Source organism: Dermacoccus sp. 147Ba, assembly GCF_004151355.1.
In the GTDB taxonomy this organism is placed as follows: domain Bacteria; phylum Actinomycetota; class Actinomycetes; order Actinomycetales; family Dermatophilaceae; genus Dermacoccus; species Dermacoccus abyssi.
The window spans coordinates 229,704-278,890 of record NZ_SEHL01000004.1; the positions used below are offsets into that span (position 1 = coordinate 229,704).

The following is a 49,187-nucleotide window of genomic DNA, read 5'->3' on the forward strand; positions in this document are numbered from 1 at the left end:
CGAGGGCGTTGCGGCCGTCGATGACGACCTTGTTCGCCACCTTGGCGGCGACGTCGGCCGGGTCGAGTTCGCGGTACTGCTTCCATTCCGTGAGGTGAAGAACGATCTGCGCTCCGTTGAGCGCTTCGTCGACGGTGTCGACGTAGTTCGGACCGGGGCGGTTGGCCCGGGCCACCGGCAGGGCCTCGGGGTCGTGCACGCGAACGTCGGCGCCGAGTTGGACCAGACGTTCGGCGACGTCGAGCGCCGGGCTGTCTCGGATGTCGTCGGAGTTCGGCTTGAACGCGGCACCGAGAACGGCGATCGGCTTCCCTGCCACGTCGCCGAGGGCGCCCTCGACAAGCGTGACGACACGTTCGCGGCGGCGCAGGTTGGTGGCGTCGACGCCACGCAGGAAGTCGAGCGAGTCGGGCAGACCCAGCTCCTCACCCCGCGCCAGGAACGCCCGGATGTCCTTGGGCAGGCAGCCACCACCGAAGCCGACGCCGGCACCGAGGAACTTGCGGCCGATGCGCTCGTCGTGGCCAATCGCGTCGGCGAGGGCGAGCACGTCGCCGCCCGTGGCCTCGCAGATCTCCGCCATGGCATTGATGAAGCTGATCTTCGTCGCGAGGAACGCGTTGGCGCTGACCTTGACGAGCTCCGCCGTCGCGTAGTTGGTCACGAGGCGGGGCGTGCCAGCCGCGAGCGCCTTGGCGTACACCTCGTCGAGCTTCTCGACATCCGCATCGGCGAACTCGCCCTCGACGCCGTAGACGAAACGGTCGGGCGTGAGCGTGTCCTTGACCGCGAAACCCTCACGGAGGAACTCCGGGTTCCACACGAGACGTGCGTCGACGCCGTCCGTGACGTTCTCGCGGATCGCTTCGAGGACGCGCGGAACCGTGCCGACCGGCACCGTCGACTTGCCGACCGCGATCGAGCCTGCCTTCATGTGGGGCGCAAGTGCGGTGAACGCGGCGAAGACGTAATCCGTGTTGGCCGCGTACTCCCCCGCCCGCTGCGGGGTGCCCACGCAGACGAAGTGGACGTCGGCGTCAGCGGCGGCGCTGATGTCGGTGCTCCAACTGAGACGGCCCGTCTCCGTCATGCGCGTCAGCAGATCGGTGAGGCCCGGTTCGTAGATCGGGCTGCGCCCCTGCGACAGCGCCTCGATCTTCTTCGCGTCGACGTCGATGCCGACGACGGTGTGGCCCAGTTCGGCCATACAGGCCGCGTGCACGGCGCCCAGGTAACCGGTGCCGATGACGGAGATCCGCAAACTCATGCGGGCAGTCTAGGTCGCCGAGTCAGTGCTCACGCGGCGACTTGCGCGCACTCACCGGAAATTCACTCGGGCGTCTCAGCCCAACTTCACGACGCCGAATGCGACGAGTGTGATGACGGCCAGGAGCGCGTACCCCGCGATGTCGACGCTGCGCGAACGAACCTTGATGTCGAGTACGTAGCGCTCGGGAAGAACGGCACGCATCACGGCGCCCGCGAAGAGACCCAGCGACATCACGACCCCGCCCGGACGAACCTGGCCGGCCATGACGGTGATCAGCCCCGCCACGACGAGACCGACGACGACGAGCCAGGGAATCCCGAGGCGGAAACGGGTCACAGGCCTCGCGCGTCGGCGTCGCGCTCCGCTGCCTCGACGACGTTCATGAGCAGCAGCGCACGCGTCATCGGGCCCACGCCGCCCGGGTTCGGGGAGACGAAGCCGGCGACCTCCGTGACGTCCTTCGCGACGTCCCCGGCCACCTTGCCGTCGACGCGCGAGACACCGACGTCGAGCACGGCGGCGCCCGGCTTGACCATGTCCTTGGTGATGAGGCCGGGCACACCCGCGGCGGCAACGACGACGTCCGCGTTCTTCGTGTGCTCCGCGAGATCACGCGTACCGGTGTGGCACAGAGTCGCCGTCGCGTTCTCGCTGCGGCGCGTGAGGATGAGCCCGAGCGGGCGACCGACCGTGAGGCCACGGCCGACGACGACGACCTCGGCGCCCTTGAGCGGCACGTCGTAGCGGCGCAGCAGCTCGATGACGCCCATCGGCGTGCACGGCAGCGGTCCCTCTTCGCCGAGCACGAGCTTGCCGAGGTTGACCGGGTGCAGCCCGTCGACGTCCTTCTCGGGCTTGACGCGCGACAAGAGCGCCACCTCGTCGAGGCCCGTCGGTTGCTGGATGAGGAAGCCCGTGCACTCCGCGCTGTCGTTCAGCTCGTCGATGACGGCTTCAACCTCCTCCTGCGTCGCGCTCGCGGGCAGGTCCTTGCGGATCGAGACGATGCCGATCTCCGCACAGTCCTTGTGCTTTGCCCCGACGTACCAGTGCGAACCCGGGTCGTCACCGACGAGCACGGTGCCGAGCCCCGGCGTCACGCCGCGCTCCTTGAGACGCGCCACGCGCTCACGCAGCTCGTCCTTGATCGTCGCGAGGGTGGCCTTGCCGTCCAGCGTCGTCGCAGTCATGGCCCCAATCCTGCCAGACGCCGCGGGCGCGCGGTCGGCGCTCACACCGGGGTGTGACGGGACGCTCGTGATCGACGTGGGCTCGCGCGTACGGTCGTCGTATGACACGAGCGAACGACCGTGCCGAGCGGCGAGTGGCGTGGCGCGCTCCTGCGCTCGTGGCACTCGTCGTCGGGGTGCTCGTCGTGGCGTTGTTCCTCGTCGTCGACCGCCGTTCGTCAGCCCCGGTCGCCGACGCCCCCTCAACCAGTCTGAGCGGACGCCCCGTGGTGGCCTTCGTCGGCGACAGTTACTCCGCCGGCTCGGAGGCGAGCTCACCGGACAAGCGATGGACCACCGTCCTGAGCGCCGAGCGGGGCTGGAACGAGATCAACGTCGCTGTGCCTGGCATGGGCTACGACGTGGGGCGTCCGACACAGCACTACGCTTCCCAGGTCGCACGAGCCGCAGCGTCGAAGCCGGGCACGGTCATCATCTCCGGCGGATGGAACGACGTCGCCCGCGGCGTGCCGACGGCGACCATCGTCGAGGGTCTGCGCGAGACGCTCGCGGCGGTGAAGAAGCACGTCCCCGAGGCGCGCGTCGTCGTCATCGCACCGATCGGACCGGCGAGTTCTCCCCCACCCGACCTCGTACGGCTGCGCGATGCCGCCGCACCCGTGGTGCGCAACTCAGGTGCGGCGTGGCTGGATCTCGACTTCCCGCTCACCGGTCACCGGGAGTGGATCAGCCCTGACGGCCTGCACCCCAACGACGCGGGCTACAAGCGTCTCGCCGAGCTCACGAACGCGCGTCTGAAGTAGCCCGTCGGCCACCGGAGCGTGCCGCCATGGCTGCCGCCGCAGCGGTGACGACCATGCCGACGACGGTGCGCACACCGACACCTTCGCGCGCCACCGGGTCGAGCAGGTCGATGACGAGCGCCGCGACGAGCTGCCCCATGATGCCCATGAGCCCGAGCACGAGCACGCTGATGTGCTCCGTCGCCCACGCCGACAACCCGATGAACGCGATACCCAGCGGCGCACCCAGCCACGCCCACCAGGGAGCGTCGTGCGGCCACTGCCACTGCGTGATTCCGAGGAGCACGCGCGCACCGGCGAACACCACGAGAGCGATCACGCCGACGAGGAAGTTCTGCAGCGTCGTCGCGTACGAACTGCCCGCCCGCGCACTGACGCGCCCGTTGAGACCCTGCTGGAACTGCGTCATGACGCCCGCAACGATGACGGCCAGCGCCGGCAGGATCGCGATGCCACCCGGAACGTGCTGGCCGCTCACCGTGATGCCGACCCCGACGACGGCGAACGCGCCGGCGAGCGCGCGAGCGGGGGTGATCGGCGTGCGTCCCTTGGGCCCGGCGCCGACGTGGTCGGCGAGCAACCCGCCGAGCGCACGACCGCCGACGCTCGCCACGATGAAGACGGCAACACCGAGAAGCCCGACCGCGCTCGTCTGCACGGCGACGAACGCGCCACCCAGGACGCCGCCGAGGCACTCCCACCAGCGCAGACGTCCGGCCCGGATCGACAGGACGAGTCGCGTGGCGCCTTGGCGCAAACTCGGCACCGCGAGCGCCAGCACGAGCAGTGCGAGACCCGAGCCGAAACTCCAGATGGCAGCGACGAGCGGCTCCGACAGAGGTTCGCCGAGCGTCCCGTTGAAGCGAGCCTGGAGCGACAGGCAGGCACCACCGACGAACGCCGCGGCGAGCGCGAGCGCCTCCGAGGAGGCACGTCGTTCACGCGTCATCGCGTCACCCCTATGGACATGGCGTGTTTGGCTGGAGATGGCGCCGGCGTCGCGATGATCCCCCACCAAACACGCCATCCGGCACTCGCCGGGCCGCGATCAGTGGGCGAAATGACGCGTACCGGTGAAGTACAGGGTGACGCCGGCCTTCTGCGCAGCCTCGATGACCTCGGCGTCACGGATCGAACCACCGGGCGCGACGACGGCCTTGACGCCGGCGTCGAGCAGGATCTGCAGGCCGTCGGCGAAGGGGAAGAACGCGTCCGACGAGGCGACGGAGCCATGAGCGCGTTCGGCGCCCGCACGCGTCACGGCGAGGTTGCACGAGTCGACGCGGTTGACCTGGCCCATGCCGATACCGACCGACGCACCGTCCTTGGCGAGCAGAATCGCGTTCGACTTCACGGCGCGCACCGCACGCCACGCGAACGCGAGGTCACGCATCGTGGCCTCGTCCGCGGCCTCGCCGGCGACGAGCTGCCAGCGCTCGGGATCGTCACCCGTGGTGCGACCGTCCTTGTCCTCGCCCTCGGCGTCGATCATGTCGCGCTCCTGCACGAGCAGACCGCCGCTGATCGGGCGCATGTCGAAACCACCCGCAGTGGGCGCGGGCACCGTGACGAGGCGCAGGTTCTTCTTCTCGGTGAGTACCTCGAGGGCGTCGTCGTCGAACGCCGGCGCGACGACGACCTCGGTGAAGATGTCCTTCACCGTGTCCGCCATGGCCTTCGTCACCGGTCGGTTGGTCGCGATGATGCCGCCGAACGCGCTCGTCGAGTCGCACTCGTGGGCGCGCTGGTGCACGGCCGCGATGTCCTCGTCCGGTGCGCCGACGGCGATGCCGCACGGGTTGGCGTGCTTGATGATGGCGACCGTCGGCACGTCACCGTGGTCGTACGCTGCGCGGTAGGCGGCGTCGGCGTCGACGTAGTTGTTGTACGACATCTCCTTGCCGTGCAGCTGCTCGCCCTGGGCGAGGCCGCTCGCGTCGGCCGACGTGTAGAGGGCCGCCGCCTGGTGCGGGTTCTCGCCGTAGCGCAGGCTCGCGGCCTTGGTGTACGTCGAACCCGTCCAGTCGGGGAAGGTGTCGCCGGTGGTGGCGTCGTTCGAGCCGACGAGGTTCGCCCCCATCCAGGTGGCGACTGCGACGTCGTAGGACGCGGTGTGGACGAAGGCGTCACGCGCCAGCGCGGTGCGCTGCTGCAGTGTGAAGCCGCCGCCGCGCATGGCGTCGAGCACGTCGGCGTACGACGTCGGGTCGGTGACGATGGCCACCGTCGGGTGATTCTTCGCGGCCGCGCGCACCATCGTGGGGCCGCCGATGTCGATCTGCTCGACGCACTCGTCGATGCTCGCGCCCGAGGCGACCGTCTCACTGAACGGGTAGAGGTTCACGACGACGAGGTCGAACTGCTCGACACCGAGGTCCTCGAGCTGCTTCATGTGATCGCTCTTGCGCGAGTCGGCAAGGATGCCGGCGTGCACCTTCGGGTGCAGCGTCTTGACGCGACCCTCGAGGCACTCGGGGAAGCCCGTGAGCTCCTCGACCGCCGTGACGGGGATGCCGAGACCCGCGATGAGCTTGCTCGAACCGCCCGTCGAGACGATCTCCACCCCGGCCTCGTGCAGGCCGCGGGCGAGCTCCTCGAGCCCCTGCTTGTCGTACACCGAGACGAGAGCCCGCCGAATAGGGCGCATGCCGTCACTCATTGATCGAAACCGTCCTGCCGTTGATGGACCAACCTCGTGCGAACCCGCGGACCACGTCCACGAGCATGGTGCGCTCCTCGACCTTGATGCGTTCGTGGAGCGATTCCTCGTCATCGTCGGCGCGTACGTCGACGACGCGCTGATCGATGATGGGGCCTGTGTCGACACCGGCATCGACGACGTGGCACGTCGTACCGGTGACCTTGACGCCGTGCGCGAGCGCGTCCCGGACGCCGTGCGCCCCGGGGAAACTCGGCAGCAGCGCCGGGTGGGTGTTGATGACGGTGTGGCGCGAGAGAGTCTGCGCGCCGAGGATCTTCATAAACCCGGCCGAGACGACGAGCTGACGAGCCGCGACGTCACCGCCGGTGAGCGCGGCGAGGTCGAGGTCGTCGTCGGCATCGCTGAACGCGCGCTCGATGGCGTCGGCGAGCGCCGTGTCCCACTGGCTGCGCTCGGGGAAGTGTCGCGTCTCGACGGTGAAGGTGGGGATGCCGGCGAGGGTGGCGCGCTCGAGGCCGGTGCACTCCCGATCGGCACCGACCGCGACGATCTGGTACACGTTGCCGTGGGCGTCGTCGTCGATGAGAGCCTGCAGCAACGAGCCGCTTCCGGAGACGAGAACGACGACCTGCAGGGGCTTCGACTGCTCGCTCACGCCCCCACCCTATCCCCCGATGTTGAGCGGTCGCAGCGGCATCTGTACCCGGATACCCAGGCAACATCGGCGAGGTTTTCCACAGGCCCACATTCATCGGGAGCATCCTCACCGCCGGCACGCAGGCTAGAAGCATGACTCCCCGTTGGAAGCAGACCCATGAGCGAGCCGTGGCGCTGGCAGAGTCGAGCTACGGCGTTGTGAACCGCGCGCGTCTTAGGCAAATCGGCGTGACACGGGAGGACGTACGCACACATGTCCGCGCCGGACGTTGGATGCAGTTGGGCAACAACACCTTTCGCCCGCCGACAAACGCTTGGTGCCCTGAACGCTCTCCCATCGCTGTCGCCGTCTTCGAAACTCAGGGGCCGGCCTGGGCCGAGGCCTCGAGTGCCCTGATTCTCCACGGTTTGCGAGGCTGGAGCGCGCAGCAGATCGTCGTGGCGCTGCCTCACTACGGTCAGCGCACGTCCTTCCCGCCCGGCACGCGAGGGATGTTCCTGTTCCGGCCACCCCGGCTGTCGCAGACACCGATTCCCCATTCTCATCCCGCATGGGCGTCGTTGCGCGCCGCCGCCATCGCGCGAACGGATCGGGAGGCTGCGACGGTGCTCGCCATGACGGTGCAGCAGCGACTCGCCCGAGCAGACGACTACTGGCAGGCCCTCGAATGCCTCCCCAAACTGCACCGCCGCAAACTCATTCGCGAACTTCTCGGGGACATCACCACCGGGTCCGAGTCGATTGGTGAGATCGATTTCGTTCAGCTGTGCCGCAGACGCGGTCTACCGGTGCCGGATCGTCAGGTTCGACGACGTCACCCGAACGGCTCGTACTACCTCGACGTGCGCTGGGAGGCTGCGAAGCTCACCGTCGAGATTGACGGCATGCACCACTTCCTGGGCGACAACCCGACTCAGGACGCCCTGCGTCAGAACTACCTCACCCTGGGCGGTGACGCCGTGCTGCGCATTCCCGTGGTGGCGCTGCGCACCGATCCGGATCCGTTCTTCACGCAGATCGAACATCGGCTGCGCGTCGCGGGGCTCCTGTGACGCCGATGTTTCCTGGGAATCGCGGGACTGGTGCCGCGGCGCCCGCTCAACATCGGGGGTGGGGGTGGTCAGTCGAGGAAGAAGCGCTGGACGGTGCCCGGGTGCTGGTCGTGCTGGTTCTCGCAAGCCTCGCGCGCCTGGTTGGTGTTCGCACCCCAGAGGCACTTCTGATAATCCATCGTGCGCTCGTACTGAACGAGCGGGGCAACGACCATGGCGATGAGCAGTGCCGTGAGACCGAGCCCGATCATGTTGGGCGCAACGGCCTTGTTCTGGCCGGACTTCTTGAGGTCCTGGATGAAGCGCACCCCGTAGTAAAACGACGCGACGAGCGGGATCACCGCAAGCGCCATGCCGGGCATGGGCAGCCACGACAGGGCGAAGCCGAGGATGAGGTAGCGCAGCGACAGCATGCTGTTGCGCGCACCGACGGGCGCCTTCGGAGTGTCGTTCACGTCTCTCCCAACGAGCGAGGGCCTGGGATTACTCCCGACCTCAGCGGGTTTTTCAGTGGGTGTGGTTCAGCATCCAGTGCCGCACGCCGGCCACCGCGACGGCCGACGGCACGAAAAGGACGGGCAGCAGCACCCATGCGTTCCACCCGGGGCCGACGTAGTCGAGGAGCCCGGTCGAGACACGGGCCGTTGCGAACCACCACACGAGCCACATGACGAGCGTGGCGAGCGCAGCGGCGCACAGAGCCACCGTGCATTTCGCGCGAAGGCTCGACAGCCGTGTCAGCGCGCCGACGGCGTCCCAGCCGATCCAGCCGCCCACTGCGATCGGAACGAGGAGGAAGATCCACGTCCAGGGCCCGACCCCGTCCGGCAGCGCGCCGAGCACCGGAATCATCGGCAGAGTGCCGGGCGTCATCGCGCCGTGCCCGATCGAGACAGCACCGACGTGCACCGACGAGCCGGTGAACCATCCGGCGCCGAGGGCCATGACGTTGGGCAGAGCCAGAAGCTGCGCCGCGACGAGGAGGATGCCTCCGACGAGACCGGGGTTCAGCTGTTGGTGGACGGTCCAGACGCGTCCGCCGTGCCAGGCGACGAGCGCGACGACGAGAACGAGCGAGGCGAGGGCAAGCCAGCGCAGGCCGCGTAGCCCGGATCGGATCGAACGCTGCAGCAACAGCGGTGTGGCGTCGAGGACGAGATCGTCGAGAGCCTTCAGCTCAGGTGAGTGCTCCCGCTCGTGCCAGGCCGTCCATGCCACGCCGGCAGCCGCGACGACGAACGGTCCGAGCAGGAGGGACCACCAGCTGATGTGGCTCGCACCCAACGAGGCAACGACGGCGAGCACCTGAGCCGCAGCGACGTAACCGCCGATGAACGCGAGCAGGATGAGGCGCAGGTCGCGCGCGTGCAGGCGCTCGTCGGGGAACGCCGCGCGAGCGCCGAAGCGAGCTGCCAGAACGCAGAGAAAGGTGAGGACAAGGGGGCTGAAGACGACGCTCGTGCCGTCGACGTTGACGTGTCCGCGGTGCGCGAGCGCCCACAGGTCGATCGTCACGCCGAGCGTGTCGTTCCACGACGAGCTCGACTGCGAGTCGATCGTCCACGCTGCGAAGACCGGCACCATGAGCGCGATGACGACACCGATGGCCGAGAGCGCTCCGTAGCCGAACGCGAGGGGCACGTGCGGGCGTCCCTCGGGCCGGGCGTCCTTGCCGCTCGTCGGCCGTCCGGGGCCGGGCCGCTGGGAAACGCGAGGGTTCTGCGCGTCACGAGGGGGTTTCGCACCGCGGTTCGACGCGTTGCGTCCTCGGTCGAGCTCCGGACGCGACGCTCCCCTGCCGGCCTGGCTGCTCTGCGCTGCACGCTGCGGACGCGCACCGGACCCACCTCGGCCGTCACTCGGACGCGGGGGGCGCGGACGGTTCGAGGAGGGACGTTCGGCGGGATCGGGGCGTCGTGAAGTCATCTCGCCCGTCATCCTCTCAGGCCCGCCTGGGAGCCTCACGCTGCCACGCCGTGGACACACGCGAGCGGGCCGGCGAGACACTCTCACCGGCCCGCTCGGGGCAAGACACCGCTCGGGCGTCAGTTGGCCTGGATGCGCACCGGACGGTCGTCGCCGTAGCTGCAGTCGACGTCGATCGTCTTGATCTTCTGGCCGGGCGAGACTTCGTACACGAGGTCACCGGTCGTGGTGTCACCCTTGTAGAGCGAGCCGTAGCCGAGACGCGAACCGTAGTCGACGTACTTGTCGCTCGGGCTCGTGTTGTCGCTCAGGCGCACCTTGACACAGCTGCTGCTGAAGCGCAGCTCGTCGTCGTCGAGGTTGGTTGCCGAGATGTTGATGGCCACCCAGTGCTTGCCCGCCGCGGGCTTCTGGTAGTCGCTGGAGGACTTCACGTCGTCCGTGACCTTGCTGACCTTGATCGACATCTTGTCGGTCTTGACCTCCTGACCGACCTTGCCGACCTTGGGGCCCGACGAGTCGTCGCCGCCGGAGTCAGCGTTCGACTCCGAGGAGCTCGGGCTCGACGACGAGCTGCTGGGCTCCTCACTCGGGGACGAGGACTCCGACGACTCGGGCGATTCCGAGCTGCTCGGGCTGTCCTCGCTCGGGGCCGCCTCGCTCGAGGAGCTGGACGAGGAACTCGAACTGGTACCACTGGAACCTTCGACCTGCGTGCAGGCGCTCATGCCGAGAGCCATCGTGCCTGCGATTGCGGCGACGCTCAGCTTGCGCGTCATCAACTTGGTCATGTGCCCTTCTCCCTGTTCTGAGTGAATTTCGGACTCGCGCCCGAACGGTGCTGTCGAAAAATTGAGGATGGTGTGCGCTTACTTGCTCACATCGATGCGGATGGCGCGCTGGTCGCCTTGCAGCGAACTGAGCGAGCACTTGACGTCGACCTGCTTGAGCTTCTGACCGGTCGGCACCTCGAACGTGATGTCACCGACGGCGGTGTCGCCCTTCTGCAGAGCACTCGAGTTGAACTTGGTGCCGTAGTCGGAGAAGAGCGAGTCGTCAGCCGTCTGGTTCTGATCGGTCTTCGCGTCGACGCAGAACAAGGTCGAGAAGTTGAGCGGCTTCGACGACGTGTTCGTCACGCTCATGTTGACGGCCACCCAGCGCTTGCCCGCGTCGGGCTTCATGAAGCTGTCGGAGGAGACGGGAACCGGGTCGACGACCTTGCTGATCTTGACCGTCATGTCGCCCGTCTTAGCTTCCTCGCCGACCTTCGCCCGCACGAGGCCCGACTGCCCCTCGGAGCCCGAACCGGGGTCTTCGGAGCTCGACTCGCTCGACGAGCTGGATTCACTCGGCTCGCTCTGCGAACTCGATTCGGGAGCGGACGAGCTCGCCCGTGCCTGCTCGCTCGAGGATTCACTCGACTGCTGCGCTGCCTCGCTCGAGGACGACGACGAGTTGGACGATGCGCCCGACCCGCCTTCGACGCTGGTGCAAGCCGAAGCGGACAGCACCACCGCGGCAGCGGCCGCGAGCATTGCGGAACGTGAGACCTTCATGCCTTCTCCTCCCCCGCCCGGGCGCCATCGCTCGGGATCTCAGGACAAAACTAACTGCACCTGAGACGCGAAGATGGCTCGTTCGGTTCCGCCGGTGATCAATGTTCTCAATTCGTGTCCGAGCAGCCGGAATGTGGACGTTTTTTCGCGCTCGGACACGACAACGCCCGGCCGCCGTCCCCTGCGGGACGACGGCCGGGCGTCGGTGATTCAGTGCGTCACTTGGAGAGGTTGTTCATGATCTCCGTCATGAGAGCAGCCGTCTCGGACGGCGTCTTGCCGACCTTGACGCCGGCGGCCTCGAGGGCCTCCTTCTTGGCGGACGCGGTACCCGACGAGCCGGAGACGATGGCACCGGCGTGGCCCATCGTCTTGCCCTCGGGGGCCGTGAAGCCCGCGACGTAACCGACGACCGGCTTCGTCACGTTCTCCTTGATGTAGGCCGCGGCACGCTCCTCGGCGTCGCCACCGATCTCACCGATCATGACGATGGCGTCGGTGTCGGGGTCGTTCTGGAACGCCTCGAGCGCGTCGATGTGCGTGGTGCCGATGACCGGGTCGCCGCCGATGCCGATGGCCGTCGAGAAGCCGAAGTCACGCAGTTCGTACATCATCTGGTACGTCAGCGTGCCCGACTTCGAGACGAGGCCGATGCGGCCCGGGCCGGCGATGTTCGCCGGGATGATGCCGGCGTTCGACTGTCCGGGGCTGATGATGCCGGGGCAGTTCGGGCCGAGCAGGCGCGTCTTCGTGCCCTTGCTCAGGTTGTAGAACTCGGCCGAGTCCTTCACCGGGATGCCCTCGGTGATGACGACGGCCAGCGGCATCTCGGCCTCGATGGCCTCGACCGCGGCGCTCTTGGCGAACGCCGGCGGAACGAAGATCACGGAGACGTTGGCGCCGGTCTCGGCCATGGCGTCCTTGACGGAGCCGAAGACGGGCACGGACTTCGACTCACCGTTCACGTCGAAGTCGACCGTCTGGCCGGCCTTCTTCGGGTTGACACCGCCGACGATGTTGGTGCCGGAGGCGAGCATGCGCGTGGTGTGCTTCATGCCCTCCGAGCCGGTCATGCCCTGGACGATGACCTTGGAGTCAGCGTTGAGAAAAATCGACATGGAAGTCTGATCCCTTTCAGTTGGCCGCGGCCAGCTCGGCAGCCTTGCGGGCTGCGCCGTCCATGGTGTCCACGACCGTCACGAGCGGGTGGTTGAAGTCGGCGAGGATCTTGCGGCCCTCTTCGACGTTGTTGCCGTCGAGACGCACGACGAGCGGCTTCGTGGCCGAGTCTCCGAGCTTCTTGAGGGCGCCCACGATGCCGTCGGCGACAGCGTCACACGCGGTGATGCCGCCGAAGACGTTGACGAAGACGCTCTTGACCTGGTCGTCACCGAGGATGACGTCGAGACCGTTGGCCATGACCTCGGCCGAGGCACCGCCACCGATGTCGAGGAAGTTGGCCGGCTTCGCCTTGCCACCGGTGAAGTCCTCACCGGCGTAGGCGACGACGTCGAGCGTGCTCATGACGAGGCCCGCGCCGTTACCGATGATGCCGACGTTGCCGTCGAGCTTGACGTAGTTGAGGTCGAGTGCCTTGGCCTTGGCCTCCAGCGGGTCGGCCGCGGCCTTGTCCTCGAGCTCCTCGTGACCGGGCTGACGGAAGTCGGCGTTCGCGTCGAGCGACACCTTGCCGTCGAGGGCGACGATGTCGCCGTCCTCGGTCTTCACGAGCGGGTTGACCTCGACGAGGGTTGCGTCCTCGTCGCGGTAGACCTCCCACAGCTTCTGCAGCACGGGGACGATCTTGGCGCCGGTCTCGGCGTCGAACTTCGCGGCCTCGACGATCTCCTTGGCCTTGGCCTCGTCGATGCCGACGTTGGGGTCGACCTCGATGCGTGCCAGAGCCTCGGGACGCTCCACGGCGAGCTGCTCGATCTCCATGCCGCCCTCCTTGGAGCACATGGCGAGGTAGCTGCGGTTGGCTCGGTCGAGCAGGATCGAGAAGTAGTACTCTTCGGCGATCTTGGCGCCCTGGGCGATCATCACGGTGCCGACCGTGTGGCCCTTGATGTCCATGCCGAGAATCGCACTGGCGTGCTGCTCGGCCTCGTCAGCGCTCTTGGCGACCTTGACGCCGCCGGCCTTGCCTCGGCCACCGGTCTTGACCTGGGCCTTGACGACGGTGACGCCGCCCGACTTCGCACCGATCTGCTCGGCGGCTGCCTTGGCTTCTTCCGGGGTGGTGGCCGTCTGGCCTGCCAGCACCGGAGCGCCGTGCGCCTCGAACATGTCGCGCGCCTGGTACTCGAAGAGATCCACGCGAATCCATCCTCATCGTTGAACTGGAGTGTTCCGTCTGTGACTTTAACGCGCTTTCGACGCGGGTAGTAACCGGGGCTTCCCAGCGTCGCGACGGAGGTCAGGCTGTGGCTGCGGGCTGACCGACGTTGGCCCGCACCCAGTCGACGACCGTGGTCGTCGGGGCACCCGGAGTGAAGATCTGCGCGACACCCATCTCCTTGAGCGGCGGGATGTCCTCCTCCGGGATGATGCCGCCACCGAAGACGACGATGTCGTCGACGCCCTGCTCCTTGAGCAACTCGGTGACCTTGCGGAACTGCGTCATGTGAGCGCCGGAGAGAACGGACATGCCGATGGCGTCGGCGTCCTCCTGCACGGCGGCGGTGACGATCTGCTCGGGCGTCTGGTGCAGGCCCGTGTAGATGACCTCCATGCCCGCGTCGCGCAGGGCACGGGCAATGACCTTGGCGCCACGGTCGTGGCCGTCGAGGCCCGGCTTGGCGACGACGATGCGCAACCGCTCGGTGGCACCTTGCGTGTTCTCGGACATGGTGGGCTCCCTTCGCTCGTTGTTCGAACTGTAACGCGCACCACAGCGGAAAATTCAGTTAGGCGCTATTAACCGAGGCCTGGGTGTGGCGGGCACCACGGCCGCGCCGAAGGTGAGCCACCCACGGCGGTGCTTCAGAGCTTGGTCACCGGCGCGTAGCGCAGGAGCAAGCGCTTGGGTGGGCCGTCGCCGAAGTCGATGTGGGCCATCGCGCGATCACCCTGACCCTCAACGCGGATGACCGTGCCGAGGCCGAAGCTGTCGTGCGTCACCTTGTCGCCGGCATCGAGGTTCGGGATGGCGCGGTTGCCACGGCCCACGGCCGAGTTCTTGTTCGCCGAGAAGGAGCCTGCGCGTCCGCCACTCGACAGGCGCGCGACGGGAGCGGCGCCGCGGCCGATGACGGGGCCGTCATCGTCATCACGCCGCGAGAACCCGCCCGAGCGCGAGCCCCCGCCGTAGCCGGAACCGTAGCCGCGCGGACCCGTGGCGAACGTCGTGCCCTCGCGTTCCCAGTGCAGCAGGTCGTCGGGGATCTCGCCGAGGAAGCGCGACGGGGGGTTGTACTGCGGCGCACCCCAGGCCGAACGCACCGCAGCACGCGAAAGGTAGAGCCGCTGCCGAGCGCGCGTCAGGCCGACGTAGGCGAGGCGCCGCTCCTCCTCGAGCTCCTTGGTGTCGCCCAGCGCGCGCATGTGCGGAAACGTGCCGTCCTCCATGCCGGTGAGGAAGACGACGGGGAACTCGAGGCCCTTGGCGGTGTGCAACGTCATGAGCGTGACGACGCCCTGGTCCTCACCGTCCTCGGGAATCTCGTCGGTGTCGGCGACGAGTGAGACCTGCTCGAGGAAGTCCTCGAGCGTGGCCCCCGGGTAGTTGTCGTCGAACTCGTTCGCGACGGCGACGAGCTCGGCGAGGTTCTCGATGCGCGTCTCGTCCTGCGGGTCACGGCTCTCGCGCAGCTCCTTGAGGTAGCCGGTGCGCTCGAGGATCGCCTCGATGAGCGGGCCGACCCCGCTGCCGCTCTCGCGCACGACCCGCAGGCCCTCGAGCAACTCGGTGAACCCGCGGATCGCGCTCACGCTTCGCGTGGCGATGCCCGGCGCGTCGTCCGGGCGGGCGAGCGCCTGGATATACGTGATGCGCTCCCGCTCCGCGAGCGCCCCAATGCTCGCCTGCGCCCGGTCGCCGATGCCACGCTTGGGGGTGTTGACGATGCGACGCAGGTTGACCGTGTCGGCCGGGTTGGAGATGACGCGCAGGTAGGCGAGCGCGTCCTTGATCTCCTTGCGCTCGTAGAAGCGCGTGCCGCCGACGACCTTGTACGGCAGGCCCACGCGCACGAACACCTCTTCGAGCGCGCGTGACTGAGCGTTCGTGCGGTAGAAGACGGCCACGTCCTTGGGCTTGACGCCGCGGCTGTCCCCCAACGAGTCGATGGTGCGCGCGACGAAGGCCGCCTCGTCGTGCTCGCTGTCGGCGACGTATCCGACAACCTTCTCCCCCGCGCCCTGATCGGACCACAGGTTCTTCTTGCGACGCTCCGGGTTGCGCTCGATGACGGCGTTCGCCGCACCGAGGATGTTCTGCGTCGAGCGGTAGTTCTGCTCGAGCAGGATCGTCGTGGCGTTCGGGTAGTCCTCCTCGAACTCGACGATGTTGCGGATCGTCGCGCCGCGGAACGCATAGATCGACTGGTCGGCGTCACCGACGACGCACAGGTCGGCCATCGGCACGCCCTCAGCCGCGCGCGAGTCGCCCTCGGCGTCGACGGATTCGATGCCGCCCGACGCCTTCTCACCCCCGGCGAGTTCACGCACGAGCACGTACTGCGCGTGGTTCGTGTCCTGGTACTCGTCGACGAGGATGTGGCGGAAGCGGCGCCGGTAGTACTCGGCCACCTGCGGGAACGCCTGCAGGATCGTCACCGTCGTCATGATGATGTCGTCGAAGTCGAGCGCGTTCGCGGCCGTGAGGCGCTGCTGGTAAAGCCGGTAGGCGTCGGCGACCTTGCGTTCCTGGTCGGTCTCGGCGCGACGCGCGGCCTCCTCGGCGTCGATGAGCTCGTTCTTGAGGTTGCTCACCTGGAAGCTGAAGGACTTGGGCGGGTAACGCTTCGGGTCGAGGTCGAGATCTCGGGTGACCATCGCCATGAGGCGCTGGCTGTCGGCGGCGTCGTAGATGGAGAACGTCGACTTGAGGCCCACGTGCTTGGCCTCGCGGCGGAGGATGCGCACGCACGCCGAGTGGAACGTGCTCACCCACATCGCGTTCGCGGCGCGCCCGACGAGCTGCTCGACGCGTTCACGCATCTCGGCCGCGGCCTTGTTCGTGAAGGTGATGGCGAGGATCTGCCCGGGCTGGGCTCCTCGTTCGGCCATGAGGTAGGCGATGCGGTGGGTGAGCACCCGCGTCTTGCCCGAACCGGCACCGGCCACGATGAGCAGCGGCGAACCGAAGTGCTTGACGGCCTGCGCCTGCTGCGGGTTCATGCCCTCGAGCAGGCGCGCGGGGTTCGCGCGGAAATCGGGCCCGGCTGAGGTGTCGGGGCGCCCCCAGTGCGAACCGCGCCCGAGCATCGGCGCGTCGGACTCCTCCGGCGGGACGTCGCCGTCGGCCGAGGGCTCTTCGAGGGCCCACAGCGGCACTCCTGAATCGTCGACCGCAGAGGTCTGCGCGCCCTTCGGCGTGCGTTCCGCGCGGTTCGCCCGGCGCGCGTCGCCGTTGCTTCCGGCGTCGAAACCGGGCAGGGGAAGGTCGTCGAAAAGCCCACTCATGATGGTGCCCAGTCTAGGAGTGAGCACCGACAACGTCGGCCCTCCCCGCGAGAGGCCGTGCGGGGGCTGCACGCAAGGTGGGCGACGACACGTCTCATCGGTGTCATGACGGTCAAAACTGCCGAAAAAGGCGCCTACCCTGGAGGGGTGGACTTCAATGCCCTCCTCGATGCGGTACCGGCTCAGGCCGTCTATGCCCTGACCGGCCTCATCATTCTCGTGGAGAGCATCGGCATCCCCCTGCCCGGCGAGATCATGCTCGTCACTGCGTCCCTTCTCGCGTCGGGGCCGGAGCCGCGCATCAGCATTCACGGCGTGGCCGCCGCCGCCATCGTCGGCGCTGCGGTGGGTGACTCGATCGGCTACTTCGTGGGCCGCCACTTCGGCGATCGCCTGTTCGGCTGGCTCGGCGAACGCTTCCCGCACCACGTCAACGACGAGACGATCGGCTACGCCAAGCACGCGTTCCACCGCCACGGCGTGTGGGCCGTGTTCTTCGGCCGCTTCGTGGCACTGCTCCGCATCTTCGCGGGCCCGCTCGCGGGGTCCCTGCGCATGAGCTACCCGCGCTTCCTCCTGGCCAATGTCACGGGCGCTTTCGCGTGGGCCGGCGGTCTGGCCTATGGGGTTCACTTCCTCGGCAAGGTCGCGGAGAAATGGATGCACAACTTCTCGTTCGTCGGCCTCATCGTGGCCCTCGCGTTCGGCGTCTTCGTCTCCACCGTGATGCGCAAGCGGATCAGCGCCAACGTCGCCGCCTACGCCGAGGCCAAGCGGGCCGCCGGCGAAGAGATCAACCCGACGACCGTCGCCTGACGCTCGGATAGCGAACGCACGGCGAACAGCCCCGCCGCACAAGCGATGTGCAACGAGCACCTACCCTGGAGTCATGACGACTCTGCAGAACGTGCTCCTGTTCGCCCACCTGCTCGGCATGGCCGCGATCATCGGTGGGTACGCCGCCGTCGCCAAGGCACCGCGTGCCGTGCCCGCGATGGTGTGGGGTGCCCGCGCGCAGCTGCTCATCGGCCTCGCGATGGTGGGTGTGGCCTCATCGCAGAGCTGGGAGCTCAACCACGTCTGGGTGGCGGTCAAGCTCCTCATCGCCTTCGTCGTCGTGGGCCTGCTCGAGGTGGCCCAGTCGAAGGAGAAGAAGAACGAAGTGGCTGCTCCGCTCGTCACCGCTGCCGCGGTGCTGGCCGTCGTCAACGTCGCCGTGGCCGTCTTCTGGCACTGATCGACTCACTCGCACGAAGGTGCGCCCCGGTTCGCCGGGGCGCACCTTTCGTCGTCCGAGCCTGGCCGCGATGGGCTGCTCGTGAAGTGCGCACTCGTCGTCACGCCACTTTGGATCCTGAACTCGCCCGGTTGAGGTGCCGACCTGCCGTCACGGCGCATGCGGCTCTCAAGGCCGGGACGTCAGAGAAGGCGCCGCGCCATCGCCCACGACGTGAGCTCGTGCCGGTTCGACAACTGCAGCTTGCGCAGCACGTTGCTCACATGGGTCTCGACGGTCTTGACGGAGATGAACAGCTCCTTCGCGACCTCCTTGTACTGATACCCCCGCGCGATGAGGCGCATCACTTCGCGCTCACGGGCCGAGAGCTTGTCGAGCTCCTCGTCGACCTCGGCCACCTCCCCTGCTGCGGCACCGAACGCGTCGAGGACGAATCCGGCCAGCCGCGGCGAGAAGACGGCGTCACCCGCGGCGACGCGCTCGAGGGCACGCAGCAGGTCGTCGGGTGAGATCGTCTTCGTCACGTAACCGCGAGCGCCCGCGCGGATGACGGCGACGACGTCCTCCGCCGCGTCCGAGACCGAGAGGGCGAGCATCCGTACCGGCTCCCCCGCGTTCGACTCGACGCCCGCACAGGCGCGGGCCACGTCGGCTCCGCCACGTCCGTCACCGCCGGGCAGGTGCACGTCGAGCAGGACGACGTCGGGGCGCTCGCGGGTGATGACCTCGACCGCCTCCTCGACGCTGCCCGCTTCACCGACGAACTCCACGGGCGTGCCCGCCGACGCGGCCTCGAGCAGTTCGGCGCGCACGCCGGCGCGAAACATCCGGTGGTCGTCGACGAGGACGACGCGCAACGGTGCAGTCATGACCTTTCCTCCAGGGGCATCGTGAGTGAGACTTCGAGACCGTCGTCGAGACGACGGATGCGGGCGCTGCCGCCGTGACGTTCCATGCGCCCGACGATCGACTCGCGCACCCCGGCGCGGTCCTCCGCGACGGCGTCGGGATCGAAGCCCTCGCCGTGGTCGCGGACGAACACCTCGGCCACGTCGGCGTTGAACTCGGCGTAGACGGAGACGGGCGGCGCACCGTGCTTGGCCGCGTTCGTCGTCGCCTCCCGTACCGCGCTCACGAGTGCTTCGATCCGCGGGGTCACGGGTGCTTGCCCGGTGACGATGACGTCGACCGGCACGGCGAAGCCGTCCTCGACCGCGTGGACGACGCCGCGCAGCAGTTCCGGCGCGTCGGCCACCTCGGGGGCGTTCTCGTCGTCGGCGAAGAGCCACGAGCGCAGGTCGCGCTCCTGGGTGCGGGCGAGTTGGGCGATCTCCGGTTCGTTCGTGCGGCGCTGGATGAGCGCGAGCGTCTGCAGGACGGAGTCGTGCAGGTGCGAGGCGACGTCGGCTCGGGCGTCGGCCATGGCCTTCTCCGCCTGGTCTCGACGCATGTCGTCCCACAGGCGCAGCCCGAACGGCGCGAGCACGGCCGCCAGCCCGCCGAGCAGGACGACGAGGGCGATACCCACGTCACGCAGACCGGCGAAGCCACGACCCGTCGCGGCCGCCGTGACGAGACCGACGAGCACGAGGAACGCACCGAAACTCAGGCGCAGCAATGACTCTCGTCGACCGAAGTCACTGCTCACCCAGGCTCGTCGGTCGCGGTCGGCCAGGCGTGACCACGCAATGACGAGGCCCGCCGACGACACGAGCAACGGAATGCCGAGCTGAACGCTGATGCCCGAGGTGTCGGCCAGCAGTGCGCCGACGAGCGTGACGATGAGGAATCCGGACGCGAGCAGTAGGCGCGGACGCGGCGTCCGACCGGCCTGCTCGTCGCGCGGCATCGAGAACCACAGGAAGAGGTAGACCGGCAGCCCCACCCACACGAGCGACGTGACAATGACGACGCCCCGCACGGCCCACGCCGAGACGCCGAGGTGGCGTGCGATACCGGCACAGACACCGCCGAGCCAGCCTGCTCGCGGCAGGCGCTCGAGCGGAGGTCGTTCGTTGACGTCCGGCCAGTGCGCGGGCAGCACGCGTTCGGCCCCCGAAGGGGCCGAGGTGCTCTGCTGCGTCGTCATGACTCCATGGTGTCGCACGCGCGAGCGCGAGCGCCCCTTTCCCGGGGTCGCCTCGGGGAAGTTCAGGGTCGCGTCAGGGTTGCTCCCCCTGCCGGTGGACCGCGAGCACGCGGCAGGCTGGGGGCATGAACGAGACGGCCACCCCGAATCCGCGGGAAGACGAGCGCACCGGAAGCAGTGCGCGCGGCGCGACAAGCGCCGCGACGGAAGCGGGCTTCGACCGCTTCATCGAGACGTTGCGCGACATCGACCTGCGTCGCGACACCGACGGCGGGTGGCTCGGCGGTGTCTGCGCCGGCGTCGGGCTGCGACTCGGCGTCGCGCCGTTGCTCGTGCGCGCGGTGGCCATCCTGCTCGTGCTGTCAGGTGTCGGCCTGGTGGTCTACCTCCTGGCGTGGAGTCTCGTGCCCGACCTCGCCGACCGCGTCGTGCTCGACGAGGCCCGCCGCGGCGACAGCGGTATGCCGATGGTCGTCCTCGTAATCACCGCGCTGGCCCTCCTCGTCACGATGCCGTGGGGCTTCGGTTTCGAGTTCCTCGGCAACACCGGCCCCGTGATCTCCCTCGTTGCACTCGGGGCCCTGGCGTTCGTCGTCGTTCGTCGCGGCCGCAAGGACGAACCTCTCCCCCATGACGCGACCTACGCGCCGACGCCCGCACCCGGCGGGAGCAACACCGTGGCAGAACCACCCGTGACGGGCTACGGATTCGACGGCGACGCCACCTCGAGCTCGGTGCCGTTCATCGACGAGCGCCGAAGCGCCCGGGAGCAGTTCCGGGCGGCTCGGGCTCACCACCAGCAGAACAGCCTCACCGCCCAGGAGGCCCGCCGCGCGAGCAACGCCGAACGCCGCGCCCGCCGACGCCGCACCCGGTTGCCGTTCGCCGCCTTCCTCCTGCTCGCCGGCCTTGCGATCGTCCCGCCGGCACTCGGCCTCGTCGGCGGCGTGACGACCGGCGGCGAAACGGCATTGCCCTGGTTGGTGTTCGGGAGCCTTGCCGTCGTGAGCCTCGGAGCCCTGTTCTTCGCGCTGCGCGGCTACCGCGTCGGTGTGTTGAGCCTGCTCGTCGTGCCGCTCATCGCCGTCAGCATCACCTTCGCGTCGTTGCACTCGGCCGGCTACTCGAGTCGCACGAGTTCCCTGTCCGCCCAGCCGACGACGTTGGCCGCCACGCAGTCGTACCACGCCGGAATGGGCACGAGCACGATCGATCTCACCCGCGTCGACGTCGCGACAATGCCCGAGGTCGTCGACGTCAACGCCCGCCTCACCGCCGGGCGCCTGCGCGTCGAGGTGCCGCGCGGCGTCAAGGTCGAACTCACCTCTGTGACGCGCCTCGGGTACATCAGCGCCACCGACGACGCCGGCCAGGTGTTCTACGAGGCAGGCGGTTCGAGCGGCACGGAGCCGACCCGTACGACTCTCGGCTCGGGCAACAAGACGATCCGTCTGAAGACCGACGTCGGAATCGGCGACGTGTTCGTCCGCGTGCGGAGCCAAGCTCCGGCGAAGACGTCGGGTACGGCCTCGCGAACGACGAATCAAGCCTCGAGATCCCACCGATGACCAACCCCACCTCACGAGAGCAGGCGAACGAGCGATGACGAGTTACGACGACTTCAGCTACGGCGCGAGCGCCCCCACGCAGGCCTGGTCGTACGAGCAGGGGGCCACACCCGCACCGGCGAGCGCACAGGAGCGACGCGACGACGAACGTCGTGAAGCCAACATCGTCGGGGCCGTCCTCGCCACGATCGGACTCGTCACAGCCGTGCTCTGCGCGCTCGCGTACGGCGACGTCATCAGCCTGGACTCGCGCTACACGGTGCCCGGCATCCTGCTCGGCATCGGCGCCACGGCCGTCGTGGCCGGTGCGCTGGGGCTCGTCTACGGGCGCCGACGCTGATTCGTGTCCTGGATACGACGCTGGTTCCATCGACGCACACGTTGCCGGACGAACAGCACCATGAGCACCGCCACGGCTGCGGCCACAGCGTCCGCCAGCCAGAACCATCGCGTGCCCACGAGGTTCGCCACCCGATGTTCATGGTCCGCCACCGTGGCAGCGTTCGGCGCCCCAGGGACGTAGCGCACTTCGAGAGGCGGATAGGCGCGGGTACCCGGCATCGGAGGTTGCAGGCCACACCGTGTGTACCAATGGCGGGTGGAATCAGGCCGGTCTTCGTCAAACCCCGACAGCCACACCCACGTGCCGTCGATGCGCACCCCCACATTGGAGACGTAGCGCCGCGACTTGGAGCTCTTGACGCTGACGCGCACGTCCTCGACGTTTTCCACGGTCACGACACGACCCGACTCGGCGAGCGTGCGTGTCTTGGCTTACTCACGCACGACGAGGGCGTGCATTGCCGGAACCCAGAGCAGGCAGATCGCCAGGAGCCCGAAGGCGAGCCACCCGTAGACGGTGCGAGCCCTCACCCGGCCGCCAGTCGCACTCATGGCATATCCGCGAAGGCCCGCACCGCGTCGAGGGCCCACGAGGCCATGCCGCCCTCGGGGTAACCGGGCGCTTCGGGGTCGACGGCGTCGGCGATCGAGAACCACGCCGCGCTCTCGGTCGAACCACCGACGTCGTGGACAACGGGTTCGGACGGCTGCGAACAGGACGCGGTGAACAGCAGGCGCACCGCGTGGAAGTCCTCCACGACGTCACCGCGCCCGATACCCACCCGATGCGAGGACGAGACGTCGACGAGCTCACCGAGCTCCACGTCCTGCCCGGCTTCCTCCCAGACCTCCCTCACGACGGCTTCCGCCGGGTGCTCCCCCGCGTCGACACCGCCACCCGGCAGGATCCACAGACCCGGTCGTCCGGTGGTCTGGGACAGGCGGGTGAGCAGCACGCCACGTTCGCTCGTGACGACCGCGTAGGCGGCGAGGCGCTGCCGCACGAGGTCCGCCTTCTCCGTGGCATGCGCACAGGGTGTGCGGGACGAGGCCGGCAGCGACGTCACCTCGTACGCGAGGACGGCGTCGTCGGCGTCGCTCGTCACGTGGGGCAGCCTGGAGGCCCGGAATCCAGCCTCGCGCAACTGGCGCCGGGGCGCGACGCCCTGGCGCAGCGTTTCCCGGAACACCTCCCGAGTGCCACCCGCGTCATCCGCGGTGAGTCCGACGACGGTGATGCCCGCCCCGACGTTCATCGTCGCCTCTGCAGGTCGGCGGCCCGCGCGTACTCGTCCTCGGCGAGGCGTACGACCTCGGGCCACGCCTGCTTCGGGCGCACGGTGCGGTTCGTGTGGGCCATCGACTCGCGCAGGTCCCGGTCGAGTGCGAGCCGGGTGAGGCCCGCGACCAGCCCCTCATCACCGTCGACGAGCAGGCCGTTCACCTCGTTCTCGACGAACTCGCACACGCCGCTGCTCGTGGGCGCGAGCACCGGCAGACCCGACGAGCGCGCTTCGAGAGCCGCGATGCCGAACGCCTCGAGGCGCGCGGGCGCAACGTAGAGGTCGGAATCGAGGTAGCGCTCGTGCAGTTGCGCACGCGTCATGCGCCCCGGCAGCGACACCCACTCGTGCGCGTCGGCGAGGTCGACAGCGCGTACGAGCTTCGCGCGCAGCTCCCCCTCGCCGGCGATCTCGAGACGCACGTTCGGCGCTTCGCGGTGCACGGCCTTCATCACCTTGAAGAACTCGAGAGGGCGCTTGCGCCGCGCCAGACGCATCGCCGAGATGACACGCACCTCGTCACCGATCCGCGGGCCACCGGGGGTCCAGACGTCCGTGTCGATGCCGTTGGGCAGGACGACGACCTCGTGCCCGGCGCCGGCCATCGACGCCACCGGCCGCGCGGCCACCCGCGACACCGCCGAGAGCGCCGCGCCGTCGGCGGCCCACCGCTTGATGAAGCCCAGCGGACGCAGCAACGGTCCCGCCCAGCTCATGACCGAGTGCCACGTGACCGCGGTCGGGATGCCCATGCCGAGCGTCATCCGGACCGCGTCCATCGAGAAGGGGCTGATGACGCCGATGTGGGCGTGGACGACGTCGAATCCGCCGTTCGTGATGGCGACGCGCAACTGCGAGATGGCCATCGGGTTGAGCGCGACGTCGTACGGCAGACCGAGCGCGAAACGGTGCACGGGGATGCCGTCGATGATCTCCAGGCCGCTGTACTGCTCCGCGTGCGCCGGCGTCACCGTGTAGGCGACGACCTCGTGGCCCTGGGCGACGAGGCGCTGCGCGAGATCGTGCACCTGCACCTCGATACCGCCCAAGCGAGGCAGGTAACAGTCCGACACCAGCGCGATCTTCACGGATGGAAGTCTGTCATGCGCGAGGATGGCACACGATGACCACGCCAGATGCCATGTCCCCCGATGCCACGCCGCGCACGCTTGTCGCCTTCCACGCTCACCCCGACGACGAGGCGCTGCTCACCTCGGGCACGATGGCGAAGGCTGCCGCAGAGGGACACCGCGTCGTCCTCGTCGTCGCCACCGACGGCGCCCTCGGCCTCGCCGACTCCGGCTACGGCGGCCCCGACGAACTCGCCGCCCAACGCTGGAACGAACTCCTCGAGAGCGCCCGCGCACTGGGCGTCGCGCGCGTCGAGACGCTCGGCCACGCCGACTCCGGCATGGGTCCCGAAACCTTCCCCGACCCGCCCGGTAAGCGCCGTTTCATCACGGTCGACGTCGACGAAGCGGCCGAGGCGCTCGCCGAGATTCTGCGCGAGGAGGACGCCGACGTCCTGCTCTCCTACGACGAGAACGGCGGCTACGGCCACCGGGATCACGTGCGTGTGCACGAGGTAGGTGCCCGCGCCGCCGAGCTCGCCGGAACGCCACGCGTCCTCGAAGCCACCGTTCCGCGCGACCTGCTCGTCCGGGCTCTGCACCTCGTCGCGCGCTTCTATCGTTTCCCCGACGACTTCGACATGGCCTCGTTCGAGCGCGCCTACAGCGCCCGGCGTGACATCACCCACCGCATCTCGGTGGGCCGCTTCGCCGCGCAGAAGCGTGCCTCGATGCGCGCCCACGCTTCGCAGGCCAGCGCCGACGGCGACGCCGACCGAACTCTGGCGGCATTCCTGAGAATTCCCCGACCGCTCTACGACGTAGTCTTCTGTCGGGAATGGTTCCGCGACCCGCTCCACAAGGGCCCGGTCGCGCGTGACATCTTCAAGGGCTTGCCACCGCGCGCCGCCCGAACGGACACGAAGGAGTGAGTGTGGGGCGTCAACCTGCCGCGACCGACGCCGAAGGGCGCGCGACGCAGGAAGCCGACCCCACGGCGTTTCCGAAGGCCACCGGCAAGCAGCTGCTGCAGGCCGTGTTCGGCCTCGCCCTCGCCGCGGCGATCCTCGTCTTCGGTCTGCCGTGGTTCGGTCAGACGACGTGGACCGAGATCGGCACTCACCTCGATCGACTCGGGTGGGTCAACGGCCTCGAACTCTTCGGTCTCGTCGTCCTGGGCCTGTGGCTCTACACCTTCACCCTGACGGGTTCGCTGCCCGGTTTGGGCCACGTCAAGGCGCTCATCGTCAACGTCTCCGGCTCTGCAGCGGGCAACCTGCTGCCGGGCGGCGGTGCCGCCGGGGTGGCCGCGACGTACCTCATGCTGCGTTCGTGGGGCTTCGCACGCGCTGCGATCTCGACATCGGTCATCGTCTCGGGCGTCTGGAACGTCGTCGCCCGCATGGCGATGCCGCTGCTCGGCGTGGCCCTGCTCTCCTCCACGGACGCACTGCCCAAGGGCGTGCGCCGCGGGGCGTTCACGGGAGGCATCGTCGGGCTCGTCATCATCGCCGTGTTCGTGGCCATTCTCATCGCGCCGCACAAGACCGAGCGCTTCGGCGCGTGGGTGCACCGCCGCTTCGGCGGACGCGTCAGCGCCTGGCGAGAACAGCGCGGCAAGTCGCGCGTCGACCTGCGTCACGTGCTCGTCGACCAGCGGCGCCGCCTCGCCACGGTGACGGCCACCGGGTGGTTCCCCATGACGGTCGGCGTCGTCGGGTTCCTCGGCGTCTACTTCCTCCTCTTCTGGCGAACGATGGAGGTCGTCGGCGTCGACCTTTCGCTCGGCAAGCTCTTCGCCGCCTACGCCGTCGGACGCCTCCTCACCGCGGTGGGCGTGACGCCGGGTGGGCTCGGCATCACCGAGGCCGGCACGCTCGCCGTCATGGTGGCCTGGGGCGCCGACAAGCCCGCGGCCGCTGCCGGCGTGCTCGTCTTCGCGATCTTCACGCACCTGCTCGAGGTACCGCTCGGCGCCATGGGCTGGCTCGCCTGGTTCGTCATGCCCAAGGTGCCTCTGACACCCGACGGCGCGCCCGGCGTCTGCGCGTAGCCATCACACGTCGTCAGAGGACCGATAAAGCCCTTCACCGCCCGCAAGCGGTGAAGGGCTTCCTCGTGCGGCTCGGCGAAGTGCCGGTCAGCTCTTCGTGAGGCGGCGAACCTGACGCTCGCGGGCCTGGTCGGCGAACCGGTCGTCGATCTCACCCGGTTCGAACGGCTGGGCGAGCGCCTTCTCGACGGCGCGGGCGATGAGCCAGTCGGCGAGGTGCGGGTTGGCCGGCAGGATCGGGCCGTGCAGGTAGGAGCCGACGACGTTGTTCGTACGGGCTCCCTCGTGGCCGTCCTCGCCGTTGTTGCCGAAGCCGGAGCGTACGGAGCCGAACGCCTCCTGCCCCTCCCCCAGCACCGTCGAACCGGAGTGGTTCTCGTAGCCGACGACGTCACCGAACTCGGTGGAGAGCACGACGGGACCGATCATGCGCTTCTCGTTGCCGCGCGTCGTGACGTCGAGGATGCCGAGGCCCGGCAGCGTCTTGCCGTCAACCGTGATGAAGGCCTTGCCGAAGAGCTGGTACATACCGCAGATCATGAGCATCGGCACGCCGTCCTCGGCGAGCTCCTTGAGCTTGGGGCCGATCTTCTCGAGGTCGGCCTCGACACGCACCTGCCCGGAGTCCTGGCCGCCGCCGCCGACGACGAGGTGCGCGTCGTCGGGGAACTCGTCGCCCGGGTTGTGGCTGATGACGTTCGGCTCGTACCCGTGCCAACGCAGGCGCGCCTCGAGGCAGCGCGTGTTGCCGAGGTCGCCGTAGATCGACATCTCACGCGGGTACAGGTGGACGACGGTGACGCGTCCCTTGCTCGGCCCGGTCGGGTCGCCGAGCGTCGTCGGGACGACGTCCATGGCGGCGAGGTCGTCGTTGACGACGGGCTCGACGTTCTCGGGAGTGGGCTGGCTCATTCGGGGGCGTCCTCTCCGATGTCGGGCAGGTCGTAGCGCTCGGCGAGCGTGCGGCGTAGCGCCATCATCGCCGTGTAGGTGCAGAAGATGCGCTTCGGCTCGTTCGGGTGCTCGGCGAGGAACGTGTCGAGCGCGGACGTGAGTTCGGGCTCGACGTGACGCACCTCGACGCCGTCGTAGGCGAGGCGCAACGCCATGTCGTAGGCGCGCACGCCGGAGGTGAGTTCGACGCCGCGCTCACGCAGGGAGGCGAAGTTGACGTCGTAGAGCCACGACACGTCACGCCCGTCGGCGTAGTTGTCGTTGATGGCCACCATGCTCGCCACCGGGCGTCCGCCGTACGTCGAGAGGGCCACGGTGAATCCGGCCGGGTTCTTCACGAGCACGAGCTCGAGTTCCTGACCGTCGACGTCAATGACCTCGCCGCGACCGAACGGCGGCTGCACCGCTTCGAGGGCGCTGACGGCGGTGGCCGGCAGGAAGTCGTCGCCGAGCAGCCGACGCGCCATCGACGTGGCCGCCGTGGCGTTGATCATGGCCGCGAGACCGTGCTGACGCATCTGCATCGGCCCGACGTTGGCGCTGCCGTCGGCGCGGTCGGCGAACGTGACGAGGAACTTGCGATCGTCGATCGGCAGAAGGAGTCCGTCACCGGAGCTCACGAGCGGCTGGACGAAGTCGTCGTCGCTGCGCACGTCCTGTTCCATGAGCTCACCGAGGCGCTCCGCGATCGTCTCGTCGACGCCGAAGTAGGAGACCTCGACGTGCGGCTTCAGCGCGCTCTCGATGCGCGCGACGAACGAGTCGTCACGGTTGAGCACGACGCCCTCGGTGGTCTGCTCGGCGAGCTGACGTAGGAGCTTCGCGGTGTAGTCGATCTCGGCGAAACGGTCGAGCTGGTCTCGTGCCACGTTGAGCAGCAGCGCGTGCGTCGGCTTGACCACCTTGGCGAAGTGCAGGGCGTGCGCCTCGTCGAGTTCGAGCACGGCGATGTCGGCGTCGATGGTGCCGCGCAGCGACACCTCACCGAGCACCGAGGAGATGACGCCGCGCGTGAAGTTCGAGCCCGTGGGGTTGGTGAAGACCTTGAGACCGTGCGCGCGAAGGAGCGCGACGAGCATCTTCGTCGTCGTGGTCTTGCCGTTCGTGCCGGTGACGACGACGACACCCTTCGGGAGGTACGCGAGAGCCGTGGCGAGGAACTTCGGGTCGACCTTCTCGACGACGAGACCAGGCAGGGCGCTACCGCCACCGCGCAGTCTCGTTGCGACGCGAGCCGACTTCCCGGCGAGCACAGCTGCTGTAGTTCGAAGCACCCGCCCAGCCTAGTGGAGGCGACTGACAGGGCTTTCGTCGACGCGCGCGGCGAACCACACGAGCAGCCCCGCCGCAAGGGCGAGGCCCCATCGCACGGCCAAACCGCCGACAAGGGCAGCGACGTTCTCGCCGACGAGCGCCGAACCCCACCCCTGGTAGAGCACGACGCAGCCGGCTGCGCCGCACAGCACGGCCACGAGAGCATCGGTCGACGGGCTGTAGCCGAAGCCACCCCGAAACGTGTGCGCCCGGTTGCCCTCGGCCTCGCTGACGGCCGGGGCGATCGCGCCCGTCCTGGCGAAAGGACGAGCAACCGCCGTCACGGCCGTGACGAGGGCGAGGGACGCGAGCACGTCGCCCGGGCGGTGCCACTGCGCGACGACGATGCCGAGCGACCCGGCCGTCGCAACGACACCGGCTGCGCACAGGACCGCGAGGCGATGCCGGGCGGGTGCGATCCAGATCCAGGCCACACAGGCGCCGAGCACGAGGGCCGCATGCCCGCTGGGGAGCGTCGCGGACTCCTGTCCGAGCACGGGCACGAGGAGACGCCCCAGCACCTGCGCCCCCACGCCGCTGACAACGAGGACGAACGCCCCTGCGAGTGCTCGGCGCCGCAGCGAGTGGCGCGTCAGTGCGACCGCGAGCGCCACGAGCGTCAGCGCAACGAACGGCAGATAGGCACGCGTCACGAGGCCGGAGGCGGGCCAGATCAGACCGCCGTCAGGGCGATCGGCTTCACCGAGCCAGTGCGTGGTGGCCGCAGCCAGGCGCTTGCCGGACGCCGTGGCGCGCAGCGCGACGAGGGCCACGAGAACGAGCAGGCTCCCCACCAGGACGAGTGGCTCGATTCGCTTCACCGGGTCCCTCATCCGAGGTTGTCGTCCGCCGCAGCGCTCACCCATGCGACGACGAACGCCGCGAGCAACCCGGTGACTCCGAGGGCGACGATCGCCTCGGCCAGCTTGAGGTCGGCGTCGAGCGGCCGCACTCCGAGCCCGACGAAGATGAGCCCCGCCGTCATGCTCCCGACGACGCCTGCGGCAGGGCGCAGCGCGTACTTCGCGTCGCGGGTGTGGCGCCGCAACTGGAGTTTGAGCACGAGACCGATCGCTCCGGCCGACCACAGGAGGCATACGAGGAAGGCCGCCCACACGTCGGCCGGGCGGTGCCAGTGCCCGACGATCGTTCCGGCGCCGACGAACGTGGCTCCGAAGGCGGCGAAGGGCACGAGCCACCGTCTGGCCCCGGACGGCGCGACGAGGATCGCCGCGAGGCTGAGGCTCATCGCAACGGTCGAGTGTCCGCTCGGTAGGGAGTTGTCCCACAGGTGCGGGCTCGTGGGCCAGTACGCCTTGAACAGTTGCGTCGTGACGTTCGCTCCCCCGACCACGAGGATCGCGGCCAGCGCGAGACCCGCTCGTTGCCGCGCGAGCGCGATGACGACGAAGGCGGCGAGCAGCGTCGCGACCGAGCCGATCGTGATGTAGGTGAGCGGATCGACGATGTGAACCCACGCCCGCGCGCTCGCACCTGTGCTCATCCGCCCACGCTCGTCCCACACCTGGGCGCGCGCGGTACGGGTGAAGACCCACAGGACGAGGACGAACGACGCCAGTGAGGCGAACGTCATCGTCCGCACGGAGCAGACGAAGCGGCGGACGGGTTCGGTGAGGTCGCTGGGTTCACCGACCGGGGTCGCCCCGTGGCACGCCGACGGCGCGACCACGTGGGCCGCGCCGTCGGCGTCGGGAGCGGGCTGCTGCTCGCTCATCGGTGGGCGCTCACTCCCACTCGATGGTGCCCGGGGGCTTGCTCGTCACGTCGAGCACGACGCGGTTGACGTCGGAGACCTCGTTCGTGATGCGGTTCGAGATGGTGGCGAGCACGTCGTAGGGCAGGCGCGTCCAGTCGGCCGTCATGGCGTCCTCGCTGGAGACGGGGCGCAGCACGATGGGGTGGCCGTAGGTGCGGCCGTCGCCCTGCACGCCGACCGAGCGCACGTCGGCCAGAAGGACGACGGGGCACTGCCAGATGTCGCGGTCGAGGCCCGCGGCCGTGAGCTCTTCGCGGGCGATCTTGTCGGCCGCGCGCAGGATCTCGAGGCGCTCGGCCGTCACCTCGCCGATGATGCGGATGCCGAGGCCGGGGCCGGGGAACGGCTGGCGCCAGACGATGGAATCGGGCACGCCGAGTTCGAGGCCGACCTGGCGCACCTCGTCCTTGAAGAGGGCGCGCAGCGGTTCGACGAGCTTGAACTGCAGGTCGTCGGGCAGACCGCCGACGTTGTGGTGGCTCTTGATGTTGGCCGCGCCGGTGCCGCCGCCGGATTCGACGACGTCGGGGTAGAGCGTGCCCTGAACGAGGAACTCGACGGGGTGTTCGCTGTCCGATTCGGCACCGACGATGTCGCGCGCCGCCTGCTCGAAGACGCGGATGAACTCGTGGCCGATGATCTTGCGCTTCGTCTCGGGATCGGACTGGCCGGCCAGCGCCTCGAGGAAGCGCTCGGAGGCGTCGACGACGACGAGGTCGACACCGGTAGCGGCGACGAAGTCCTCCTTGACCTGCTCGGCCTCACCGGCGCGCAGCAGGCCGTGGTCAACGAAGACACACGTGAGCCGGTCGCCGATGGCCTTCTGCACCATGGCCGCGGCGACGGACGAGTCGACACCACCGGAGAGACCACAGATGGCGCGGCCCTCACCGATCTGCTCGCGCACCTGGGCGACGAGTTCCTCGGCCATGTTGGCGGGCGTCCACTCGGCCTTGAGGCCGGCGCCGTTGAGCAGGAAGTTGCGCAGCACTTCCTGGCCGTGCGTGGAGTGGAGCACCTCCGGGTGCCACTGCACGCCGAAGAGCTTGCGCTCGGCGTCCTCGAACGCGGCGACGGGGGCGCCGGGCGTGCGAGCGCACACCGTCATGCCCGTGGGGGCCTCGCTCACGCCGTCACCGTGCGACATCCACACGGCCTGCTCGGCGGGCTGACCGTCGAAGAGGATCGAGTCGGTGTGGGTGATCGTGGCCATCGTGTGACCGTACTCGCGGCCTCCGGTGTGGGCGACGGTTCCGCCGAGGGCGTGCGCCATGGCCTGGAAGCCATAGCAGATACCGAAGACTGGCACGCCCGCTTCGAGCAGCGCCACGTCGAGCGACGGAGCACCGTCGGCGTAGACGGACGAGGGCCCGCCCGACAGCACGATGGCGGCGGGGTTCTTGGCCAGCATCTCCTCTGCGCTCATCGTGTGCGGCACGACCTCGGAATAGAGGGCGCACTCGCGCACGCGGCGCGCGATGAGTTGGGCGTACTGGGCGCCGAAATCGACGACGAGTACGGGGTGATCCTGCAGGTTGTCGCTCACGCGTTCATCCTATCCGTCGCCACCGACAGGCCTTCCGGCCGTCGGCCCGTCAGCGGCCCGCGAGGTCGGCCTCGACCTCGCGGCTCATCTTGCGCTCGACCCAGAACGACAGGAACGGCACGCACCCGGCGAGGATGACGAGGACCATCTTGCCGAGACCCCAGCGCATCTTGAACCCGAGGTTCGCCGTCGTCGCGACGTAGACGAGGAAGAGCAGGCCGTGCGGCTGCGGCCACCACGCGAGCGCGTCGTTGTGGAACCGGTAGTGCAGCACCATCTCGAGCACGAGCACGAGCAGGCCGATGCCGACGATGAACGCGGCGATCTTGAAGAACTTCAGGGCCGAGCGGGCCTGGTTCACGTCGATCGTGGGCTTGCCCGCAGCAGCGGGCTTCTGGTCGGTCATCGGTCGTCCTTTCGCTCGCCCGTAGGGGGCGTCGTCACGTCGGAAGGGGAATCGTCTTCGCTGGGAGTTGTGTGATCCTGCTCGTTGTTCTCGTCAACACGGCTCTCGTCGGCGGCGATCTCGAGGTGGTGCTCGTCGCGCACGAGCTTGACCCACATGAAGACCGCGAAGACGGCGAACACCCACCACTGGATGGCATAGGCCGCGTTGCGCCACTCGATGTGGGTCGTGCGCGGCACGGGCGGCGGAATGTGCTCTGGGGTGGTTTCCCCCGGCTTCACCCGCGTCGCAGGCTGTTGGTCCGTGGAGAAGATGAAGGCGTTGTAGACGCGGCCGTCCCACTTGTTGAGCAGCAGACCCATGTCGATCGTGCCGATCTGGCCGGGCGGAAGAGCGTCCATCGTCGACACCGACTCACCGGGCGCCAGCGCGCCCTCGACGGTCACGGTGCCCGAGGGCGGTTTCGGGATGTTCGTCGTCTTGTCGACGAAGCCGCGCACGATGGGCAGCCGTGCTCCGGTGCTGTCGACGACGAGTGGGGTCATGACCCACCAGCCGTGCTTGCCCTCGAGCACGCGGCCCGCGACGAGCTCGGTCTTGCTCGTGTCGTAGCGGCCAGTGACGGTGATGGGCTGCAACGACGTCGAGTTGTCGAACGGCGTCTGCGGCTTGATCACCGCGTCGAGCGGCTCGCGCGTGCGCTGCGAAGCCTCTTCGAGCACCTTCTGGTTGGCCTCGTTGTTGGCCGTCCCCCACTGCCACTTGCCGAGCCAGATGAACGCGGCAACGAGCACGAGCATGAGCGAGAACAGCCGCACGAAACGGGGTTTCATCGCGGTCTGGAGCACCCCACCAGGGTACGCGCCGACGCGCGGTGCCTACGTCGCGGGTGTCCGTGCCACCGTCGGCATGCCGAGGACTACGGGCTGGCCGGGCACCCGGTTCGGCTCGCGTTCGAGCCGGACGTACGCCTCGCCCTGAGCCGGACGCTCGTCGCGCTCGCCCTTGGCCGGCCACAGCGAAAAGGCACGCTCGGCCTGAGCCGTGATGGTGAGCGACGGGTTGACGCCGAGGTTCGCGGAGACGGCCGTACCGTCGACGATCGACATCGTGGGGTAGCCGTGCACGCGCTGGTAGGCGTCGATGACGCCGGTCTCCGGGCCGTCGCTGATCGGGGCGCCGCCGAGGAAGTGCGCCGTCATGGGCACGTCGAACAGTTCGTTCCACGTGCCACCCGCGATGGCCTCCTTGCCGCTGACCCGCTCGAGACGGTCCGCCATGCCGCGGATGGCCTTGTGGCCGCCCGGAATCCACGTCGGGTTCGGCTCACCGTGGCCCTGACGGGAGGTGAGCTTCCACCCGCGGCGCGTCTTCTTCGGGGAGACGATGAGCGAGTTGTCGACCGTCTGCATGACGAGCGCGATGATGGTGCGCTCGCTCCAGCCCTTGGGGACGACGGCCTTGGTGAGCATGACCGGGCGGCGCGCGAACTGCTTGACGAACTCGACGACGCGGTTGCCCACGTCACCGGGAATGAGCAGCGTGGAGAACAGGCCCATGGCGTTCGAGCCGCGCCCGTAGCGCACGTTCTCGACGTGGGTGGTTTCGTCGACGTGGAAGCTCGACGTGATGGCCACGCCGTGTGTGAGGTCGACGCCCTCGGGCAGCTGCGTGGCGGCGGCACCGCCGAGCTCCTCGGAGTTGGTGCGGGTGAGGTGACCAAGCGTGCGCGACAGGCGCGGAAGCTTGCCGTCGGCCTGCAGCGAGTGCAGGAGGCTCTGCGTGCCCCACGTGCCGGCTGCCATGACGACGTGCTGCGCCGTCACCGTGCGACGGTTCTTGCGCACCCAGGCGCCGGTGGCCTCCGTCGTGATGCGCCAGCCCTCATCACCGTTCGGGCCGAGCGGCTCGAGGTCGACGACTGTACGCATCGGCTCGATGCGCGCACCGGAGCGTTCGGCGAGGGGCAGGTAGTTCTTCGCGAGGGTGTTCTTCGCACCGACGCGGCAGCCGACCATGCAGTTGCCGCACTCGGTGCACCCGGTGCGCTCCGGGCCCTCTCCCCCGAAGTACGGGTCGGCGACACGCTTTCCGGACTCCCCGAAGAACACGCCGACGGGCGTCTTGCGGAACGTCTCGCTCACGCCGAGTTCTGCGGCGACATCGCGCATGAGCTGCTCGACCGGCCCCTCGCACGGGTTGGACTCGACGACGCCGAGCATCTTCTTCGCCGTCTCGTAGTGCGGCATGAGTTCTGCGGACCAGTCGGTGATGTGGGACCACTGCTTGTCGGCGAAGAACGGCTGCGGCGGCACGTAGAGCGTGTTGGCGTAGTTGAGGCTCCCGCCGCCCACACCGGCCCCGGCGAGGATGACGGCGTCAGGGATCTTGTGGATGCGCTGCACGCCGTAGCACTTGAGCGCGGGCGCCCACAGGTAGTTGCGCACGTCCCAGCTCGAGGTGGCGAAGTCCTCGTCCTCACGGCGCGGGCCGGCCTCGTAGACGAGGACGTCGTAGTTCTTCTCGGCCAACCGCAGGGCGGCGACGGAGCCGCCGAACCCCGAGCCGATGACGACGACGTCGTGATCGAAGCCGCTCATGCGACACCTCCTCGCTTCATGAGGCGCATACAGACCGTCATCACCTTGGCGAACTGCTTCTGCGATATGCCCTTCGGCACGCCGAAGCCCTGGACGTGCTGCACCGTGACGTTCTGGATGTCGGTGTACTTGCGGATGCCCTCGGCCCCGTGACGGCGGCCGACGCCGGAGGACTTCATGCCGCCCATCGGCGCACCGTTGCTCGCGTACGCAGACGCGTAACCCTCGTTGACGTTGACGGTGCCGGACTGGATACGGGCGGCGATGGCGCGGCCACGCTTGACGTCCTTGGTCCAGACGGACGCGTTGAGGCCGTACTCGCTGTCGTTGGCGAAGGCGACGGCCTCGTCGTCGTTCGCGACCCGGTAGACCGACACGAGCGGGCCGAAGGTCTCGTCGCGTCGGCAGCTCATGCCTTCGGCAACGCCGTCGAGCACGGTGGGTTCGTAGACGAAGGGCCCGACGTCGGGGCGCGCCTTGCCGCCCGCGAGCACCGTGGCGCCCTTGGAGACAGCATCCGCGACGTGCTCCTCGACGCGCTCCAACTGCTGCGCGGCTATGAGGCTGCCCATGTCGGCTCCCCAGCCCACCTCGGTGCTGAGCTTCATCGCCTTGACACGGGCGAGGAACAGGCGGAGGAACTCGTCGGCGATGGCCTCGTGGAGCACGAGGCGCTCGATCGAGATGCACAGCTGGCCCGCGCTGGAGAACACCGCGCGCTGGGCGCCCTCGGCGGCGCGCTTGAGGTCGGCGTCCTCGGCGACGTACATCGCGTTCTTCCCGCCGAGCTCGAGCGACGCCCCGATGAGGCGCTCACCGGCGTCGCGTGCGACCTGACGCCCGACGTTCGTCGAGCCCGTGTACATGACGTAGTCCGCACGCTCGAGGACCGCGCCGCCGACGGTGGGGCCGTCGCCCAGAACGATCTGGAGGAGCCCCTCGGGCAGACCGGCCTCGTCGATGAGCTCGACGATCTTGAGGCAGGTGAGAGACGCCTTCTCGTCAGGACGAAGGACGACGGCGTTGCCGGCAGCGAGGGCGGGCAGGGCGTCGGTGATCGTCATCGACAGCGGGTAGTTCCACGGCGCGACGACGCCGACGACGCCCTTGGGGCGGTAGCCCGTGCGGGCCTGCGTCAGCACCGGCATGGCGCCCGCACCCTTGCGCTCGGCGAGATAGCTCGGTGCCTTCTTCGCGTAGTGGCGGCACACACCGGCGGTGTCGAGAATCTCCTCGAACGCCTGGATGCGGGCCTTGCCCGAGTCGAGCTGGATGAGGTCGAGCATCTCGCTCTGGTGCTCGAGCACGAGGTCGTGCAGGCGTTCCAGGAACTCCACGCGCTCCTTGACGGGCGTCGCGGCCCACGCGGGCTGAGCCGCACGCGCCGCCTCGTAGGCGCGCTCGACGTCGGCGACGCTCGACTCGGGCAGCGACGCGACAACCTCACCGGTGAGAGGCGTCGTGCGCTCACGCTGGGGCGCGTCGGCGGCAGCAGTGACGCGGTGGCTCATGCGCTTCGCCACGTCCTGCGCAACGCGGACGGCGGGCGAAGATGCGGTCTGAGAAGTCATGGATCCACCCTAGGACGGGCCACCGACAACGTCCTTACTTTGAAGTAAGTCAGTGGCCGTCGTCCCAGGATGCGAGGCACCGCGGGCATGACGGAGGGGCTCGACCTGCCGGTCGAGCCCCTCCGTCGTGAGTGTGCCTCAGGAACGCTGGTACGGCGCGACGACGACCTCGACGCGCTGGAACTCCTTGAGGTCGGAGTAGCCGGTGGTGGCCATGGCGCGCTTGAGGGCACCGACGATGTTGGTGGTGCCGTCGGCGCCGCGGCCGGGGCCGTTGAGGATCTCCTCGAGGCTCGCCACTGTGCCCACCTCGACGCGCTCACCGCGCGGCAGCTGGCTGTGGTGCGCCTCCGGGCCCCAGTGGAATCCGCGACCGGGCGCCTCGGTGGCGCGAGCCAGCGCGGCACCGAGCATCACGGCGTCCGCACCGCAGGCGACGGCCTTGACGATGTCACCGGAGGTGCCGACGCCGCCGTCGGCGATGACGTGGACGTAGCGGCCACCGGACTCGTCGAGGTAGTCGCGACGGGCTGCGGCGACGTCGGAGAGGGCCGTGGCCATGGGCGCGTGGATGCCGAGCGTGCGACGCGTGGTGTGGGCCGCGCCGCCGCCGAAACCGACGAGCACGCCGGCCGCACCGGTGCGCATGAGGTGCAGCGCTGCGGTGTACGTGCCCGCACCACCGACGATGACGGGAACGTCGAGTTCGTAGATGAAGCGCTTGAGGTTGAGCGGCTCGGCGTCGCCGGAGACGTGCTCGGCGGAGACCGTGGTGCCGCGGATGACGAAGACGTCGACGCCGGCCTCGACGACGGTGCGCCAGTGCTCCTGGGTGCGCTGCGGCGTGAGGGCGCCGGCGACGGTGACGCCGGCGTCACGGATCTCCTTGAGGCGGTCGCGGATGAGCTCGGGCTTGATCGGCTCGTCGTAGATCTCGCGCATGCGGGCGACGGCTTCGGCCGGGTCGACCGTGGCGATGGAGGCGAGTTGCGTCTCCGGGTCCTCGTAGCGCGTCCACAGGCCCTCGAGGTCGAGCACGGGCAGACCGCCGAGGCGGCCGAACTCGATGGCGGTGGCGGGCGACATCACGGAGTCCATCGGCGCTGCCATGACGGGCAGGTCGAAGTGGTAGGCGTCGATCTGCCACGACGTCGACACCTCGCGGGGGTCACGCGTGCGGCGCGACGGCACGACGGCGATGTCGTCGAGTGAATACGCGCGACGGCCGCGCTTGCCCTTGCCGATCTCGATCTCAGTCACCCACCCAGCCTACCTGCGGGTGCCCGCTTCCCCACAAGCGCGGAATGTCGCGCAAGTGGGGACCAACCGCGCACGTCTCTTCCCATTCGTGCGAGATCTCGCGCATGTGGGTATGCCCGCCTCAACACACGAGCGCCTCACCTTCGTCGTGAAGGTGAGGCGCTCGAAAGTGGGCCGAGGCGTCGTCAGCGGATCGAGTAGTTCGGCGCTTCGACGATGCCCTGGACGTCGTGGGGGTGCGACTCCTTGAGGCCGGCCGCGGTGATGCGGACGAACTGGCCGCGCTCCTGCAGCTCGGGGATCGTGGAGCCACCGACGTAGAACATCGACTGGTGGAGGCCACCGACGAGCTGACGCACCGCGTTGCTCACCGGACCCTTGTACGACACGCGACCCTCGATGCCCTCGGGCACGAGCTGGTCGTCGCTGATGACGTCGGCCTGGAAGTAGCGGTCCTTGGAGTACGACTTCTTGCCGCGCGAGCTCATCGCACCGAGCGAACCCATGCCGCGGTAGGCCTTGAACTGCTTGCCGTTGATGAGCACAACCTCGCCCGGCGACTCCTCCGTCCCGGCGAGCAGCGAGCCGACCATGACGCAGGACGCACCGGCGACGAGGGCCTTGGCGATGTCACCGGAGTACTGCAGGCCGCCGTCACCGATGACCGGCACACCGGCGGGGCCGCAGGCCTGGGCGGCCTCGTGGATCGCGGTGACCTGCGGAACACCGACACCCGCGACGATGCGCGTCGTGCAGATCGAGCCCGGCCCGACGCCCACTTTGACGGCGTCGACACCGGCGTCGACGAGCGCCTGGGCGCCCGCGCGGGTGGCAACGTTGCCGCCGATGATCTGGACGTTCTTCGTGGCCGGGTCGGACTTGAGCTTGCGGATCATGTCGAGCAGGAGGCGCGCGTGGCCGTGCGCCGTGTCGACGATGAGCACGTCGACGCCGGCGTCGATGAGCGTCGTCGCGCGCTCCCACGCCTCACCGAAGTACCCGACGGCGGCACCGACCATGAGGCGACCGTCGGCGTCCTTCGAGGCGTTCGGGAACTGCTCGGACTTCACGAAGTCCTTGACCGTGATGAGCGCGGCGAGGCGACCGTCGCGATCGACGAGCGGCAGACGCTCACGCTTGTGCTGACGCAGCAGCGCCGTGGCGTCCTCGTTCGAGATGTCGACGGGCGCGGTGATGAGCTGCGTCGTCATGACGTCGCGCACCTTCGTGCCGGCCCACTCGGCGACGGGCGTGAAGCGCAGGTCGCGGTTGGTGATGATGCCGATGAGCTTGTTGTCGCCCTCGACGACCGGCAGACCGGAGACGCGGTACTCGCCGCAGATGGCGTCGAGCTCTTCGAGCGTGGCGTCGGGGCCGATCGTCACGGGGTTGGTGATACGGCCCGTCTGAGTGCGCTTGACGAGGTCGACCTGGTAGGCCTGATCCTCGATCGACAGGTTGCGGTGCAGCACGCCCATGCCGCCCTCGCGGGCCATGGCGATGGCCATGCGTGCTTCGGTGACGGTGTCCATCGCTGCAGACACGAGAGGGATGTTGAGCTTGATCTCGCGCGTCAGCTGCGCGGTGGTGTCGACCTCCGAGGGGATGACATCGGTCTCCCCGGGAAGGAGAAGGACGTCGTCGTAGGTGAGACCGAGCGTCGCGAATTTCGGGGGAATCTCAGTGCCGTTGTCAGAGCCGAAAGCCATTCACCGATTCTAGGTCACGCGCACGCGTGCCCAGCGCCGCGCGCTCAGCGTTGTGCGCATTCTCACCTAGCGCGTCGGCGTGGCGGTTTCGTTCGGCACCGGCTCCGCCGTAGCGCTCGGCTCGAGAGGCGTTGGGGACGCCTCGATCGACGGCCTCGGCATGAGGTACCTGAACCGGTTGCGCGTCTTCTTCTCCGCCTTCGTCAGCGCACCGCTGCCGGAGGAGGCCTTGTGTGAGCCGCGCGTCGACCTCGGGGAAACGCTCGAGGTGGGGCGAGGGGTCGGCTTCGTCGTGGAGGACGAGCCCGAGGAACTCGAGGAGCCCGATATGCCTGTCGAACCCGAGGGACCGGTGCTCGGCGACGTCGTCGACGAACCTGGGGTGGACGGCGTGCTCGGCTTCGTGGTCGTCGGCGGCTGCGTGGACGACGGCGAGGGCGGCGTCGTCGGACGCTGCGGACGCGTCGCGCTCGGCGCCTGCGTCGGTCGGGCGCCCGTGTTGGGCCGGTACGTCGGTGTCGAGGGGCGCTGACGATCGATTCGGGGCGCGGCGACGACCGAGCGGTCGAGACCGGTACGGCGCTCCTCGACCCGAGGCCAGGAGTCGCTCGGCGCCGTTTCCTTCGCTGCGGTGGACGTGCGGGGCCGCTCAGCGCCCTCGGCGTGGCCTTCCGTGCGATGAGGCAGCGCCTCAACACGCTTCTTCGCGGGCTTCTGCGGCACTGCGGGTGCATCGGTCGCCGTGGCGCGCGGCACCTCATCGGCCAGCACGGAGGGATTGTGGGCCTTCGTCGAACTGAGCGTCAAGGAGTCGAGGGACGGCAGGCGTCCCCAACCGACAGCGGCGGCGACACCGGACAGGGACAGCACGAGACCCGCTGCAGCGGCCGTGGCGCCGGTTCGCACGCGGGCAGCCGGGGCCAGGCCCCACCATCCGCGGCCGAGAGCAGCAGCCACTCGGCCGTCGCCCGAGGCGCTGTACGTGCCGCCGCGCCGGCGCGGCGCGGCCGTGACAGATCCGGGCTCGACGGACTCGGCCTCATTGGGCACCGAGTAGGCGGCGCGAGCCGCCCGCGTGACGCGTCGGGGCTCGACCGTGAACGTGGCCTCGGCCTCGTCGTCGATGTCCTGCGCCCAGGCGGCGAGCATGTGAGCGACATCGTCCGACTCGTAGGTGCCGGCGTCGATGTTCGTGTCGGCGTTGGACTCGTCCGCGTCGAAAAGGCGTGCGCCGAGGACGTCGAGGAGTCCGTCGTCGCGGGCGATCTCGAAGAGGTTCGTGTCGCGGGATGCGTCGTTCACGTGGCTCACCTCAACTCCTGGCCGGAGGCGTCGTGCAGCTTGCGCAGCTTCGCGAGCGCGCGGTGCTGGGCGACGCGCACGGCGCCGGCCGTCATGCCGAGGCTGCGGGCGGTCTCCTCGGCGGAGAGGCCGACGGCGACGCGGAGCGTCAGGATTTCGCGGTGCTGTTCGGACAGGCCGCCCATGAGCATCGAGAGGCGCTTGGCGGTGTCGCCGCTGACGGCCATCTCCTCGGGGCCGGTCGACAGGTCGACGCCCTCGGGGATCTCGTCGGTGGGCACAGCCGCGCGGAAGGCGCCTCGCTGCACGTCGGCCACCTTGCGCGAGCAGATGGAGTAGACGAAGGCCTCGAAGGGGACGCCGCGCTCGACGTAGCGCGGAAGCGCCTGCAGGACAGCCACGCACACCTCCTGAGCGGCGTCGGCGGCGAGTTCACGCGAGGCGCTGAAAGCGCCGAGACGGGCTGACGCGTAGCGCAACGCCATCCGGTGAACGTCGTCGAGGAGTTGGTGTCGTGCTGCCGGATCGTTGTCCTGAGCGGCAGCCACGAGGTCGCGCATCGGCGCTTCCTCGGATGACATCGGGGTGGACGGTAGGTTCGTTACACGCGCTCGGGCATGGGACACCTGGGGCCAGGAGGCCCCTCCCATGTATCCACCTTCGAGCGCCATGGCCTACTCCCGTCACGGATGTGCGCGGTTCACGGTCAGCGGTTGCGGCCCCCACGGTAACCACACCACGGGGTGCACGGCGAGTTCGGTGCGAGAATGTGGCCATGAGCTCACCCGTAGACGTTCCGATTCGCGACGAAGCCATCAAGCTCGGTCAGCTGCTCAAGTTGGCCAACCTCGTGGAGGACGGCGCCGAGGCGCGCATCGTCATCATTGAGGGCCTCGTGACGGTCGACGGCGAGGTCGACACGCGCCGTAGCGCCCAGATTCCGGTCGGCGCCGTGGTGTGCCTGGAGGACGAGTGCGTGCGCGTCACCCGGCGCTGACAGCCGAACACAGGCGCCTCCGCATCGCCATGTAACCAGGGCCACTCGCAAAGCCGCGACCCTCTCCCCAAACGAAACCGGGCCACGCGCAAAGCCGCAACCCCTCGCTCAACGCACCCACGTTGGAAGCAGACCGCGCAGAAAGACGCCCCTCCCGCGAGCTTGCTCGTGGGAGGGGCGTCTTTCAAGCCCCGAAGCGCTGTCGCACCTAGCGCGCGGGGTTCCGGGCGAGCCTGCGAGCCCGGAACCCCGCGCGCCGCAAGACGGCGCGATGGAGATCAGTGCGTGTGGCCGTGACCTGCCGCGGGTGCCTCTTCGTCTTCCTTCTTCTCGACGACGAGGGTGTCGGTCGTGAGAACCATGGAGGCGATGGAGGCGGCGTTGGTCAGTGCGGAGCGCGTGACCTTGACCGGGTCGATGATGCCGGCTTCGACGAGGTCGATGTAGTCGCCGGTGGCGGCGTCGAGGCCCTGGCCGACGGGCAGTTCGCGCACCTTGGAGACGGCGACGTAGCCCTCGAGGCCGGCGTTCTCGGCGATCCAGCGCAGCGGCTCGGCGATGGCCTTGCCGACGAGCGTGGCGCCGGTGGCCTCGTCACCTTCGAGCTGGAGGGAGTCGAGCGCGGAGGCGGCGTGGATGACGGCGGAGCCACCACCGGCGACGATGCCTTCCTCGATGGCCGCGCGCGTGGCCGCGATGGCGTCCTCGATGCGGTGCTTCTTCTCCTTCATCTCGACCTCGGTGTGTGCACCGACGCCGATGACACAGACGCCGCCGGCGAGCTTCGCAAGACGCTCCTGGAGCTTCTCGCGGTCCCAGTCGGAGTCCGTGCGCTCGATCTCGGCCTTGAGCTCCTTGACGCGGCCCTCGACTGCGTCGCCCTGGCCGGCGCCGTCGATGATCGTCGTGGAATCCTTCGTCACCTGGATGCGGCGAGCCTGGCCGAGGACGTCGAGGTCGGCGGCCTCGAGCTTGAGGCCGACCTCCTCGGCGATGACCTGGCCGCCGGTGAGGATGGCGATGTCCTGCAGCATGGCCTTGCGGCGGTCACCGAAGCCGGGGGCCTTGACGGCGACGACGTTGAACGTGCCGCGGATCTTGTTCACGACGAGCGTTGAAAGGGCTTCGCCCTCGATGTCCTCGGCGATGATGAGCAGCGGCTTGCCGGACTGGACGACCTTCTCGAGGACGGGCAGGAGGTCCTGCACGTTCGAGATCTTGCCCTGGTTGATGAGGATGTAGGCGTCCTCGAGGACGGCCTCCATGCGCTCGGGGTCGGTGACGAAGTACGGCGAGAGGTAGCCCTTGTCGAACTGCATGCCCTCGGTGTACTCGAGCTTCGTCTCGGCGGTGGAGGACTCCTCGACCGTGATGACGCCGTCCTTGCCGACCTTGTCGAACGCCTCACCGATGAGGCCACCGATGGTGGCGTCCTGGGCGGAGAGCGAAGCGACCTTGGCGTAATCGTCCTTGCCGTCGACCGGGCGCGCGTTGGCGAGCAGCTGGTCGTTGATGGCGGTGACGGCCTTGTCGATACCGCGCTTCAGGCCGGCCGGGGCCGCGCCAGCGGCAACGTTGCGCAGGCCTTCCTTGACGAGGGCCTGGGCGAGAACCGTGGCGGTCGTCGTGCCGTCACCGGCGACGTCGTTCGTCTTGGTGGCGACCTCCTTGGCGAGCTGTGCGCCGAGGTTCTCGTACGGGTCTTCGAGCTCGACCTCACGGGCGATGGTGACACCGTCGTTCGTGATGGTGGGGGCGCCCCAGGACTTGTCGATGACGACGTTGCGGCCCTTCGGGCCGAGGGTCACCTTGACGGCGTTGGCGAGCGCGTCGACACCGCGCTCGAGCGACTTACGCGCGTCGTCGTTGAATTCGAGGGTCTTGGCCATGATTCAACCTCTCTGGTTGATGCCGCGCGAGGCGGCGTGGAACGGGAGCCTGCTGCGTGAGTTCACGCGCGACTGGAGGGAACGCAATGCCCCGGCGGGCCGACGTGGGCCACGGCCGGGGCATGCGCGCACGGAGTGGGATCGTCAGGCGACGACGGCGAGCACGTCGCGGGCGGAGAGGATGAGGAACTCCTCACCACCGAACTTGACCTCGGTGCCGCCGTACTTCGAGTAGATGACCTTGTCGCCCACAGCGACGTCGACCGGAACGCGGTTGCCGTTGTCGTCCACGCGACCCGGGCCCACGGCGATGACCTCGCCCTCCTGGGGCTTCTCCTTGGCGGTGTCCGGGATGACGAGGCCGGACGCGGTGGTCTGCTCGGCCTCGACGGACTTGACGACGATGCGGTCTTCCAGCGGCTTGATGTTCACCGACACGGTGGCACCTTCCTTGTTGCGACGGTCCGCTCGAGCGGACGTGACGGATGCTTGTCCACCCCTGCCCACGCCACGTGGCGTGGCATGACAGCGCGCAGTGCCGCCTCGCCGTCGCGGGGGTCGAGGTGACGTGCTCGCTGGCACTTACCCAGGGGTGAGTGCTAACTCCGAATTTATTGCTCGCTTAGCACTCGGTCAAGCCGAGTGCCAGGTGGAGGGTCGGCGTTCGCTCAGGGCGCACAGGCGGGGCGGCTCTTGGTTGGAAGTTCGCCTGAAAGAATGAGCCCATGGATGCCGCCGCCGCGCACGCTCTCATGTCCGACGAGGGTCGTGAACTGCTCGCATCGCTGCCGCCCTACGACGAGAAGAACGCCGTCGCGCTCACCTCCCGATTGCGGGATCGGGGCTACTCCCCCGAACTCGTCGCCGCCGCGCTGACGCAGAGCCGATTGCGAGCGAAGGCCGTCACGAAGTTCGGCGCGAATGCCGAGCTGATGTTCTTCACCCCGGACGCCCTCGAGCAGGCCACTCGCTCGGCCGTGGCGGCTCTGCACGCCGAGCGTCTGCGGTCGTCCGGCGCCTCACGCGTGGTCGACGGCGGGTGTGGCATCGGCGCGGACGCCGTCGGTTTTGCTCGTGCCGGCCTCGACGTCATTGCCGTGGAAGCCGACCCGACGACGGCCGAACTCGCTCGCCACAACCTGGCGCCCTACCCCGCCTCACGCGTGGAGACGGGGTTGCTCGAAGACCTCGCACCCGAACTCCGCCGGGAAGCCCCGGACGCCGCGTGGTGGTTCGACCCTGCCCGGCGCATCCCGGGCGTTGCCGACATCCACGGCCGAACCAAGCGAACCTTCTCCCTGGCCGCGCTCTCGCCCGACTGGGAACTCGTCCAGCAACTCGCCGCTGATGCCCCGGCTGCCGGCGCCAAACTCTCCCCCGGCCTCGCGCACGGCGACATCCCGCCCGACTGCGAGGCGGAGTTCGTCTCGTACGCCGGCGACCTCGTCGAAGCGACGCTTTGGTGGGGCCAGGCCGTTCGCGACGAAGGCACGACGGCGACGATCGTGCGGCCGACCGACAAGCGCGCCGACGGTTCCGCCAACGCAGACAGCAGCGGCGACAGCGTCGAGCTTCGCCACGTCACGAGGCCCGACGCTGCCGACGCCTCGGGGGCCCTCGCGCGTCGCGCCGACCTCGGCGCCTTCTTCTACGAGGCCGACAAAGCGTTAACGCGTAGCGGTCTCGTCGGCGCGTTGCTCAACGCCGTCGACGGGCGCGAGTTCACGGCCGGGTACGGGTACGTCACCGCCGACGCGCTCACCGACATCGGTCTTCTCGGGCGCGCATACCGGGTGCTCGACGCCGTTCCGCTGCACGTCAAAACACTCCGCTCCTACCTGCGCACGCACGACGTCGGACGCCTCACGATCAAGAAGCGCGACGTCGACCTCGACGCCGACGCCCTGCGTCGCCAACTGAAGCTCAAGGGCTCCCGGGCCATGACAGTCGTGCTCGTCAACCTCGACGGCGAGCGTGCTGCCCTCGTCGTGGAGCCTGCCTGACCTGACCTGCCACAGGTCGCACCTGGACGACCGCCGCTGCCCCCGAACTGAACCCGCCCCCCTGACTCAAGGGGCTGGAGCTTCAAACAGCGCGCGAAGTCACGAACAGGCCGAGTCGCCCACCTTGTTGTCACCGACGGCAACCGGCAGCGTGCCGCCCGCCTTGGCCTTGCCCGCAAGGATGTCCGCGAGCGCCGCGAACGTCGACGGCGTGTTGCCGTACGTCGCGAGACCGACGGCTCCGGCCGGTCGCGAGGCGAGGACGTACGGGGTGTCGAGCGCGACCTGAACGCCGGCCTTCGTCGAGGAACCGGCACCCGAACCACCAGCGGAATCGGCTTCCGAGCCGCCGTCGGCCGACGCCTTACCTGCGTTGTACGACCCACCGGCGATGAGCGAGACGCGTGTGCCGGACGAGCCGACCGTGATGCCGCGGGCCGTGAGGGCCTTCGTCAGTTCCGCGCGGTCGGAGGTCGATCCGCCGTCGAGGCGGACGCTCTTGCCGACGAGCGGCTTGTCGCATGAGCCACCGAGCTGGGTGATCGACTCTCGCGCGAACTGCTCGGCGTCCTTGCCGTGCGCGCCGACGACGTTCGTCGCCGGAGCCTTGACCTGCTGGTGCCGCGTCGTCGCGACGATACGGGCAGCCGATTCCACGAGCCGTTCGCGCGTCAGCTCACCCGAGGCCACGGCCTTCTCGATGGCTGCGACCGACGCGGTGGCGTTGGCCGGCATGAGCACGACGTCGGCGCCCGCCTTGAGCGCGGAAACGGCTGCGGCACCGCCCTTGTCGAACTTCTTCACGATGGCGCCCATGTTCATGCCGTCGGTGACGACGAGGCCCTTGAAGCTGAGCTTGTCGCGCAGTTCGCCCGTGAGCACCTTGTTGGACAGGGTCGAGGGCACGTTCGGGTCGATGTCCTTGAGCACGATGTGCGCCGTCATGACGGCGGGCGCCCCCGCCTTCACGGCGTTGGCAAACGGCACCCAGTCGCGCTTGGTGAGCGCCGAGACCGGCTGCGACTGCACCGCGTAGTCGACGTGGGTGTCCGTCGTCACCGAGCCGTGGCCCGGGAAGTGCTTGATGACCGGCACGAGACCGGCCTCCTGGAAGCCCTTGACCTGCCCGTTCACCGCGCGCGAGACGCGCTGCGGGTCGCTGCCCGGCGAGCGGACGGCGATCGTCGGATCCTGCGGGCCGACCGTGACGTCCGCGTCGGGGGCGAACACCATCGTCACGCCGAGGGCTCGTAACTCCTGGCCCTGGCCCTTGGCGATCTTCGCGACGAGTTCGGCGTCATCCGCGGCGCCGTACGCCATACCGCCGGGCAGCTGCGTGACGGGCGCCTTGATGCGCGCGACGGGGCCGCCCTCCTGGTCGATGCCGATGACGGCGGGCCACGAGCGTCCCGTGTCCTTCATCGCCTGCTGCGCGGCGGAGGTGATGGCAGGCAGGCCCGCCGTGACATCCTGCGGCACGTTGTCGCCCATGATGATGACGCCGCCGAGGCCGTCCTTGCGGATCGCTTCCGCCGCGGCGTCGCGCTGAGAACCCGGGTAGTACCCGACGATGACCTGCCCCGCGAGCTGCTTCGTCGTGAGCTTCTCGACGTCCCTCTTCGCCTGGGCGAGTTCGGCCTGCGTCGGCAGTCCGGCGTCGGCGCTCGTCCGATTTTGGCCCTGGGAGGAGCTGCCGGACCCGCTCTTCGAGGAGCTCGAAGCGCCGGTCGAGGGCTTGTCTCCGTCGGGCGAGCCACCGCTGCAGCCGGCGAGGGCGAGCGCGCCCGTGGCGGCGAGCGCCGTCAAGCGCACCCGAAGCGTGGTCGTGGCAGACATCGTGGTCGTCATCCCATCACCTGTCCGATCGGCATCGAGGAGTCAGCGGGCACATCGAGCGCGGACGGCTCGATGCCCTTCGCGACGAGGTGTGCCCCGAGCGTGGCCACCATGGCGCCGTTGTCGGTGCACAGGCTGAGTTTCGGCACGCGGATGGCGATGCCGGCCTTGCCGCAGCGTTCTTCGAGCAGCGCACGCAGACGGGAGTTGGCCGAGACGCCGCCGCCGACCATGAGGTTGTTGCACTCGTAGTCGCGGCAGGCCATGACCGCCTTCTTCGTGATGATGTCGACGACGGCTTCCTGGAAGGACGCGGCGACGTCGGCGACAGGTACCGGCTCCCCGGCGGCTTCGCGGGTGGCGACCCAGCGCGTCACGGACGTCTTGAGGCCGGAGAAGCTGAAGTCGTAACGGTGCTTCTGGAGGTCCTTCTTCGTCGAGAGCCCGCGTGGGAACGCGATGGCCTTCGGGTCTCCGCCCTGGGCTGCCCTGTCGATGTTCGGGCCGCCCGGGTAGGGCAGGCCGAGCACGCGGGCGACCTTGTCGAACGCTTCGCCGCACGCGTCGTCGATCGTGTTGCCGAGGCTGCGCACGTCGGTGGCGATGTCCGGCACGTAGAGCAGGTTCGTGTGCCCGCCGGAGACGAGCAGACCCATGGTCGGCTCGGGCAGCGGGCCGTGGTCGAGGATGTCCACGGCCACGTGCGCGGCGAGGTGGTTGACGCCGTACAGCGGCTTGTCGAGGGCCACGGAGAGGGCCTTCGCGGCGGCGACACCGACCATGAGCGCGCCGGCGAGGCCGGGCCCGACGGTGACGGCGATGGCGTCGACGTCGGTGAGCTTCACTCCGGCGGTGTCGCACGCGCGACGCAGTGAGGGCAGCATCGCCTCAAGGTGGGCGCGGCTCGCGATCTCGGGCACGACGCCGCCGAAGCGGACGTGCAGATCCATGCTGCTCGCCACCTCGTTGGCGAGCAGGGTGGTGCCGCGCACGATGCCGATGCCCGTCTCGTCGCACGAGCTCTCGATGCCGAGAACCAGCGGCTCCCGAGTCGTGGTGATGCTCATGAGGTCTCCAGGAGTTTGCGCATGATGACGGCGTCGACGTCACCGGGTTGGTAGTAGCGGCGGCGCAAAGTGAGGCGCTCGAAGCCGGATCGTTCGTAGAGGCCGAGGGCGGGCTCGTTATCGGCGCGCACCTCGAGCAGGAGAGCCTCGGCGCCGGTCGCCGCCGCGGCGTCGACAAGGTGGGTGAGCAAGCGTTTTCCGACGCCTGTGCCGCGGGCCGCATGGGTGACGGCGATCGTCATGACGTCGGCCGCGCTGCCGCCCGCGTCGAGGCCGGCGTAGCCCAGCACGGTCTCGTTCGCGTCCTCGTTACCTGCGACGGCGACGACGTACTGGCGACGCGGGCGCTCGGCGAACTCGGCCCACCACGTCGGTTCGCTCCACGCGTCGTGATCGAATAGTTCGGCGTCGAGACGCGCGAGGGTCTCGATGTCCCGCCAGGTCGCGTCGCGCAGGCGGACGCTCGCCGGGGCGTCGGTGGTCGTGGCGTTCACTTGCCGAGGACCCGGGCGTTGGGCGCGGCCGCGGCGGGTACGGCGTCCGGGCGACGTAGGTAGAGCGGCTCG

The 49,187-nt window shown here is 69.0% G+C and carries 47 protein-coding genes (1 of these 47 only partly in view); 10 read left to right on the plus strand and 37 right to left on the minus strand.

Annotated features, from left to right (window positions below; genetic code table 11):
* The 3 genes from EVU97_RS07330 to EVU97_RS07340 all read right to left on the minus strand — a co-directional run.
* Positions 1-1,267, minus strand: partial view of a UDP-glucose/GDP-mannose dehydrogenase family protein gene (locus EVU97_RS07330; RefSeq protein WP_129664713.1) — the 5' portion only. The gene continues 71 nt to the left of window position 1, outside the view; only the first 1,267 of its 1,338 coding nucleotides appear in the window; it begins with the start codon at positions 1,265-1,267; its stop codon lies off the left edge, out of view.
* A gap of 75 nt (positions 1,268-1,342) precedes the next feature.
* A complete protein-coding gene (locus EVU97_RS07335; protein WP_047311816.1) occupies positions 1,343-1,606 on the minus strand; it encodes a DUF3017 domain-containing protein in 264 nt (87 codons plus the stop codon).
* A complete protein-coding gene (locus EVU97_RS07340; RefSeq protein ID WP_129664715.1) occupies positions 1,603-2,460 on the minus strand; it encodes a bifunctional methylenetetrahydrofolate dehydrogenase/methenyltetrahydrofolate cyclohydrolase in 858 nt (285 codons plus the stop codon). Before EVU97_RS07340 ends, EVU97_RS07335 begins: the two co-directional genes overlap by 4 nt.
* A gap of 101 nt (positions 2,461-2,561) precedes the next feature.
* Here EVU97_RS07340 and EVU97_RS07345 point away from each other — a divergent pair, with 101 nt between their 5' ends.
* Entirely contained in the window at positions 2,562-3,263 is a 702-nt protein-coding gene (locus tag EVU97_RS07345) for an SGNH/GDSL hydrolase family protein (RefSeq protein WP_129664717.1), read from the plus strand.
* Here the strand turns inward: EVU97_RS07345 and EVU97_RS07350 are convergent.
* The 3 genes from EVU97_RS07350 to EVU97_RS07360 form a co-directional block, all read right to left on the minus strand.
* Positions 3,241-4,212, minus strand: coding sequence for a DMT family transporter (locus tag EVU97_RS07350; protein ID WP_165357910.1), 972 nt, complete (start codon positions 4,210-4,212; stop codon positions 3,241-3,243). The two genes, EVU97_RS07345 and EVU97_RS07350, sit on opposite strands and share 23 nt — an antisense overlap.
* A 99-nt stretch (positions 4,213-4,311) precedes the next feature.
* On the minus strand, positions 4,312-5,922 hold the full coding sequence (gene purH, locus EVU97_RS07355; protein ID WP_129664721.1) for a bifunctional phosphoribosylaminoimidazolecarboxamide formyltransferase/IMP cyclohydrolase: 1,611 nt from the start codon (positions 5,920-5,922) through the stop codon (positions 4,312-4,314).
* A complete protein-coding gene (locus tag EVU97_RS07360; RefSeq protein ID WP_240730154.1) occupies positions 5,915-6,580 on the minus strand; it encodes a phosphoribosylglycinamide formyltransferase in 666 nt (221 codons plus the stop codon). The genes purH and EVU97_RS07360 overlap by 8 nt, the downstream gene beginning before the upstream one ends.
* Before the next feature lie 170 nt (positions 6,581-6,750).
* Between EVU97_RS07360 and EVU97_RS07365 the strand changes: the two genes are divergently transcribed.
* Complete coding sequence (locus EVU97_RS07365; protein WP_165357911.1) at positions 6,751-7,635, plus strand: endonuclease domain-containing protein; 885 nt, start codon at positions 6,751-6,753, stop codon at positions 7,633-7,635.
* Positions 7,636-7,703: 68 nt separating this feature from the next.
* Here the strand turns inward: EVU97_RS07365 and EVU97_RS07370 are convergent, their stop codons facing one another.
* The 8 genes from EVU97_RS07370 to pcrA all read right to left on the minus strand — a co-directional run bounded on the left by EVU97_RS07370 (position 7,704) and on the right by pcrA (position 16,748).
* Positions 7,704-8,090 carry a hypothetical protein gene (locus tag EVU97_RS07370; protein WP_129664725.1) on the minus strand — a complete coding sequence of 129 codons (387 nt, stop codon included), beginning with the start codon at positions 8,088-8,090 and terminating at the stop codon, positions 7,704-7,706.
* Between the two features lie 52 nt (positions 8,091-8,142).
* On the minus strand, positions 8,143-9,276 hold the full coding sequence (locus tag EVU97_RS07375; RefSeq protein WP_129664727.1) for a DUF6350 family protein: 1,134 nt from the start codon (positions 9,274-9,276) through the stop codon (positions 8,143-8,145).
* Positions 9,277-9,680: 404 nt separating this feature from the next.
* Entirely contained in the window at positions 9,681-10,352 is a 672-nt protein-coding gene (locus EVU97_RS07380; protein WP_129664729.1) for a DUF4352 domain-containing protein, read from the minus strand.
* Between the two features lie 78 nt (positions 10,353-10,430).
* Positions 10,431-11,120: a DUF4352 domain-containing protein gene (locus EVU97_RS07385; protein WP_129664731.1), complete on the minus strand. Its 690-nt coding sequence runs from the start codon at positions 11,118-11,120 to the stop codon at positions 10,431-10,433.
* Between the two features lie 218 nt (positions 11,121-11,338).
* A complete protein-coding gene (sucD, locus tag EVU97_RS07390; protein ID WP_047311806.1) occupies positions 11,339-12,238 on the minus strand; it encodes a succinate--CoA ligase subunit alpha in 900 nt (299 codons plus the stop codon).
* Positions 12,239-12,254: 16 nt separating this feature from the next.
* Positions 12,255-13,439: an ADP-forming succinate--CoA ligase subunit beta gene (gene sucC / locus EVU97_RS07395; RefSeq protein ID WP_129664732.1), complete on the minus strand. Its 1,185-nt coding sequence runs from the start codon at positions 13,437-13,439 to the stop codon at positions 12,255-12,257.
* Positions 13,440-13,539: 100 nt separating this feature from the next.
* On the minus strand, positions 13,540-13,971 hold the full coding sequence (locus EVU97_RS07400; protein ID WP_047311804.1) for a cobalamin B12-binding domain-containing protein: 432 nt from the start codon (positions 13,969-13,971) through the stop codon (positions 13,540-13,542).
* Positions 13,972-14,105: 134 nt separating this feature from the next.
* Positions 14,106-16,748: a DNA helicase PcrA gene (pcrA, locus tag EVU97_RS07405; RefSeq protein ID WP_129664734.1), complete on the minus strand. Its 2,643-nt coding sequence runs from the start codon at positions 16,746-16,748 to the stop codon at positions 14,106-14,108.
* 147 nt (positions 16,749-16,895) lie between these two features.
* On the opposite strand from pcrA, the gene EVU97_RS07410 reads away from it, so the two are divergent.
* The gene (locus EVU97_RS07410; RefSeq protein WP_129664736.1) at positions 16,896-17,564 is read left to right on the plus strand and encodes a DedA family protein; all 669 of its coding nucleotides are present in this window, start codon (positions 16,896-16,898) and stop codon (positions 17,562-17,564) included.
* Between the two features lie 73 nt (positions 17,565-17,637).
* The gene (locus EVU97_RS07415) at positions 17,638-17,985 is read left to right on the plus strand and encodes a hypothetical protein (protein ID WP_129664738.1); all 348 of its coding nucleotides are present in this window, start codon (positions 17,638-17,640) and stop codon (positions 17,983-17,985) included.
* A 182-nt stretch (positions 17,986-18,167) separates the two neighbouring features.
* Here EVU97_RS07415 and EVU97_RS07420 read toward each other — a convergent pair whose 3' ends face one another.
* Both EVU97_RS07420 and EVU97_RS07425 read right to left on the minus strand, forming a co-directional pair.
* Positions 18,168-18,854, minus strand: coding sequence for a response regulator transcription factor (locus EVU97_RS07420; RefSeq protein WP_129664740.1), 687 nt, complete (start codon positions 18,852-18,854; stop codon positions 18,168-18,170).
* The gene (locus EVU97_RS07425; protein ID WP_129664742.1) at positions 18,851-20,074 is read right to left on the minus strand and encodes an ATP-binding protein; all 1,224 of its coding nucleotides are present in this window, start codon (positions 20,072-20,074) and stop codon (positions 18,851-18,853) included. The genes EVU97_RS07420 and EVU97_RS07425 overlap by 4 nt, the downstream gene beginning before the upstream one ends.
* 125 nt (positions 20,075-20,199) lie before the next feature.
* Between EVU97_RS07425 and EVU97_RS07430 the strand changes: the two genes are divergently transcribed.
* Together EVU97_RS07430 and EVU97_RS07435 are read left to right on the plus strand one after the other, a co-directional pair.
* The gene (locus tag EVU97_RS07430) at positions 20,200-21,642 is read left to right on the plus strand and encodes a PspC domain-containing protein (protein WP_129664744.1); all 1,443 of its coding nucleotides are present in this window, start codon (positions 20,200-20,202) and stop codon (positions 21,640-21,642) included.
* Positions 21,643-21,676: 34 nt separating this feature from the next.
* On the plus strand, positions 21,677-21,982 hold the full coding sequence (locus EVU97_RS07435; protein WP_129664746.1) for a hypothetical protein: 306 nt from the start codon (positions 21,677-21,679) through the stop codon (positions 21,980-21,982).
* Here EVU97_RS07435 and EVU97_RS07440 read toward each other — a convergent pair.
* From EVU97_RS07440 to EVU97_RS07450, 3 genes are all read right to left on the minus strand, one after another.
* Positions 21,964-22,380, minus strand: a complete 417-nt coding sequence (locus EVU97_RS07440; RefSeq protein ID WP_129664748.1) for a hypothetical protein — start codon at positions 22,378-22,380, stop codon at positions 21,964-21,966. The two genes, EVU97_RS07435 and EVU97_RS07440, sit on opposite strands and share 19 nt — an antisense overlap.
* Before the next feature lie 152 nt (positions 22,381-22,532).
* Positions 22,533-23,240: an NUDIX hydrolase gene (locus EVU97_RS07445; RefSeq protein ID WP_052947003.1), complete on the minus strand. Its 708-nt coding sequence runs from the start codon at positions 23,238-23,240 to the stop codon at positions 22,533-22,535.
* Positions 23,237-24,355, minus strand: coding sequence for a glycosyltransferase family 4 protein (locus tag EVU97_RS07450; RefSeq protein ID WP_129664750.1), 1,119 nt, complete (start codon positions 24,353-24,355; stop codon positions 23,237-23,239). The genes EVU97_RS07445 and EVU97_RS07450 overlap by 4 nt, the downstream gene beginning before the upstream one ends.
* 35 nt (positions 24,356-24,390) lie before the next feature.
* Between EVU97_RS07450 and EVU97_RS07455 the strand changes: the two genes are divergently transcribed.
* Both EVU97_RS07455 and EVU97_RS07460 read left to right on the plus strand, forming a co-directional pair.
* Entirely contained in the window at positions 24,391-25,269 is an 879-nt protein-coding gene (locus tag EVU97_RS07455) for a PIG-L deacetylase family protein (RefSeq protein WP_240730155.1), read from the plus strand.
* 2 nt (positions 25,270-25,271) lie between these two features.
* Entirely contained in the window at positions 25,272-26,390 is a 1,119-nt protein-coding gene (locus EVU97_RS07460; protein WP_240730156.1) for a lysylphosphatidylglycerol synthase transmembrane domain-containing protein, read from the plus strand.
* Positions 26,391-26,477: 87 nt separating this feature from the next.
* On the opposite strand, the gene EVU97_RS07465 is transcribed toward EVU97_RS07460, so the two are convergent.
* The 13 genes from EVU97_RS07465 to shbA form a co-directional block, all read right to left on the minus strand.
* Positions 26,478-27,302, minus strand: coding sequence for a type 1 glutamine amidotransferase (locus EVU97_RS07465; protein WP_370448529.1), 825 nt, complete (start codon positions 27,300-27,302; stop codon positions 26,478-26,480).
* Positions 27,299-28,618, minus strand: coding sequence for a Mur ligase family protein (locus tag EVU97_RS07470; protein ID WP_129664754.1), 1,320 nt, complete (start codon positions 28,616-28,618; stop codon positions 27,299-27,301). The genes EVU97_RS07465 and EVU97_RS07470 overlap by 4 nt, the downstream gene beginning before the upstream one ends.
* Positions 28,619-28,627: 9 nt before the next feature.
* Positions 28,628-29,479, minus strand: coding sequence for a hypothetical protein (locus EVU97_RS07475; RefSeq protein ID WP_129664756.1), 852 nt, complete (start codon positions 29,477-29,479; stop codon positions 28,628-28,630).
* An 8-nt stretch (positions 29,480-29,487) separates the two neighbouring features.
* Positions 29,488-30,393: a phosphatase PAP2 family protein gene (locus tag EVU97_RS07480; protein WP_129664758.1), complete on the minus strand. Its 906-nt coding sequence runs from the start codon at positions 30,391-30,393 to the stop codon at positions 29,488-29,490.
* 10 nt (positions 30,394-30,403) lie between these two features.
* On the minus strand, positions 30,404-31,981 hold the full coding sequence (gene guaA, locus EVU97_RS07485; protein WP_129664760.1) for a glutamine-hydrolyzing GMP synthase: 1,578 nt from the start codon (positions 31,979-31,981) through the stop codon (positions 30,404-30,406).
* A gap of 49 nt (positions 31,982-32,030) precedes the next feature.
* On the minus strand, positions 32,031-32,387 hold the full coding sequence (locus EVU97_RS07490) for a DUF3817 domain-containing protein (RefSeq protein WP_129664762.1): 357 nt from the start codon (positions 32,385-32,387) through the stop codon (positions 32,031-32,033).
* Positions 32,384-33,235 carry an SURF1 family protein gene (locus EVU97_RS07495; RefSeq protein ID WP_129664764.1) on the minus strand — a complete coding sequence of 284 codons (852 nt, stop codon included), beginning with the start codon at positions 33,233-33,235 and terminating at the stop codon, positions 32,384-32,386. Before EVU97_RS07495 ends, EVU97_RS07490 begins: the two co-directional genes overlap by 4 nt.
* Before the next feature lie 30 nt (positions 33,236-33,265).
* Positions 33,266-34,987: a GMC family oxidoreductase gene (locus tag EVU97_RS07500; protein ID WP_047311792.1), complete on the minus strand. Its 1,722-nt coding sequence runs from the start codon at positions 34,985-34,987 to the stop codon at positions 33,266-33,268.
* Positions 34,984-36,558 carry a succinic semialdehyde dehydrogenase gene (locus EVU97_RS07505; protein ID WP_129664766.1) on the minus strand — a complete coding sequence of 525 codons (1,575 nt, stop codon included), beginning with the start codon at positions 36,556-36,558 and terminating at the stop codon, positions 34,984-34,986. The genes EVU97_RS07500 and EVU97_RS07505 overlap by 4 nt, the downstream gene beginning before the upstream one ends.
* Positions 36,559-36,696: 138 nt before the next feature.
* Positions 36,697-37,818: a GuaB3 family IMP dehydrogenase-related protein gene (locus tag EVU97_RS07510; protein WP_047311790.1), complete on the minus strand. Its 1,122-nt coding sequence runs from the start codon at positions 37,816-37,818 to the stop codon at positions 36,697-36,699.
* Positions 37,819-38,003: 185 nt separating this feature from the next.
* Entirely contained in the window at positions 38,004-39,527 is a 1,524-nt protein-coding gene (gene guaB / locus EVU97_RS07515) for an IMP dehydrogenase (RefSeq protein ID WP_129664768.1), read from the minus strand.
* Positions 39,528-39,593: 66 nt separating this feature from the next.
* On the minus strand, positions 39,594-40,829 hold the full coding sequence (locus EVU97_RS07520) for a hypothetical protein (protein WP_129664770.1): 1,236 nt from the start codon (positions 40,827-40,829) through the stop codon (positions 39,594-39,596).
* Positions 40,830-40,834: 5 nt separating this feature from the next.
* Positions 40,835-41,410: an RNA polymerase sigma factor ShbA gene (gene shbA / locus EVU97_RS07525; RefSeq protein WP_225910837.1), complete on the minus strand. Its 576-nt coding sequence runs from the start codon at positions 41,408-41,410 to the stop codon at positions 40,835-40,837.
* Positions 41,411-41,604: 194 nt separating this feature from the next.
* Here shbA and EVU97_RS07530 point away from each other — a divergent pair, with 194 nt between their 5' ends.
* Positions 41,605-41,826, plus strand: a complete 222-nt coding sequence (locus tag EVU97_RS07530; protein WP_047311787.1) for an RNA-binding S4 domain-containing protein — start codon at positions 41,605-41,607, stop codon at positions 41,824-41,826.
* A gap of 278 nt (positions 41,827-42,104) precedes the next feature.
* On the opposite strand, the gene groL is transcribed toward EVU97_RS07530, so the two are convergent.
* Together groL and groES are read right to left on the minus strand one after the other, a co-directional pair.
* Positions 42,105-43,715: a chaperonin GroEL gene (gene groL, locus EVU97_RS07535; protein WP_129664772.1), complete on the minus strand. Its 1,611-nt coding sequence runs from the start codon at positions 43,713-43,715 to the stop codon at positions 42,105-42,107.
* Between the two features lie 144 nt (positions 43,716-43,859).
* The gene (groES, locus tag EVU97_RS07540; RefSeq protein WP_047311785.1) at positions 43,860-44,153 is read right to left on the minus strand and encodes a co-chaperone GroES; all 294 of its coding nucleotides are present in this window, start codon (positions 44,151-44,153) and stop codon (positions 43,860-43,862) included.
* A 287-nt stretch (positions 44,154-44,440) separates the two neighbouring features.
* Between groES and EVU97_RS07545 the strand changes: the two genes are divergently transcribed.
* Positions 44,441-45,718, plus strand: coding sequence for a class I SAM-dependent methyltransferase (locus EVU97_RS07545; protein ID WP_129664774.1), 1,278 nt, complete (start codon positions 44,441-44,443; stop codon positions 45,716-45,718).
* A gap of 99 nt (positions 45,719-45,817) precedes the next feature.
* Here the strand turns inward: EVU97_RS07545 and EVU97_RS07550 are convergent, their stop codons facing one another.
* The 3 genes from EVU97_RS07550 to rimI are packed head-to-tail and all read right to left on the minus strand — an operon-like array spanning position 45,818 to position 49,115.
* Positions 45,818-47,566, minus strand: coding sequence for a glycoside hydrolase family 3 protein (locus EVU97_RS07550; protein WP_129664777.1), 1,749 nt, complete (start codon positions 47,564-47,566; stop codon positions 45,818-45,820).
* A complete protein-coding gene (gene tsaD / locus EVU97_RS07555; protein ID WP_047311783.1) occupies positions 47,563-48,621 on the minus strand; it encodes a tRNA (adenosine(37)-N6)-threonylcarbamoyltransferase complex transferase subunit TsaD in 1,059 nt (352 codons plus the stop codon). The genes EVU97_RS07550 and tsaD overlap by 4 nt, the downstream gene beginning before the upstream one ends.
* Entirely contained in the window at positions 48,618-49,115 is a 498-nt protein-coding gene (rimI, locus tag EVU97_RS07560; protein ID WP_129664779.1) for a ribosomal protein S18-alanine N-acetyltransferase, read from the minus strand. The genes tsaD and rimI overlap by 4 nt, the downstream gene beginning before the upstream one ends.
* Positions 49,116-49,187 lie beyond the last annotated feature (72 nt).

Bases quoted from the DNA above. Each gene is read 5' to 3' on its own strand.
- EVU97_RS07340 (WP_129664715.1), bottom strand. From the start codon at position 2,460: ATGACTGCGACGACGCTGGACGGCAAGGCCACCCTCGCGACGATCAAG.
- EVU97_RS07345 (WP_129664717.1), top strand. From the start codon at position 2,562: ATGACACGAGCGAACGACCGTGCCGAGCGGCGAGTGGCGTGGCGCGCT.
- EVU97_RS07350 (WP_165357910.1), bottom strand. From the start codon at position 4,212: ATGACGCGTGAACGACGTGCCTCCTCGGAGGCGCTCGCGCTCGCCGCG.
- purH (WP_129664721.1), bottom strand. From the start codon at position 5,922: ATGAGTGACGGCATGCGCCCTATTCGGCGGGCTCTCGTCTCGGTGTAC.
- EVU97_RS07380 (WP_129664729.1), bottom strand. From the start codon at position 10,352: ATGACCAAGTTGATGACGCGCAAGCTGAGCGTCGCCGCAATCGCAGGC.
- EVU97_RS07385 (WP_129664731.1), bottom strand. From the start codon at position 11,120: ATGAAGGTCTCACGTTCCGCAATGCTCGCGGCCGCTGCCGCGGTGGTG.
- sucD (WP_047311806.1), bottom strand. From the start codon at position 12,238: ATGTCGATTTTTCTCAACGCTGACTCCAAGGTCATCGTCCAGGGCATG.
- EVU97_RS07400 (WP_047311804.1), bottom strand. From the start codon at position 13,971: ATGTCCGAGAACACGCAAGGTGCCACCGAGCGGTTGCGCATCGTCGTC.
- pcrA (WP_129664734.1), bottom strand. From the start codon at position 16,748: ATGAGTGGGCTTTTCGACGACCTTCCCCTGCCCGGTTTCGACGCCGGA.
- EVU97_RS07415 (WP_129664738.1), top strand. From the start codon at position 17,638: ATGACGACTCTGCAGAACGTGCTCCTGTTCGCCCACCTGCTCGGCATG.
- EVU97_RS07420 (WP_129664740.1), bottom strand. From the start codon at position 18,854: ATGACTGCACCGTTGCGCGTCGTCCTCGTCGACGACCACCGGATGTTT.
- EVU97_RS07425 (WP_129664742.1), bottom strand. From the start codon at position 20,074: ATGACGACGCAGCAGAGCACCTCGGCCCCTTCGGGGGCCGAACGCGTG.
- EVU97_RS07430 (WP_129664744.1), top strand. From the start codon at position 20,200: ATGAACGAGACGGCCACCCCGAATCCGCGGGAAGACGAGCGCACCGGA.
- EVU97_RS07435 (WP_129664746.1), top strand. From the start codon at position 21,677: ATGACGAGTTACGACGACTTCAGCTACGGCGCGAGCGCCCCCACGCAG.
- EVU97_RS07445 (WP_052947003.1), bottom strand. From the start codon at position 23,240: ATGAACGTCGGGGCGGGCATCACCGTCGTCGGACTCACCGCGGATGAC.
- EVU97_RS07455 (WP_240730155.1), top strand. From the start codon at position 24,391: ATGACCACGCCAGATGCCATGTCCCCCGATGCCACGCCGCGCACGCTT.
- EVU97_RS07465 (WP_370448529.1), bottom strand. From the start codon at position 27,302: ATGAGCCAGCCCACTCCCGAGAACGTCGAGCCCGTCGTCAACGACGAC.
- EVU97_RS07480 (WP_129664758.1), bottom strand. From the start codon at position 30,393: ATGAGCGAGCAGCAGCCCGCTCCCGACGCCGACGGCGCGGCCCACGTG.
- EVU97_RS07490 (WP_129664762.1), bottom strand. From the start codon at position 32,387: ATGACCGACCAGAAGCCCGCTGCTGCGGGCAAGCCCACGATCGACGTG.
- EVU97_RS07500 (WP_047311792.1), bottom strand. From the start codon at position 34,987: ATGAGCGGCTTCGATCACGACGTCGTCGTCATCGGCTCGGGGTTCGGC.
- EVU97_RS07505 (WP_129664766.1), bottom strand. From the start codon at position 36,558: ATGACTTCTCAGACCGCATCTTCGCCCGCCGTCCGCGTTGCGCAGGAC.
- guaB (WP_129664768.1), bottom strand. From the start codon at position 39,527: ATGGCTTTCGGCTCTGACAACGGCACTGAGATTCCCCCGAAATTCGCG.
- shbA (WP_225910837.1), bottom strand. From the start codon at position 41,410: ATGTCATCCGAGGAAGCGCCGATGCGCGACCTCGTGGCTGCCGCTCAG.
- EVU97_RS07530 (WP_047311787.1), top strand. From the start codon at position 41,605: ATGAGCTCACCCGTAGACGTTCCGATTCGCGACGAAGCCATCAAGCTC.
- groL (WP_129664772.1), bottom strand. From the start codon at position 43,715: ATGGCCAAGACCCTCGAATTCAACGACGACGCGCGTAAGTCGCTCGAG.
- EVU97_RS07545 (WP_129664774.1), top strand. From the start codon at position 44,441: ATGGATGCCGCCGCCGCGCACGCTCTCATGTCCGACGAGGGTCGTGAA.
- EVU97_RS07550 (WP_129664777.1), bottom strand. From the start codon at position 47,566: ATGACGACCACGATGTCTGCCACGACCACGCTTCGGGTGCGCTTGACG.
- tsaD (WP_047311783.1), bottom strand. From the start codon at position 48,621: ATGAGCATCACCACGACTCGGGAGCCGCTGGTTCTCGGCATCGAGAGC.